Consider the following 56,383-nt stretch of genomic DNA (forward strand, 5'->3'; position numbering starts at 1 on the left):
GCCAAATCGCCAAGCTCAAGCAGCAGACCGGTAGCGCTCAATACAACAACGACGTTCGAAACATCAGCGATTTGATGGACGAGTTGAGCGCCGCGGCTGCCGGCGGAGGCGGTGTTCGGGGAGAAGTATCGCTACTTGAAATCTTGGGCGAAGCCCCAGACCAACACTGGCCGAACCAAAGCCAACACAATCAAAAGGTAACTCAATGAAAATCGGCAAAAGATCAGTTCTCAAGGTTGGCTTGGCCAACCTCCACTACTCCGAGTACGAGCACTCACGCATCGAGGCTCACACCTTCTCCATTCAGCGCCCGGACGGAAGCAAAGGTAGTAGGCAAGCCGGCGGCCTGATGAAGTCTGCCCGCCAGCTTCAAACGCTCGCGCTGGAGACATTTAAAGACTTCGGCGAAGACATTGCTTCGATCCGAGAAAACAAAGACTTCAACTCATCCGCAATCGAGCGAATGAGCAAGGAGAAAATCGAGGGGGTTACCGCTGCCCTGCTCCCAGCAATGCAGGCCGTCGCAAAGGATATGCTCACCCTGGCCGAGACGGTCACACAGGGCTTCTCGCCTGTTACCCCGCGCGCCAGCACTGATATCGTGGGCTTTCTGGCCGATCAAGAGTTGAGAGCTCTGGTTCGGGGGCTCGGTGCTGATGAGCGCCGCAACCTGATGACCGAAGCGCGGCAAGGCGGCCACCCTGAAATTGTTGAGGCTGTTTTGCGGGCAAACCCCATGCTTTCTAGCCTCAGTGCTGAATCAGCGGCAAGCCTTTCCCGGGCAGGCATCGCCGCTTCACGGGCTGACGACCTGGAAGCCCTAAGTCAGATGCTGGCGATCTATGACGATGTGCTCGCCACCACCTCCCAGGTCGGTGTGTCGCTCAGCGGGATGGTTGCGAACTCAGCGGGCTATGCCGGTCGATTTGAAAAATGGCGGTCTGGGTGTGACGGCTCGGAAGCGTTGCGCGCCTGGCTGGACAAGATCCCGACCCGGGCCAAACCCAAAGCCGCCGCGGAAGAATCCGAAGCCGCCTAATTAGATCGGCGCGCGGCCGCCAGAGCTCGGCCGTCACCGCAGGAGCCCAACCTTGACCAGCCACCAAGAACGCTTTACCGAGGCGTGCAAGACAACCCGCTTTGAGTCGTACCCACTGAAACAGGGCCCCGATTCTGGCTACCAAGTCTGGGATATTCAGCACGTCCGCGACGGCCAGAAGGTGACCATTGACGGTCCTTTCTTTACCGAGGACGAAGCGTGCGTCTCGGCCGATCTGCTCCGCGGGACGTTCAGGGGCGCCCGGGCCTACCTGCTGATCTATGACCGGATTTGGAATTACGACCTGCAGCGTGAGCAGGTGATATTCGATCAGGCGCGTATGTCGCGATCGCTTCTCGCTATTCGCCTGGGCGTGGAAGTCCCCACCAATAGCGCCACGGGCGCACTGGAGTAACGTTATGGCAATGGCTACCAACTATGGCGCCAAGACTCGAATTTTGCTCAGCGGATCGGCCGCGAAGTTGTTCGGGCGTGAACACACCTACGAGTTGTCGACCGGTGATGTGCGTGAGGCGGTGAAGGCGATCGATGTAAACCATCCAGGCTTCGCACGGTATCTCGCGACCGCAAAACAGATGGGCCTTGAGTTTGCGATTTTTCGAAACCGCAGGAACGTCGACGAAAAGGAGCTGATGCTGGGCGGCGCGAAGGAAATACGCATTGTGCCGGTGGTCTGCGGCAGTAAGCGGGCCGGAGTACTGCAAACCATCATAGGCATCGCACTGATCACCGCCAGTCCGTTTACCAACGGAGCCACGCTAGCCCCTGGTATTGCCATGGTCGCCGGTGGCGTTATCCAGATGCTCAGCCCACAGGCGACAGGATTGAAGCAAAGCGGAGCCCCTGAAAATATGCCGAGTTACGCTTTCGGTAGCGCCAAGAACACCACCGCCTCTGGCAATCCTGTGCCCCTGTGCATCGGCCACCGTCGGTGGGGAGGCGCGATCATAAGCGCTGCGATTTACGCCGAGGACAAAACCTGACTTTGACATTTTTCATGGCAATCGCTACATGCATACCTACTGCGCCTCAGCAGTAAAACGGGCAAGAAGTCGACTCAAACAATCAACTTCCGCATTACCTTCCTCATTTTTAGCCGCTAGGATCAGCTCGTTAATATCACTTTCATCAAAGGCCGTGGAATTCTTGTGCAGCGCAAGCCTCTGCGCAAGTATCTCCTCAACTCTCCTCTCTTCATCCTTGCGAAAAACCTCTAGAATTTGGACGCTTCTTTGAGGGCCAGCTTTACGACTAGCGTCAGTAATTTCCTTTGAGATCAGTTCAGCTTGGGTTCTTTCTATTCCCGCGATCGAGTCAAAGTACTCCGCAGCCCCAGAATTAACGAGACGCACTTGAGAAGCAAGATGGAGCAAAAAAGATGGTATTGCGTTGATGCTCGGATTTACAATCTCTATGGATCGCTTTGGCGAAAACTCTAACCAGCCTTTCAGAACATCGTTTACATGATGATCACCGAAGCCGTAGCCTACGCAAACTAATTTACTTACAAAGTTTATGTTCGCCCTAAAGTGATTCAGCATCGCTTTAGGTAAAACCTGAGTAGCGTGCTCATGGAACTTGTGGGCTCCCGAAAGTAAGCTACGACGTAGGAACTGCATTACCCCTTCTGAATCGGCATAGGCGATCTCATTCAGAGCTTTAAGCTTGCCGCCAGGTGCAGCGGGCTCGATGTACACAAGCTCCTCATTTGCGGCCGTCAAGACTGATATTACCGCCTCTGGTGTTTCTTCGTCAGGTACCAGCTTCAGCAAATCATGACCATCATTAAATGTGAATAAATCAAGCGCACCATGGAGCTTAAGTAAATATATTCCTTTTTCAGCCGGATTGGGAAAGCTCATCGCACCATGATCAAGTGTCTCTTTATCGATAGTTTCCACATTTATGTAACCAATAATCTCCCCTTCGGAATTTCGACGAGGCAACCTTACATCGCTTGAATTAAGTCCAGAAAATAACGGGATAGAGAATTTTTTCGCGACCATTTCAATGATCGAATCGTGATTGAGAGAAAAGACCCACAGCGGCTTGTTTTTTTCGTATAGGTGAAAAATCCCCCTATACAGCTCTAAACGCTGAACAATAAATTCAGCACCACTCCTATGTTTTAAGTAAAGCTTGTAATAGATTATTTCAACAAGCCATGCATACAGAGTGTGATAGTGCGAAGATAAGGAGCGCTCCCTTCGTGCCTGGACTTCTAAATACCCAAGAACGCTCTCATAGTGCAAATCTTCTCTAGATAAAACCGAAATAAAATCATCTATAACCTCATCAGGATGACCACCACCTTGTTCTCTCCAACCAACATTGAACAACTTTAGTTTTTCAATGGTTAGCCATTTTTTTAGTTCCGCTGTAAGTTCCCAAACGAGTGGCATACTAACGTCATATGAAGCTCCCGCCCCGAGAAACAAACCTGTTAAATTGTGATCCATCATCTTTCCTCAGTACGCCAGGTCATAGCCAACCCTTCAAGTTCGGCGGCAAAGGGGGCCAGTATCCCGTATTGAAGTGAAACTGCCGAGCGAGGTTTTTCGGGTATGCCTGAGCTGATACACGCAAATTTGCGTTTATTTGCCCTTTCCGCTTGATAAGTAACACCCAAAGTGCAACAGTATTAGTGAGACACCTTAACTGATACGGCACGCACATCATGTTCATCCGCGCATACCTCAGAGCATCGACCGAAGAGCAGGACGCCGGCCGCGCCCGGGTATCACTCGAGCAATTCGCCACCGACCACAACAAGGTCATTGCGAGCGTGTACCTGGAGAACGCCAGCGGAGCCACGGCAGACCGCCCTGAGCTGCTGCGCCTACTCAAAGATGCGCGCAAGGGTGACGTGCTGCTGGTGGAGTCGATAGATCGGCTCTCCCGCTTACCGGTGGAGGACTGGCAGAAGCTCAAGGCTGCTATCGACTCCAAGGGCTTGCGCATCGTCGCGCTCGATCTGCCAACCAGCCACCAGGGAATGCAGGACACCAAGGGTGACGAGTTCACTGGCCGGATGCTGGGGGCGATCAACTCAATGCTGGTGGAAATGATGGCCGCGATCGCGCGGAAGGATTATGAGCAGCGCCGCGAGCGCCAGGCTCAGGGTATCGAAAAGGCTAAAGCTGCTGGCAAGTACCAAGGCCGACCGGTCGACTCCGATCTGCACAGACGCGTTAAAGAGTTACTTAAGGCAGGGCTGGGGATCCGAGCCACTGCCCGGCACGCTGACTGCTCAACCACGACAGTACTAAGAATCAGGGATATGAGTTGACGATGGTTCGCGGGGTTTAAATGTCAGCAACCCACGCGGCGCCGACTAATTACTGACCACGGAGGGACCTCGCATTTCAGCTTCTTAGAGCGAGGCGCACCGAACATAGTCCCCATATCACCCATCATCCGGTTGATAAGGGCGGATTGCGACCCTTTGCCAATTGCGTCCCACCAATCTGGCGAAATGTGCACATTCTCAAAATTTTCAAATAGGAAGGCGACCATCCTCGACGATAGATCGTGGTCGCTTATACGCTCCAGGCTTTCAATCACTGGAATGCAGACTGGATCATCCTCCGACAGCCACGTGAAGACGATTTGACCACTCGCCCCGCCGTAGAACGAAGTGACGCTAAGCATATGAGGGGTTACGGTGATGTCCACCATATCCTGCAGTTGGGTCTTATCGAAGTCATATTCAGGAGCAAACGAACCGCTGCACATTACCGGTGGAGGACCTTCAATCTCGACAATGTAGGATCGGACTGAAGAGTAGTCATCATTCAAAAGAGGAGCCTCAAAACGCGGCTTGTGATGATTGATGTCTCTCAGGGCGGCAGCCAGACCAAGACCGTGTGTGAAGCTAAACATTTGGATAGACATTTGAATATCTTGTGATCTACCTCGATCCAAATCCTTGTGCAACTTAGATGTCTCCGCTGCCGCTCGCTTCGTATAAATCTCTCTAGCGTACGCACGATAAGCCAGCAGGAAGCATTGCTTCTGGCTTCCCGTGAATGCTTCCTTCTCGACAGGACCGAACAACCCGTCATCATGTACCGAGCAAAATCCGGAGAATGTGGATGCTTTGCCAACCCCTACTAGTTCAGGGTAAAGCATCCCTTTATGTTTATTTAGATTTTCAAAGGATGGTACGAATGCTAGGACGTGCCCATCTCGAGCAATTTTGTTCAAACTTCCGGATCTAGGGACAGTATGAGCAGCCACGATCTTGCCGGAGCAACTACCTAACATTGCATCTGGGGCAGAGCACAGCTTCACAGAAAAGTCTTTTCGAACCGCTGCGCTGACATCCCACGGATTCACACGCGGCTCTTGCTCACGCCCCAGGTGGCAATGCTTATATTTTTTGCCTGACCCACAAAAACATTGCTCGTTTCTACAGTACTTCACAAAGCCTCCTTGCCTGCCAGCTAGCATCATTACGAAAAAAGCCCCACAGGGTAATTTCCTAGCGGGGCTTTCTGTGCCTGTTGCTGCCACCCTGCTGTCACAACACAAATGACAATTTCGGCTGACGGCTTGAAAGGCCTGATTTATATGGTGTCCCAGGGCAGGTTCGAACTGCCAACCTTCCCCTTAGGAGGGGGATGCTCTATCCAATTGAGCTACTGAGACACAGATCGCCCACATGAAATGTGGAGCGATGGACGGCGTGCATGTTAACGGGCAGGCCTGCTTTTGTCATGTCGTCCTTCGGGCTTTTTAAGTGTAGGCAGACGCCCTTCGTCACCGTGGCTTAATTTACCGTGCAAATTGCACCCTCTCAAAATGCCATCATTGCAATTTGCAACGACCGCCTTCTTCATCAATAAGTTAATTCTTTGTTTTTAAAGGATTTAATAGCCGTTAGACTCTTGGCACGCGGGCTGCTTTAGCTGTTCTCACGAACCGCCGAGGTCAGCCTCATGAACAGCGTCCTTTTACTCTCGAATGCGATCGCCCTTACCGTTCTGCTGGGTGTTCATTTTGCCCCCGAGAACGGCGCTGCGCAGGTCGCGCAACGGATGCCGCACTACCTCCAGCTGCAAAAAGCCCCGCAATTGGCCGTCATGAACGATCAGCGCGGCTTTGTCGGGCAGGAAGCGAGCCAGGAAAATTACCCGCTGGTGTCGCAGTCATCGGAACGCTTGGTATTTTGAATCACCCTATCAGGAGCACAGCATGTCCAAATCAGCCGCGGGATTTTTGATCCTTGCCTTACTGAGCGGCATTCTTCATCTCTCACTGGTCCCGGACACGGGCGCCACCCTTCCCCTGATTGCCTGCGGCGTTTTCGGCGCGTTGTTCGTGCTGGCGCTGATCGTCGGACGCAAAATCAAGTTCGATCCGGTTTTACGCTGAGTTTGAGCAGAGCGAGAAGATTTTCAACGGTGACGGCAAGCTCGGCAGAATTGTCGAGTCGATAGATAGGCGTATCGCCGAGGGAATCATCAGCCGTAAATAACCCGTTACGGCGTAATCTCGCTTCGATTTCTTCATGATTCTCACGGTTACGCTTCAACAAACGCTCTCTCAACACTTCATCCCTGACCGTCAACAGCACCGGCAGCAGCGTGGGATAGCGCTTGCGTGCCTCAGCAAGGTGGCCGCGAGAGCCGTTGAGTAACACATGACGGCCTTCCTTTAGCCAATCATCAATCTGGTTCGGAATACCGTAATCCAGGCCATTGGCGTGCCACCACAGCGCGAAGTCACCTTTATCGCGGCGTTGTGCGAATTCCTCGCGGGAAACACCGATGGCGTCTTCGCCCACGGATTCGGCAGAGCGGGTGATGACACGGCGCACCACTTCTCCGTTGATTGCGCGTAACGGTTGTCGAGCCGCTTCAATGAGGCTGTCCTTGCCGGATCCGGAAGGTCCCATCAAGTAAATCAACCTGCCATCCATCTTGAATCATCCCCCACTGCGGGTCCGCCACTAGTAAATCGGCCATTTGCCACTATCCTGTATAAAGTAAGGACCAATGATCGAATCCGCCTAGCATGCACCTTCAGGCATCTTCGAGCATTACCTGAGGGCAGAAATGGCGGTCAGCGATACGGACTTGAGGCCAAGTTTTCCAACCAGTCCGCATTTCTGATATGGGTGCTGGCATAACGCCTTTACCTAGCTCAATATTTGTCACAGAATTGACGCCAATGATCTGGCTGCTTTGAGGCATGATGCGCGCCTCTCTCAATTCAGGTTGAACATTTGGCCAGAGAGCTTGTCCTATCAGACATCTTGCGGCCAATCCCGAGAACCGCTCCCCTGAACTAACCGGTTAAATATATGCGCCCATTGAAACAGGCAATTTATTCCAGCCGTACGGCTGACAAGTTCGTCGTACGTCTGCCAGACGGAATGCGTGAACGCATTGCCGAAGTGGCTCGCAATCATCATCGCAGCATGAACTCCGAAATCATTGCGCGCCTTGAGCAGAGTCTTATTCAGGAAGGCGCACTGGGCGAAGAATTGAGCATGCGCCTCGACAGCCCCGAGCTGTCATTGCACGAACGTGAATTGTTGCAACGCTTTCGCCAACTCTCCCACCGTCAGCAAAATGCCCTTGTTTCGCTGATTGCCCATGACGCTGAAATGGCCGCAGACGCGTCCTGATTCAAACCGAACGCTCAAGCCAGCATAATCGCTGGCTTTTTTTTGCCTGAATTTCGGCAATAAAAAACCCGCCGATTTGGCGGGTTTTTACAAGGAGACAAGTCAGAGCAGGAAGATCGTCGCCAGCCCGAGAAAGATGAAGAACCCGCCACTGTCCGTCATGGCCGTGATCATCACGCTGGCCCCCATCGCAGGGTCGCGCCCAAGCCGCGCCAGGGTCATCGGAATCAAAACCCCCATCAACGCCGCAAGCAACAGGTTAAGCGTCATGGCAGCGGTCATCACCACGCCCAGGGACCAACTGCCATAAAGCAGATAGGCCACGACGCCAATCACGCCGCCCCAGACCAGGCCATTGATCAAACCGACGGCCAGCTCTTTGCGCATCAATCGTGACGTATTACCGGTGCTCACCTGGTCCAGGGCCATGGCGCGAACGATCATGGTGATGGTCTGGTTGCCCGAGTTGCCACCGATACCGGCCACGATCGGCATCAGTGCCGCCAGCGCTACCAGTTTTTCGATGGAGCCTTCGAACAGGCCGATCACCCGGGATGCGATGAACGCAGTGATCAAATTGACGGCCAGCCAGGCCCAACGGTTACGCAGGGATTTCCAGACGGAGGCGAAGATGTCTTCTTCTTCGCGAAGACCCGCCATGTTGAGCACTTCGTTTTCGCTCTCTTCACGGATCAGGTCGACCATTTCATCGATGGTCAGACGACCGATCAGCTTGCCGTTCTTGTCGACCACCGGCGCCGAGATCAAGTCGTAACGTTCGAAGGCCTGAGCGGCGTCATAGGCGTCCTCGTCCGGGTGAAAACTCACCGGGTCGCTGGCCATGACCTCCGAAACCTGCTTTTCCGGATCGTTGACCAGCAAACGCTTGATCGGCAACACACCCTTGAGCACGCCATCGTAATCGACCACAAACAGTTTGTCGGTGTGGCCCGGCAGCTCCTTGAGACGGCGCAGGTAACGCAGAACGACTTCGAGACTGACATCCTCACGGATGGTCACCATCTCGAAGTCCATCAGCGCACCGACCTGCTCCTCGTCATAGGACAACGCCGAGCGCACGCGCTCACGCTGTTGACCATCGAGGGTTTCCATCAGCTCATGGACGACGTCTCGCGGCAGCTCGGAAGCCAGGTCAGCAAGTTCGTCGGCGTCCATGTCCTTGGCCGCAGCCAGGAGCTCATGATCGTCCATGTCGGCGATCAGGGTTTCACGAACCGAGTCGGATACTTCGAGGAGGATGTCGCCGTCGCGATCAGCCTTGACCAGTTGCCAGAGCGTCAGACGATCGTCCAGCGGCAAGGCTTCAAGGATGTAGGCAACGTCGGCGGAGTGCAGGTCATCAAGCTTGCGTTGCAGCTCGACGAGGTTTTGCCGGTGAACCAGGTTCTCGACCCGTTCGTGATGCGGACCTTCCTGGCGATGAGTCAGGTCTTCGACCACCCGCTGGCGCTGCAGCAGCTCAACGACTTGAGCGAGGCGGTCCTGCAAGCTTTCTTGCGTTTTCTTTACTTCAACTTCAGACATAGGCGAACTCCACTCCCAGCAGCGGGGCACGCCGGAAGGATCAATCAGTCAATTCATGATTGGAAAAACGGGATACTGAGTAACTACTGGGTAAGTCCATGGAGGTATTCCACAAGCCCCGGCGGGGCTGACGGGCGCAATGATACACCGCCCGACGGTTTTAAACGTTAAAAAATCGTGGCTGAAACAAGCGGTTGCAAGACAAAGCTGAGTGCAGTCTTGATCTCTCCAACTGCGACGACTCATCCTGAAAAGAAAACACACCCTCGTCGAAAAATGTAGCGGCTACCCTGACATGGACCGTCAAGGAGGACGTTTGATGCCATCGATTACTGTTTATTTTTTACTGCTTGCCCTGCTCTGCCTTTCGCCCCGAATGCATGCAGCAACCATTCACCGCTGCGAAGCACCCAACGGTCGCCTCACCTTCACTACGTTGAGCTGCACGGACGGTGAGAGCCTCTCCCTACAGGATGTGCGCCCCTTCATGCCCGGCACTGCGATGGCGCTAATGCCGGAGGCTGAAGGCCGGGAAGCGCCCACCACGAAAACCGTAAGGAAGGAGCCAACCGTTGTCGGCCAGTTCGAGGACAAGTGTGGAAACCTGATTAGCGCCAAGGAGCGTCGCGAAGCAATCATCAATCAACGGATCGTCGCCGGCATGACTCAACAGGATGTCGAGAGCGCTCTGGGCAAGCCGGACAAGATCAGTATCAGGAATTCTGCGACGAGCTACCGCTACGACATCAAGCGAGGTCGTAGCGCACACGTCGAGTTCGACGAGAAAGGATGCACGAAGGGAAAAGCCAAACTCCAGACGGCAAAAAGCCCGCGTTAAACGCGGGCTTTTTGGTGTTTGGTGCACTCGACAGGATTCGAACCTGTGACCGCTCGGTTCGTAGCCGAGTACTCTATCCAGCTGAGCTACGAGTGCATTTGTGTTTTTATACCAGATCACAACTGGTTGGAGCCAAGTCATTCACATTACTGCAAACAACTCTTAAATGGTGCACTCGACAGGATTCGAACCTGTGACCGCTCGGTTCGTAGCCGAGTACTCTATCCAGCTGAGCTACGAGTGCATTTGTTGCCGCGCATTATAGGCCGTCTAATCTCTATGTAAAGCACTTTTTCTAGTAATTTCAAACACTTACCGAAAAAAGCCAGATTACAACGTACTACGCAAATAATGGCGGAGAACGGGGGATTCGAACCCCCGACACCCTTTTGAGGTGTACTCCCTTAGCAGGGGAGCGCCTTCGGCCACTCGGCCAGCTCTCCGCAACACGGGGCGTATATTAACCAGCTTCTTCCCCGTTTGCAAACATAAAAAACGATAAAAATTAATGGCTTGGTTCGTCGTCCTTCTCTTTCTTGATCCGCAAGTAGATTTCCTCACGGTGAACCGCAACCTCTTTGGGTGCGTTAACGCCAATACGCACTTGATTTCCTTTGACGCCGAGCACGGTCACGGTGATTTCGCCATCACCAATAATCAGGCTTTCTGCGCACCGACGAGTCAGAATCAGCATACCTTTCTCCTCACGCATTTCATTTCAGGGACAACAGTCTGCAAAAAAAAGGCACTCGACCTACAACCGGAACGATCGCAGCCCTACATGCCTGAGTATTGACCAGCGCGAGCAAAAGAACAGTTCCAGGGTCGCGCTATTCAAAAAAGACAAAGGGCGCGGTCAGACCGCGCCCTTTGGCAAACGCATCACTCGCCCGTTCGGGCCGGTGCGTCCAGTTCGAAAGCCGTGTGCAGAGCGCGCACAGCCAGTTCCAGGTATTTCTCTTCGATCACAACGGAGACTTTGATCTCCGACGTCGAGATCATCTGGATGTTGATGCTTTCCTTGGCCAGTGATTCGAACATGCGGCTGGCCACGCCTGCGTGGGAACGCATGCCGACGCCGACGATCGAGACCTTGGCGATCTTGATGTCACCCACCACTTCACGGGCACCGATCTCGCGAGCAGTGTTTTCCAGCACGGTTTGTGCGGCCTGGAAGTCATTGCGGTGCACGGTGAAGGTGAAGTCGGTGGTGTTATCGTGCGCAACGTTCTGCACGATCATGTCGACTTCGATGTTCGCGGCACTGATCGGGCCGAGAATCTTGAATGCAACGCCCGGGGTGTCTGGCACGCCACGGATGGTCAGCTTGGCTTCATCGCGATTGAAAGCGATGCCGGAAATGATCGGCTGTTCCATGGTTTCCTCTTCATCAATAGTAATGAGGGTGCCCGGACCCTCCTTGAAGCTGTGCAGTACGCGCAGCGGAACGTTGTACTTGCCGGCGAATTCTACCGCACGGATCTGCAACACCTTGGAACCGAGACTGGCCATTTCCAGCATCTCTTCAAAGGTGATCTTGTCCAGACGCTGGGCCACGGACACCACACGCGGGTCGGTGGTGTAGACGCCGTCGACGTCGGTGTAGATCTGGCATTCATCAGCCTTCAAGGCCGCTGCCAGCGCCACACCGGTGGTGTCGGAACCGCCACGACCGAGGGTGGTGATGTTGCCGTGCTCGTCGACGCCCTGGAAACCGGCGACAACCACCACACGACCCGCCTTCAGATCACCGCGAATCTTCTGGTCATCAATCTGCAAGATACGCGCTTTATTGTGCGCGCTGTCCGTCAGAATCCGCACCTGGTTGCCGGTGTACGACACCGCCGGCACGCCGCGCTTGATCAGCGCCATGGCCAACAGTGCAATCGTCACCTGCTCGCCCGTGGAAACGATCACATCCAGCTCACGCGGAACCGGTTGGCCGTCGCCACTGATTTGCTTGGCCAGATCGATCAGACGGTTGGTTTCGCCGCTCATGGCCGACAGGACAACCACCAGGTCATCGCCGGCATCGCGGAATTTCTTAACCTTGTCGGCGACCTGCTCGATTCTCTCGACAGTGCCGACTGAGGTGCCTCCAAATTTCTGTACGATCAAAGCCATTTCAAAGCCGCCTCTGCCCATGAAGGGCGCCCAAATAATCACTCAAACAGCGCATCGGTCCGCCACTAGACTGCGGGCCGGACACTCTGCCTTATAAACCCTGCTCTACAAATGGAACCGTCAGGGCCAGTGCCGCATCCAGTGCGCCAGCGTCAGTACCACCGCCTTGCGCCATGTCTGGACGACCACCGCCCTTCCCGCCCACTGCCGCAGCGGCTTGCTTCATCAAATCACCGGCTTTGAGTTGGCCAGTCAGGTCTTTGGTTACGCCTGCAACCAGAACGACCTTTTCCTCATGGACACTGCCGAGCAGGATCACTGCGCGGCCGAGTTTGTTTTTCAGCTGATCGACCAGCGCCAGCAGCGCCTTGCCGTCCTGACCGTCCAGACGCACGGCCAGCACTTTCACGCCTTTGACATCCAGCGCGGAAGCCGACAGATCGTCGCCCGCCGCGCTGGCAGCCTTGGCCTGCAACTGCTCGAGTTGCTTCTCCAGCAGACGGTTGCGCTCCAGCACAGCCGACAGCTTGTCGATCAGGTTGTCGCGGCTGCCCTTGACCAGGTTGGCCGCTTCCTTGAGTTGTTCTTCTGCAGCGTTCAAGTAAGCCAGTGCCGCGGCACCGGTAACTGCCTCGATACGACGCACACCAGAAGCCACGCCGCCTTCGCTGATGATTTTCAGCAGGCCGATGTCGCCGGTACGGTTGGCGTGGATGCCACCGCACAGTTCGACGGAGAAATCGCCCATGCTAAGCACGCGCACGTTGTCGCCGTATTTCTCGCCGAACAGCGCCATGGCGCCTTTCTGCTTGGCGGTTTCGATGTCGGTTTCTTCGGTTTCAACTTCGGAGTTCTTGCGAATCTCGGCGTTGACGATGTCTTCCAGCGCTTTCAGTTGTTCAGGCTTGATGGCTTCGAAGTGGCTGAAGTCAAAGCGCAGGCGCTGACTGTCGACCAACGAGCCTTTCTGCTGAACGTGATCGCCCAGCACCTGACGCAACGCGGCGTGCAGCAAGTGAGTCGCCGAGTGGTTCAGCGAAGTGGCGTGACGTACGTCGGCATCCACCTGAGCCTGAACGGGCGAGCCAACGATCAGACTACCGGAGTCGAGCACACCGTGGTGCAGGAACGCACCGCCGGTCTTGGTGGTATCGCGCACGTCGAAACGCGCAGCGCCAGCCTGGAGGAAGCCGCAATCGCCGATCTGACCACCGGATTCCGCATAGAACGGCGTCTGATCGAGAACGACCACGCCCTCTTCGCCTTCGCTCAGTACGTCAACCGATTGCCCGTCCTTATAGAGAGCAACGATCTTGGCGGAACCGCTGTGAGCGCTGTAACCGGTGAATTCGGTGGCCACGTCAACCTTGACCAGGCTGTTGTAGTCCATGCCGAAGGAGCTGGCGGAACGGGCACGGACGCGCTGGGCTTCCATTTCGCGCTCGAAGCCTGCTTCGTCGATGGTCAGGCTGCGCTCGCGAGCGATGTCGCCGGTCAGGTCCATCGGGAAACCGTAGGTGTCGTAGAGTTTGAACACCACGTCGCCCGGTACCACGTCGCCTTTGAGCTCGGCCAGATCCTGCTCAAGGATTTTCAGGCCTTGTTCCAGGGTCTTGGCGAATTGCTCTTCTTCAGCTTTCAGGACGCGCTCGATGTGCGCCTGTTGGGATTTCAGCTCAGGGAAGGCTTCGCCCATCTCGGCGACCAGGGCCGCGACGATCTGGTAGAAGAAGCTGCCCTTGGCGCCCAGTTTGTTGCCGTGGCGGCAAGCGCGACGAATGATCCGGCGCAGCACGTAGCCACGGCCTTCATTGGACGGCAGCACGCCGTCGGCAATCAGGAAGCCGCAGGAACGAATGTGGTCAGCCACGACTTTCAGGGAAGCCTGAGCGTCGTTGGTGCAACCGATGGCCTTGGCCGATGCGGTCAGCAGGCTCTGGAACAGGTCGATTTCATAGTTCGAGTGAACGTGCTGCAACACGGCACTGATCCGCTCCAGGCCCATGCCGGTGTCGACCGACGGTGCTGGCAGCGGGTACAACACGCCATCGGCGGTGCGGTTGAACTGCATGAACACGTTGTTCCAGATCTCGATGTAACGGTCGCCGTCTTCTTCCGGCGAACCCGGCGGGCCACCCCAGATATCGGCGCCGTGATCGTAGAAAATCTCGGTGCAAGGACCGCACGGGCCGGTATCGCCCATGGTCCAGAAGTTGTCGGAGGCGTACGGCGCGCCCTTGTTGTCGCCGATGCGGACCATGCGCTCGGCCGGAACGCCGATTTCCTTGGTCCAGATGTCATAGGCCTCGTCATCGCTGGCGTAGACGGTGACCCAGAGCTTTTCTTTCGGCAGGTTCAGCCACTTGTCGGAGGTCAGGAAGTTCCAGGCGTAGGTGATCGCGTCGCGCTTGAAGTAATCACCAAAGCTGAAGTTACCCAGCATTTCGAAGAAGGTGTGGTGACGGGCGGTATAACCGACGTTTTCCAGGTCGTTGTGCTTGCCGCCGGCGCGCACGCATTTCTGGCTGGAGACGGCGCGGGTGTACGCGCGCTTTTCCTGGCCCAGGAAGCAGTCCTTGAACTGGTTCATCCCCGCGTTAGTGAACAGCAGGGTTGGGTCGTTGCCCGGAATCAAAGAGCTGGAGGCTACACGGGTGTGGCCTTGCTCTTCGAAGAAGCGAAGGAAGGCTTCACGGATTTCTGCGCTTTTCATTAGGTTCTTCCACGGAGGCTGCGGCCAAAGGCCTGTGCGAAACGTCAACAGACGAAGCGACGGCAAAGGGCCGCATTATATCGGCCCAGCGCGCGGGGTACAGCGTGTTTATACGATAGAAACGGTCAATTGGACCGCCAAGGCGATCAGTTGCGAGAAAAGTCGACGAATGTCGCCACGACTTGCACGATTTGAGCGCGACTGACGTCCATGTGCGTGACCATTCGCAGGCGTCCGGCTGCGCTCAACTTGATCCCGCGCTCGGCTGCGAAAGCCTTGAGTGCTTCAGCCCTGTCACCCATGTTCACGTAAACCATGTTGGTCTGCACCGGCTCGACTTCGTAACCGGCCGTTTGCAGCTCATCGGCCAGAAATTGCGCGTTGGCGTGATCATCGGCCAAACGCTGAACGTTGTTATCCAGCGCGTAGAGCCCCGCCGCCGCCAACAGGCCAGCCTGGCGCATGCCACCACCGACCATCTTGCGCAGGCGCCGCGCCTTGCCAATCAACTCAGCCGAGCCGCACAACACCGAACCGATCGGCGCGCCCAGGCCTTTGGACAGGCAGACCGAAACCGAGTCGAAGTGCTGAGTGATCTCGCGGGCATCGACACCCAGCTTGACGGCCGCGTTGTAGAGCCGCGCGCCGTCCAGGTGCAGCTGCAACCCGTTCTCGCGGGTAAAGCTGCGCGCACGGGCGAGATATTCCAACGGCAGAACCTTGCCCTGCATGGTGTTTTCCAGCGCCAGCAACCGCGTCCGGGCGAAATGGAAGTCGTCCGGTTTGATCGCCGCCGCCACCTGGGCCAGGTCCAGCGAACCGTCGGCCTGCACTTCCAGCGGCTGCGGCTGGATCGAACCGAGCACCGCCGCGCCGCCACCTTCGTATTTATAGGTGTGCGCCTGTTGGCCGACGATGTATTCGTCACCGCGCTCGCAATGAGCCATCAGGCCCAGCAGGTTACTCATGGTGCCTGTCGGCACGAACAACGCAGCGGCAAAACCCAGCCGTTTTGCCAAATCCGCTTCCAGACGATTGACCGTCGGATCCTCGCCATACACATCATCACCGGTGGCCGCACTGGCCATCGCGTCGAGCATCTCGGCGGTCGGTTGGGTAACGGTGTCGCTGCGAAGATCGATAACGCTCATGAATCTGGCCTCGGTAAGCAGGGAAAATCCCTTTCAGTCAGGAATTACTGCGGCCATGAGGACGATTAATCAACCCCAAGCGAACGAAAAAGTCGATAGCAATCATCAGATAGCAGCAATGCACGGCTCGGAAATATGTGTTAAAAACGCTTCGCCGCCAGACAATCTGGCGGCAAAACGTTCTCAGGGCGGGGTGCAACTCCCCACCGGCGGTAATTGCGCGCAACGCGCATAGCCCGCGAGCGCTTGGTGACAGCACGGCTTCGGCGGTGTCTGGCGGCAAGGTCAGCAGACCCGGTGTGATCCCGGGGCCGACGGTCATAGTCCGGATGAAGAGAGAACGGGATTGGCGCCAAAGGGCCGTCCGCGGGCATTCGTGCGAGCGTGCGTACCCTTAAATCCCATTCGATTCATATGCCCTGTTTTTTACATAAACAGGAGTCAGAACATGCAACCCACCGCAATCGATAGCAAAAGCAAAAACCATCAGGGCGAGCGCGTTGCGTTCATTCAGGCCTGCTGGCACAAGGAAATCGTCGACCAGAGCCGTAAGGGCTTCGTTGCCGAAATGATTGCCCAGGGTTATCAGGAATCCGACATCGATTTCTTCGAAGTTGGCGGCGCCTTTGAAATGCCCTTGCATGCCAAGTTGCTGGCCAAGACAGGCCGTTATGCCGGTATTGTCGCGGCAGCCCTGGTGGTGGACGGCGGAATCTACCGTCACGAATTCGTCGCCCAGTCGGTGGTCAGTGGCCTGATGCAGGTTCAATTGGAAACCGAAGTGCCGGTGTTCTCCGTGTCCCTGACCCCGCACCACTTCCATTCCGGCGAAGAGCATCAGAAGTTTTTCTTCGAGCATTTCGTGCATAAAGGTCAGGAAGCGGCGAAGACCTGTGCGGATACGCTGCACAAGATTCGGGTATTGCGTCGCAGCGAGCCGCGTGCGGTAGCCGTCTAAACACCAGGCATTACTGTGGGAGCCAGCCTGCTGGCGATAGCGGAGTATCAGTCGACACCCAGGGTGACTGACACATTGCAATCGCTAGCAGGCTAGCTCCCACATTGGTTTTGCGGTGAACTCAGCGGTCTAAACACCGGACATAACTGTGGGAGCTAGCCTGCTGGCGATAGCGGAGTATCAGTCGACAATCAGGGTGACTGACACGTTGCAATCGCTAGCAGGCTAGCTCCCACATTGGTTTGCGGTGGATTCAGGCGAGGTTATCGTCGGTGGTCGGCACGATGAGGATGCCGGCGCGCAGGCCGTTTTTCACCTTGGGGTTCGGGAAGATGATCCGGGCGCCCTTCTCTTCGATGATCCAGCGAGTCTGGGCGATGTCTTCGGCCAGCACGTAACCCACGTCCAACTCCGAAAAATTCTCGATGTCCGCCGGCAGGTTCAGGCGGAAGCTGTCGCTGTGCTTGATGATTTCCCGCGCCACGCTAAACAACTGCAAACCGTTCAGGCCTTCGTCAGTCACCGCGGGTTCGTTGCCTTCGATGATCTGTTGGAGCCGGGTTTCAAGCAGCGAAACGTTAACCCCATCGTTCTGCCCAAACGGCCGCGCCTTGCCCAACTCAAGGGTGAAAGACTCGGCACCCAGCTTGTCGTAGGTATAAGAGCTGAAAACGATCGACGGCTTGTTTTGCAACAGCACCGCCTCCATGCCGGCGGCACGCAAGCGCGCCAGTTCCAGGCGTGAATGCTGGCGCCCTTCTTTCCAGGGGTACAACGCGAACTGCTCGATCTTCGAGCCACGAATCGCTGTGTGCAGGTCGTAGTGCAGACGGTTGCGGTCCGGCAGGCTGAAGAAACTCGCCGCGAGCCGTTCGAGCTCACAGGCGCGCAGGGCTTCGGAGCCGCTGGTTTGTTCGTGACGGCCGTTGAACAGCCGATTGACGTCCTGCTCGACGAAACGCTCACCCTTGCGAATCGCTTCCGGATTGCCGAACAGGAACAGAATACGTGCGCGCGGCTTCAAGTCACCGCGGGCGATGTCATGCAACAGCCGATCGAGCAGCTCGATCGGTGCTGTTTCGTTGCCGTGGATACCGGCTGAAAGCAGCAGGTCCAGGCCATTGTCGCGAGCCTCAGGTGGCCGGACTTCCAGCGCACCTTCGCTCAACCAGCGCATGCGCACGCCTTCGACAGTCAGTTGAGTCTTCTCCGCCGGTTCACGGCCGGCGAGGGTCAGTTCAAGCAGTTTGCCGAGGGCGAGCATAGAGCGGTTTCCTTAGTGGTCGTGTGCGCAATCCGGGCCGTGCACGTGGTCTTCGTCGCCGACTTCAGCCGGTTCCATTTCCAGTTGCAGACTTACCAGATTAGTCGCCAATGGGCGCAGCAGCAGGTTGGCGTATTCGGCGTCACCTTCTTCAACGTCCACGCCGATCAGCAGCTGGCCACGGCCGTCCTGCTGGATCCACAGCTCTTTGCCTTGCCACATGACCGCGACGCGGGTGCAGGACGTTTCCAGTTGCGTGCCGTCGGTGTCTTCAAGGATCAGCTGCAGGGTATCGCTCATGTTTTTTACGCTCTCGACGTTCAATTGATCTGGAATGGATAAACCGCGCCCAGTTTAAGGATTTGCGTCAGTTCATCCAGTGCCGTCCGGCACTCAAGCAGCAATTGCGGGTCCGCGAGATCGTTTTCGGTCATGCGGTCGCGGTAGTGCTTGTCGACCCACTCGGTCAGCGTGCCGTACAACGGTGCCGTCATGATAACCCCTGGGTTGACGGCCGCCAGTTCGGTTTCATTCAGCGCGACACGCAAGCGCAGGCACGCCGGGCCGCCGCCGTTCTGCATGCTTTGTTTCAGATCGAAAACCTTCACTTCACGGATCAGGCCGCCGGAGCTGGTCAGGCTTTGCAGGTATTGCCAGACGCGCTCATTGCCACGGCATTCTTCCGGCACGATCAACAGCATCGAACCGTCAGGACGCGTCAGCAACTGGCTGTTGAACAGGTAGGAACGAACGGCATCCTCGACGGTTACGGCCGAACGCGGTACGCAGATCGACTGGAATTTCCCACCGACTTTTGCGAGTTTGCCCTGCAATTCAGCAAGCATCTGCTCAGTGTCGAGGAACGCGTCCTCGTGATAGAACAGGACCTCGCCGTTACCCACCGCAATCACGTCGTTATGGAACACCCCCTGGTCGATCACTGAAGGGTTCTGCTGGGCGTAGACAACGCCGTCATCGCTCAAGCCGTGCAGGCGAGCAACCGCTTGAGAAGCTTCGAGGGTCTGGCGCGCCGGGTACTTCTGGGGTGCCGGGTAGCGGGTGTCGAACGCACTGCGACCGAACACGAAGAACTCGACGCCGGCCTCGCCGTATTCACGGCAGAAACGGGTGTGGTTGGCTGCACCTTCATCGCCAAACTGTGCGACTGCCGGCAACGCGGCGTGGTGAGCGAAGTGTTTCTGGTCAGCGAACATCGCCCCCAGTACGCGACTAGTGGTCGGGTGTTCGATGCTGCGGTGGTATTTGCAGTTGAGGTTGGCGGCGGTGAAATGCACGCGACCGTCGGCGGTGTCGGCACTCGGGCTGACCGTGGCGGCGTTGGCCACCCACATGCTGGATGCCGAGCAACTGGCAACCAGCAATGGCATCGCGTCTTTGGCAGCTTGCTCGATCACTTGTGCGTCGGTGCCGCTGAAACCCAAGCGGCGCAGGGCGGCAACGTCAGGACGTTCCTGGGGTGCCAAAACGCCTTGCTGGAAGCCCATTTCCATCAGCGCTTTCATTTTCGCCAGGCCTTGCAGCGCGGCTTCCTTCGGGTTCGAAGACTGCTGGCTGTTGCTCTGGGAGGCGACGTTGCCGTAGGACAAACCGCCGTAGTTATGGGTCGGCCCCACTAGACCGTCAAAATTGACTTCATAGGATTTCATCAGCGAGGCTCCACGAGAATCTGTTGTTATGGCTTCAGTAACTGTTCAGTAAGACCGCGTCGCGGCCATCGCCAGCAGGCTGGCTCCCACAGGGGTCGCGCCGTACACAAAATGTGTGAGCACCACCGGGAGTCAGCAGGTTGGCTCTCACAGTGATGGAGTCGTACACAACATGTGCGAACACCACCGAACCTGTGGGAGCCAGCCTGCTGGCGATGGGCATCACGCCATCTTCACGCCAGGTGTCAGCGATGCAGGCAACACCAGGCTCGGCGTTTCCAGCGAGGCCACCGGGTACGCGCAGTAATCTGCGGCGTAGTAGGCGCTGGCGCGGTGGTTACCCGAGGCGCCGACGCCGCCGAATGGCGCGCTGCTCGCGGCGCCGGTCAGCTGTTTGTTCCAGTTGACGATACCGGCACGGCTTTCCAGCCAGAACTGCTGATAGCGCGCTTCGGAATCCGACAGCAGACCCGCCGCCAGGCCATAGTCGGTGTCGTTGGCTTCAGCGATCGCCGCTTCAAAATCAGCGTAGCGAATCACTTGCAGCAGCGGACCGAACAGCTCTTCGTCAGGACGATCAGCCACTGCCGTCACGTCCAGGATGCCCGGCGTCAGCAACGCGGCTTGCGCCTGAGGCTGAGTCATTTCCAGCAGCGCCACGGCGCCGTTGGCCAGCAGATGTTCTTGCGCATCCATCAGCGCTTTGGCCGCGCCGAGGGAAATCACCGAGCCCATGAACGGCGCCGGTTGCTGATCAAAGGCACCGACTTCAATCGTCGAACTGACCGCCACCAGGCGCGCCAGCAGCGTGTCGCCCCAGGCGCCTTGCGGCACCAGCAAGCGCCGCGCACAGGTGCAACGTTGGCCAGCAGAAATGAAGGCCGACTGGATAATGGTGTAGACGGCAGCATCGAGGTCCGCAACCTGATCCACCACCAGCGGGTTGTTACCGCCCATCTCCAGCGCGAGGATCTTGTCCGGACGACCGGCGAATTGCTGGTGCAGGTGATTGCCGGTGCGGCTCGAACCGGTGAAGAACAAGCCGTCGATGCCCGGGTTCGCCGCCAGGGCGATACCGGTTTCGCGAGCGCCTTGCAGCAGGTTCAACACACCTGCCGGCAGACCGGCTTCGATCCAGCATTTAACCGTCAGTTCGGCAACTTTCGGGGTCAGTTCGCTGGGCTTGAACAGTACGCTGTTACCGGCCAGCAGCGCCGGCACGATGTGACCGTTCGGCAAGTGACCCGGGAAATTGTAAGGCCCGAACACCGCCACCACGCCATGTGGTTTGTGGCGCAACACGGCGGTGGCGTCGCCCAGCGGGCCGCTCTTCTCACCGGTACGCTCGCGGTAGCTTTGCACCGAGATCGCAATCTTGTTGACCATGCTGGTCACTTCAGTCGCCGCTTCCCACAACGGTTTACCGGTTTCCTCACCAATGGTGCGGGCCAGTTCGTCAGCGTGGTTCTTCAGTGCGGCGGCAAAGGCCTCAAGCACCGTAATGCGTTCTTCCAGGGTGCGACGAGCCCAGCCCGGGAACGCCTGACGCGCAGCCTGCACGGCCGACTCGACCTGCGCGACGGTAGCGCCTTCGCCGGTCCACAGCACTTGCTGGGTCACCGGGTTCAGCGACTGGAAAGCTTCGCCCTGACCGGCCAGCCATTCACCTGCGATGTATAGCGAATTCATTATTTCGACTCCCTGGCAGCAGACAACGGAACGGCGCGCACTTGATCGCCGGCGTTGAGTTGAAGACGTTTGGCGGTCAGCGGATCGACGACCAGCGTGCCGGCGGCGAAGCGTGCTGGCGCGGCAGTGATCCGGCAGTCTTCGCGCTTGCGGTTGTGAATCAGGAACGGTGTCGCGTCGTCACCCGGCGTGCCGATGGCCAGCACCAGCGCCTGGCTATCGCGCACGGCGCGGATCTTGCCGGTTTCGCATTCGACAGCAGGGCCGGCGTCGAAAATGTCGACATAGCCTTGGTAGCTGAAGCCTTCACTTTTGAGCATGGCCAGCGCCGGCTCGGTGTCGGGGTGAACCTGACCGATGACGTTGCGTGCGTCTGGCGACAGGAAGCAGGTGTACAGCGGGAATTTGGGCATCAGTTCGGCGATGAACGCCTTGTTGCCCACGCCCGTGAGGTAATCGGCCTGGCTGAATTCCATCTTGAAGAAGTGCCGACCCAGGCTTTCCCAGAATGGCGAGCGCCCGGCTTCGTCGGACACGCCGCGCATCTCGGCAATGATCTTGTTGCCGAACAGCTGCGAGAACTCGGCGATGAACAGCATCCGCGCCTTGGCCAGCATGCGGCCGTTGAGGCCGGTGCGGTAATCGGCGTGCAGGAACAGCGAGCACAGTTCAGAGTTGCCGGTCAGGTCGTTGGCCAGGAACAGCGTCGGGATCTCGCGGTAGATGTTCAGTTCTTGCGAGGCGCTGACGGTCAGGCCAACCCGGAAGTTGTACCAAGGCTCACGCAGACCGACGGCGCCAGCGATGGCGGAAATACCCACCACGCGGCCGTCATCGTCTTCGAGCACGAACAGGTAGTCCGCATCGCCCCGCCCGGCTTCGCCACGGAAGGTCTTCTCGGCCCAGCCGACCCGATGGGCCAGGCGTTCTTCATTGGCCGGCAACGTGGTCAGGCCGGTGCCGGTGCTGCGGGCCAGGTCGATCAGAGCGGGTAAATCGCTGCTGCGTACGGGACGAACGATCATGCTATCTCCTCAAACGGGCCGCCAACGCCACCCGCGAAACTTCGCTGCTTTCTAGGCAATCAAACCGCTACCAGGCGCACGCTGGCACCTTCACCGACGCCCAGGGCTTCGGCTGCTTCCAGGTCCAGGGTCACGGGCTTGCCCGGCGCGTAATCGAGCTCGAGCAACACGGCGCGGTAATCCTGCAACTGGGCGTTGGCCACCAGGTACTGACGACCGACACCTTTGACCGCCTCGCCGATTTTCACCGGCACCACACGACTCTGGGCAATCGAACGGATCCCCGAAACACGAGCATGCAACGTCGGGCCGCCGTCAAAAATGTCGATGTAGTGATCGGTCTCGAAGCCTTCGCGCATCAGGATGTCAAAGGTGATCTGCGCCCGTGGATGCACTTGGCCCATCGCTTCTTGCGCGGTGTCCGGCAGCAATGGCACGTAGATCGGGTAATGCGGCATCAGTTCGGCGAGGAAGGTCCGGCTCTTCAGGCCGCACAGACGCTCGGCTTCGGCGTAGTTGAGGTCGAAGAAGTTGCGACCGATGGCGTCCCAGAACGGCGAGTCGCCATTTTCGTCGCTGTAACCGACGATCTCGGTCACCACGGAATCGGCAAAGCGCTCTGGATGGCTGGCCACGAACAGCAAGCGGCCGCGGGAGTTGAGCTCGGCCCAAGGCGAACCCACCAGCTCGCGCTGCACGTAGAAACTGGTCAGCAAGCTGTTGCCGGTCAGGTCGTGGCACTGCGAGAGCACGTGAATCTTGTTGTGAATCTTCAGCTCGCGGGAGGCGTGCACAAAGGTTTCATTACGGAAGCTGTAGAACGGCTCGGAATAACCGGCAGAGGCAACGATAGCCGAGCAACCGACCAATTTGCCGGTGGCCGAGTCTTCGAGGACGAAGAAGTAACTCTCTTCACCGTTGAAGCTGACTTCAGCGGAAAACGAGGCTTCGCTTGCGGCGATCTTGTCGCTCAGGCGTTCAACGTCATCCGGCAAGGAAGTGACACCAATCGGGCTGTCCGCAGCCAGACGCTGTACCTCGCCCAGATCAGCCATTTGCGCGGGGCGCATCACCAGCATGGTGTCACTCCTTAATCTCAGAACTTACAGAAGAAAAAATCCCGGGCCGTCCCTGAAACAACTCAGAGTCAACTGTGGGAGCTAGCCTGCTAGCGATATCGTCCTGTCAGGCAACAATGATGTTGGCTATCAGGCCCTCATCGCTAGCAGGCTAGCTCCCACACTTTTGATCCAGCCCGAAACAAAAATTGGGTTCGACGCCTGAATTGGCAGGCGTCGAAGGGTCTATCAGGCTTGCGTCAGCTTGGTCACGGCGCGTTCGAAACGGTCGAGACCTTCATCGATGTCTGCGTCTTCAACCACCAGGCTCGGCGCGAAACGCACCACGTCCGGGCCGGCTTGCAGAATCATCAGGCCTTCACGCTCGGCGGCGTTGAAAATGTCCTTGGCCTTGCCTTTCCAGGCATCGCTCAGCACACAACCGATTAGCAGGCCCATCCCGCGGACCTTGGTGAAGATCGCGTATTTCTCGCCGATCTGCTCCAGGCGAGCCTTGAACTGGTCGTGCTTGGCATGGACGCCAGCCAGCACTTCAGGGGTGTTGATCACGTCGATCACGGCTTCCGCAACAGCGCACGCCAGCGGGTTGCCGCCGTAAGTGGTGCCGTGAGTACCGACGACCAGGTGTTTGGCCAGGTCTTCGGTGGTCAGCATCGCCGCGATCGGGAAACCACCGCCCAGGCTCTTGGCGCTGGTCAGGATGTCCGGGACCACGCCGTAATGCTGATAGGCGAACAGATGGCCGGTGCGGCCCATGCCGGTCTGCACTTCGTCGAAGATCAGCAGCGCGTTGTGCGCGGTGCACAGGTCGCGGGCACCTTGCAGGTATTTGAGTTCGGCCGGGATGACACCGCTCTCGCCCTGGATCGGCTCCAGGACCACAGCGCAAGTCTTGTCGGAAATGGCGGCTTTCAGCGCGGCCAGATCGTTGTATGGCACGTGGGAGATGCCGGTGATTTTCGGACCGAAGCCATCGGAATACTTCGACTGACCACCCACGTTCACGGTGAACAGGGTACGGCCGTGGAAGCTGTTGAGCGCGGCGATGATTTCGTACTTCTCGCTGCCGAACCGGTCAAAGCCGACGCGACGGGCCAGCTTGAAAGCGGCCTCGTTGGCTTCGGCGCCGGAGTTGCAGAAGAACGCACGCTCGGCAAAGGTGGCGTTGATCAGCTTATGTGCCAGGCGCAGGGCCGGCTCATTGGTGAACACGTTGGACACGTGCCACAGCTTGTTCGCCTGCTCGGTCAAGGCACCGACCAGCGCCGGGTGCGCATGGCCCAATACGTTAACGGCAATCCCGCCGGCGAAGTCGATCAGCTCGCGGCCAGACTGGTCCCAGACGCGGGAACCGGCGCCACGCACAGGAATGAATGCGGCAGGCGCATAGTTGGGAACCATTACCTGGTCGAAATCGGCGCGTTCTACCGCAGCGTGCTCAACGGACATCGGAGTCTCCTGAAGAGGAACGCCCGCCTGAAACTGGCGAGCGATGGGGGGATTGTAAGGACAGTTTTCAGCCCGGCCTTGCCGCCAAGCGACAACTTCTTATAGCGCAAACCCCGGTTTTGCGCGGGTTTACGGCAATGCGACATATAGGGTCGCAAAGGCGCAGTTTAAACCGCCGGCACAGGTTATAGGCAGGCTTGTCGCACGGTGCGGTAAATATGTACCGCACGGAACAGTTCATCGTCTGTTTTGCTGGCGGCTCATCCAAACGCTAAGGGAATAGCGCATGAGTCGATACCAAAATGATCATCCTTCTGACTCGACCGGCATTGAATCCGTCACGCAACCGGACGATCACTACCATCACCTGTTCAACAATCTACCGTCCTGGGTAATAGAAGCATCGTCCGACACACGCCGCGCCCTCAAAAGCACCACGCTTGCGACACCAGGCTGGCATGGCACTGCGACGTCGCTGCAACACCAGTCGCTGAAACATCTCAGCCAGGAACACTGGACCCATCGAAATCGCCTGGATTCGATGCTTTCGAAGCTACAAAGCGCACAAGCCTTTGCCGAACCTCTGTTAAGCGCCGCCCTGAAGGCCCGGTTCGGTCTGGAACTGGACGTCAGAACCACTTTCCTGCGCCTGTACATCCCGCAGACCGTGCCCTGGTTCGGAATCAACACGGGCGCTGCTCGAACCTGGACCCTCTCGTTGCTCGACGCCGCCCTGCATAATTTTCAGGAATCGGAAACGGCGGACGATGCTTACGAGTCTGCCTCGACATTCATAACCAAGCCGTCGCCAACGGGCCAGTTCGATACGTTGCCGGCGGTCAAGCAGAAACTTTCCGTCGCGGCCTTTGTGTTGTTGTGCCGGAATCTGGATATCGGTGCCCGGTACAACACGTACCTCAAGGACAATCTGGGACTGACCAACCCGGTGGCCGGCGCGGCGCTGAAATCCAAAGTAACCAGCTCGCAAAAAGCCGCACTCAAATCCGCACTGAAAATGGCCCACATCCGCAAGGATATTGCTGCGGATGCGCACCTCTCGATCCTGCGCATTCTGGAGGGGCGCTCGGGTGCGCGACTGGATGGCCAACCGCTGTATGGCCATGACCTGACAATAATGTCCTCGTCTCTGACCGGGATTGTCATTTTCGCCGCAAGCCTGGAACGCGCACGCAAGGGAACACGGATCATCGCCTACATCCCCGATGACCCGGAGCATCCAATCAAGGAGTACCCGAACACCCTGGCGTTCATGACCGAGCTGACTCGAAAACTTCGCGCACCTGCCTATCAAACATTCTTCAGCCGCTTCGTTGACCACAAGGAAAGAGGCTACTTTTTCGCTGATCTCAACCGTCGCCTCCAGAGCGTGACCTGGCATCAACACAAGCGCGGCGACCCACTGCCGAGCTGGCGCGAAACGCCCGTCGACCGGCCTGATCTACGATTTTCGACCACCCCGTTCAGCGCGGACCTGTGGAACCATCTCTATCAGCGACAACTGAACAAGATCCTCAACGATTCGAGCACCTTGGCCGTCTCCACCGCCACTGCCGACCGAAACGCACGATGGAGCCTGTGGGACGCCTTCAGCAAAGTGGCTTCGACCCTGCTTGAAATCGCCGCGTTCGTGGCAATGCCGTTCGTCCCGTTTCTCGGCGAATTGATGTTGGGCTACATGGCCTACCAATTACTCGACGAAACCTTTGAAGGCATCGTAGACCTTGCCGAAGGGCTGAAAACCGAAGCGCTGGGGCATTTGCTGACGCTGGTTGAAACAGTGGTTCAGGTAGGCACATTCGCGGTGGGTGGCGCTATCGCTGCCGGTACCTTCAGCCGTTTGCTCTCGCGTGAAGCTGTCGCGCTGGTCAATCCACTCAAACCCGTCGCAGCGCCAGAAGGTAAAACCCGCTACTGGAAGCCGGACCTCACCCCTTACGAACAAGCACCGACGCTGCCCGAAAGTGCCAAACCCGATCAACTCGGCCTCTATCGCCACGGGGGAAAAACGCTGCTGCCACTGGAAGGCAAACTCTATGCCGTGAAATCCGATGGCACCTCGGGCGCGTTTCAGATTGAACACCCGACCCGGTCCCATGCTTATCAGCCGTCTCTGCTGCACAACAGCCACGGCGCCTGGCACACCGAGCTGGAGCAGCCGCTGAGCTGGGATCGGGAAACAGTCATGCGTCGTCTCGGCGAAAGTGTCAAATCGTTCAGTGGCGCCGAGCGCGAACAGATCCTGCGGGTCAGCGGTTTCCACGACAACGCAGTACGCGAAATGCATGTCGAACAATACCGACCGCCTTCGCTGCTGGCCGACACGATCAAACGCTTCAGGATCAATCGGGACATTGAAACCTTTATCGAACAGATCGGCAGCGATCAATCCGAGCGCTATCAAATGGCCGATGTGACGCTGCAACATCAACTGCTGAGCGGCTACGATTCCTGGCCCGCCGACACGCCCATGCCGCCCCCGCAAACCCAGATGCCAGCCTTTCGACAACAGACCGCCGAACTCGCCCGAAAATACCGTAAGTCGCTTTTTGATCTGCGTTATCGAGCACTGGAAAAAACCGGTGATCCCGGGGTTCAGCGACTGCTCGATGACGTGCACGGATTACCCACCGATATCGCCGGGGAACTGGCGAGCAATGCATCCGGCACCGAATTGAAACAGCTGCACAATGGACGCACGCCCCAGCGGCTCAAGGACGCTGCGTTAAAAGCCATGGAAGCGGTGCGCGCGACACGAGCCTGTGAAGGCTTTTATTCCGAAGCGCTGGACAGCGCCGACACTCACCGACTGGCCTTGCAAAGCCTGAACTCGCTGCCCGACTTGCCAGCCGGGCTGCGGATCGAAGTGAGGGATTACTCAGCCACGGGAACCTTGCGCGACAGCATTGGCGAGCCCGATGCGCCGATACTTGAAACGCTGATTCGTGCTGAGAACGGGACCTATCAGGTCCAGCAGGACAATGATTCGGTGCCCGGTGACTTTTATCAGGCGCTGTTTCAGGCGCTGCCGGAAGCGCAACGCAATAAGTTGAGCCCTGCGATCGCAGATGCCCGGGCACTGAAACAGCGCATCGCCGAACACGCACTGGAGCAACCGGCATTGCGCACGCTTTTCGCAAAAAATCCCAATCGAAAACCGCTCTATGACCCCACCACCATGCGCCTGCCCGGTGGCACTCAGGGTTACAGTCGACTCAACCGCGTGACACCTACGCTCGACGACCGGGTACGCGAAGTCTTCCCCAGCCTGCCTCAAGAGGAGTTGCAGTCCATTGTCCGGTCACTGCAATTGCATCCCGATGGCGCTCGCGTTGAACTTTCACGCCTGAACAGGGAGTTGGCTCGACTGCATCAGGAGCTGCTCACCTGGGCTAATGAGACCCCCACTGTTCATCCTGAAACCCGACACCCGCTCAGTGAACTGGAACAACAAGCCGAAACAAACAATCGCCGGTTGCTGGCTCAGGAAATCCAGCGCAGCTGGCGGCGACAGTCCGACCGGGACTTCGACACACCGGAGGGGGTCAGTCAGTATGTGCTCAGGTTTGCAGAGCCGATCATCGGTGACTTTCCATCATTGAGTGCCGACTTCAGCCATGTGTCGCTGTTATCTCTGGAAGGCACCCGTAGCGAGCAGGGTATTCCCACCTTTCTACAGGGCTTCAAAGGGTTGCGACGCCTGGAGTTGCGCCGCTTCTCCCTGACCACCCTTCCCGACGCCATCAGCCGAATGCCGGACCTTCACGCCCTGGTGCTAAGCGATTGCGGCATCAGGGTCGATGCGGCCGTGTGGTCGAAACTGACCTCGCTGAAAAAACTGGCCATGCTCGACCTGTACAAAAATCCGTTTGAAACCCTGCCCCGCGTCGACACGATGAGCGAACTGACGCACCTGGACCTGAGCGACACTCACCTCACAGCGATTCCGGCCAGCGCTCTGCAACACCCGAAGCTCGACACTCTGCTGCTGATGAACAACCGCATCAGCGAGTTGCCTGCCGAGTTATTCGAGAGCTCTTTGTATGACAAGCGTGGCGTACACCTCACACACAATCCGCTGTCGATCAAGGGGCGAGAACTGATCAAGCAACACCATTTCGAGACCGCCTACGACATGGGCGTCTTCGCCCCCGAGCCTGATATTGATCGCGTCATGACGTTGTACCCCGGTATGGAAGTCGAACAGGCGAGCCAGTTCGTCTACGAATTGCCGGGCACCCTGGAGGATGGCCGCACCTATCTGACGCGTCTTGAGGACGAACTCACTCAACTGAGAAACGATCTGTCTGCCTGGACTGCCGATGTTCCAGACCGGCATCCCGTGACGGGCGAACCGTTCAGCGCCGACCAACTGTTTGCCGAACAAGTCAGCCGGGACGAGTTCAAGCAAGCACTTGAGAAGTGCTGGCAGCATGATTCCGATCTGGATGATTTCAATGAAGCGCTGGAGCCGACTTTCGAGCTCATTGTCCGCTCGATCATCCATGGAGAACTGCCGTCCCTGAGTGCGGACTTCAGTCATGTTTCCACACTGGAAGTGCACAGTGCCGACGGCGCAACACGCATCGGGCGCTTCCTCGAACTCTTTCCCAACCTGAAAAGACTGAGGTTGCGCGAATGTGACGTTGGCAACATTCCCGATTCGGTATTCAAGATGGGTCGCCTGAGATCGCTGTCGCTCCCCCACTGTCGCGTCAGGCTGTCAACAGCATCGGTCAACGCGTTGGCGGGAATGGAACAGCTCGACTATCTGGACCTGAGTCACAACTCACTGGGGTACACACCTGATCTGAGTCAGATGACGGAACTCTCGACGGTCCTGCTCAACGATACCGGCATCACACAAATTCCCAATGGTCTGTTTCAGTTGACCGATCTGGAGTGGGCAGACCTGAGCACGAATGCAATCGCTGATATACCCAGCGACTTGATGGAACTGCCCATCGAAACTGCAGAGAACATCACGTTGAGAGGCAACCCGTTTTCCGAGGAAAGCCTGTTGCGGCTGATCAGCTACTACGAAGGCACAAGCGCTGACTTTGGCGTCGAAGAGGTGATCAACCGAGGTGAAATGCAGGTTTCCACCTCAGAGGGTTCCGAGATCGACGAGTAAATCAGCCGCGCTCGGACGGCACCGACGACAACTCGAATGGACTGCTGCTGCGCCGCTGGTTGCGATCTTCCCGTGGCGTGGCGCCGAAGAAGTTGCGGTAGGCGCTGGAGAAATGCGGCCCCGAAGAGAAGCCGCAGGACAGGCCGATCTGAATGATCGACTTGCTGGTTTGCATCAGCATCTGCCGGGCCTTGTTCAGGCGCAGTTCCAGGTAGTACTGGCTCGGCACGCGGTTGAGGTATTGCTTGAAGATCCGCTCCAGCTGCCGACGGGACACGCACACGTGCTGGGCGATTTCGTCGGTGGTCAGCGGTTCCTCGATGTTGGCTTCCATCAGCAACACCGCTTGGGTGAGTTTCGGATGACTGGAGCCCAAGCGGTTTTGCAGCGGAATGCGCTGGCGCTCACCGCCCTCGCGGATGCGCTCGACCACCAGTTCTTCAGAGACTGCACCGGCCAGTTCGGCGCCATGATCACGGGCCAGCACCGCCAGCAACAGGTCGAGTACCGACAGGCCGCCACACGCGGTCAGTCGATCACGATCCCAATCGAACAGATGGCTGGTGGCGATGACTTTCGGGAAGCGTTCGGCGAAATCGTCCTGCCAGCGCCAATGCACGGCCGCGCGGTAACCGTCGAGCAAACCGAGTTGCGCCAACGGGTAGACACCGGCTGACAAACCACCGATCACGCAACCGGCGCGCACCAGTTGTTTCAGCGAACTGCTGAGCGCCGGCGCGAGTGTGGTCGGCGGCTCATCGGCGAGCAGGAACAGTTTCTGGAAGTTTTCGAGCTTGCCGGCCCACGGCTCACCCGGCAATTGCCAGGCGCCTTCGGTCGGCGGCTCGGCCTGCAAGAACGACAGTTCGTAGACCACGTCCGGATGCACACGCTGGGCAACACGCAAGGCCTCCTCAGCCAGCGCAAGCGTCAGTGCTTTAGTGCTGGGCCAAATCAGGAAACCAATTCGATGGGCAGTCATGGCGGGCAATCCGAAGCGAAAACAGTGATGAAGGCATGGGCCAATGCTAGCCCGTAAATGAACGCAAATCTCAAAACCAATGAAGATCAAACTGTGGGAGCTGGCCTGCCAGCGATGGCGGCGTGCCTGTGTCAGAGATGCAAACTGGCCCACCGCTATCGCTGGCAGGCCAGCTCCCACTGGGAACGGGGCCAGCCTTTAAGTTGCGAAGCATGCACTATCCCGGTGCGAAACGGGCGCTCGGTTTACTTCAGGCTGCCCGAGAGGAATTGTTGCAAACGCTCGGACTGTGGATTGACCAGCACTTCACGCGGGTTGCCGCTTTCTTCAACGACGCCTTTGTGCAGGAACACCAGCTGGTTCGACACTTCACGGGCGAAGCCCATTTCGTGCGTCACCACGACCATGGTCCGGCCTTCCAGCGCCAGGGCCTGCATGACTTTCAGTACGTCGCCAACCAGTTCCGGGTCGAGGGCGGAAGTCGGCTCATCGAACAGCATCACTTCAGGTTCCATCGCCAGCGCACGGGCAATCGCCACGCGCTGCTGTTCGCCGCCGGACATGTGGCCCGGGTACGCGTCTTTGCGATGCGCCACGCCGACCTTGTTCAGGTAATGCTCGGCTTTCTCGCGAGCTTCGGCCTTGGACATGCCCAGCACGTGGACCGGCGCTTCCATGATGTTTTCCAGCGCGGTCATGTGCGACCACAGGTTGAAATGCTGGAACACCATCGACAGGCGCGAACGCATGCGTTGCAACTGTTTCGGGTCGGCTGCTTTCATCGCGCCGTCCTTGTTCGCCACCAGCTTCAGCTCTTCGTTGTTGAGCAGAATCCGGCCTGCGTGCGGCTGCTCGAGCAGGTTGATGCAGCGCAGGAAGGTACTTTTGCCGGAGCCACTGGAGCCGATGATGCTGATCACATCGCCAGCCGCCGCTTTCAGGGACACGCCCTTGAGCACTTCGTGACTGCCATAGCGTTTATGCAGGTCTTGGACTTCAAGTTTGTACATGCGGTCGGTTCTCACAAAAACAGTCAGTCAGTCGTTGAGCAAGCGCCCGTGACGCAGCGCTTCGCGCCCCGCCACCTTGGCCAGCCAGAAACCGGGTTGGGCATAACGCAGCCGTTCAATGGCAAACAGCACCCCGGACGTACCAGCACACACCGTGCTGACCCGATCCGATAACGGATCGATCACTTCGAAAATCTCGTCGCCAGCTTCGATCCACTCACCGGGTTTACGCAGGAAACTGATCACGCCCGGATGCGGCGCGAACAGCAATTCGGTGCCTTCGAACGGCAGGCCTTCGCACGCTTCTTGCGCAGGTTTCGGCCATTCACCGCTGATCAAGCCTTGTTCGGCGAGGAACGCCAGAATGCCTTCGGCGTAAGCTTCAGCCTCCGCGCGACCGGTGTCGGCCTGACCACCCAGTTCAATGGTAGTCGCCAGGCAGGCCAGCGGAATTTGCGCTTCCGGAAACTGCCGCGACAGGCGCAGCCACGGCAGCGAGCAGGCCTCGTCAAAGGAACTGCCGCCGGAATCTTCTGCCAGCAACCCCACTTTCACGTTCAGGTGTGCGGCGAGCGAACGCCATTGCGGCCAGTGTTGCGGCAAGGCGTACATGTGCAGCGCCGCTTCGGCATCGCAATGCAAATCCAAAACCACATCAGCGGTGCAGGCGTGGCTGAGCAAGATGCGCTGCATGCCTTGCAACTGGCTGCTCGCTTCGGGCAATGCCGCCAGGTGATCGCTCATGGCCTGACGGATCAAGCGGATGTTTGCGTGTGGATCGTCACCCAGATGTCCATCGAGTCGGGCGGCCACTGGCGCGCTCAGCTCGACGAAATCGCGGTTGAAATTCTTGCCGCTGCCCGCTTCGAAACGCCCTTGATGGCTGCCCTGAAGCAATTGACCCAGGCCCAGTGGATTGGCCACCGGCACCAGTTCGATCACACCGTTGAGCAAGCCTTGGGCTTCGAGTTCGGTCAGGCGCTTTTTCAGCTCCCAGGCCGTGCGCATGCCCGGCAATTCATCGGCGTGGAGGCTGGCCTGGATGTAGGCCTTGCGCTCGCCACTACCGAAGCGGAACACCGAAATCTGGCGTTCGCTGCCCAGGTGGCTCCACGGCAATGAATGATCGATGCGTTCCATATCAGTGCTTCCGCGGGGCCAGATAGCCCAGCCAGCGGCGCTCGGCCAGTTTGAACAGCTTCACCAGAATGAAGGTCAGGCACAGGTAGAACACACCCGCCGTGATGTAGGCTTCGAACGGCAAGTAGAACTGAGCGTTGACCGTGCGCGCGGCGCCGGTGATGTCGATCAGTGTCACGATGGACGCCAGACTGGTGGTCTGCAGCATCATGATCACTTCGTTGCTGTACTGCGGCAGCGCCCGGCGCAGGGCCGACGGCAGCAGGATGCGCTTGTACATTTTGTAGCGCGACATGCCCATCGCCTTGGCCGCTTCGATCTCACCGTTCGGCGTGGCGCGCAGGCTGCCGGCGATGATTTCAGCGGTGTAGGCGCTGGTGTTGATCGCAAAGGCCAGACACGCGCAGAACGTCGCGCTGGACAGCCACGGCCACAGGAAGCTTTCACGCACCGCTTCAAATTGCGCCAGGCCGTAGTAGATCAAAAACAGCTGCACCAGCATCGGCGTGCCGCGGATCACGTAGGTGTAGAGCCAGGCCGTCATGTTGACGACGGCGTTCTTGGAGACGCGCATCAAGCCCAGTGGCAAGGCGCACAGCAGGCCGAAAAACAGCGACAGCGCGAGCAACTTGAGGGTGGTCACCAAGCCGCCGAAGTACAGCGGCAAGGCCTCCCAAATGACGTTGTAGTCGAAGATCATAGATCAGCCGCCCTTACGCCTACCGAGTAGCGCTTCTCAAGGTGACGCAATGCCAGCAACGAGACACTGGTGATCACCAGGTACATCGCGGCCACTGCGAGGAAGAAGGTGAAAGGCTCGCGGGTGGCATCTGCCGCCTGCTTGGCCTTGAACATCATGTCTTGCAGACCCACCACCGAAATCAGCGCGGTGGCCTTGGTCAGTACCAGCCAGTTATTGGTGAAGCCCGGAATCGCCAGGCGAATCATCTGCGGCACCAACACCCGGAAGAACACCTGAAAACTGCTCATGCCGTACGCCATGCCGGCTTCTGCCTGACCTTTGGGGATCGCCATGAAGGCGCCGCGGAAGGTTTCCGACAGGTACGCACCGAAGATGAAGCCCAGGGTGCCGATACCGGCGGCCAACGGGTTCAGGTCGATGTAGTCGTCAAAGCCAAGCATCGGCGCCACGCGGTTGAGCAGGTCCTGACCACCGTAGAAAATCAGCAGGATCAATACCAGATCGGGAATACCGCGGATCACCGTGGAGTACAGGTCGCCCAGCCAGGCCAGCCAGCGAACCGGCGACAGACGCAATGCAACGCCGATCAGACCCAGAAAGATGGCCAGGACCATGGAGGACAAGGCGAGCTGAAGCGTCAGCCATGCGCCATCGAGGATGACAGCCCCGTAGCCTTTCAACATGATTCAGGTCCTCGAATGTTGGGATGAAAAAATGGCGCAAACCTCAGAGATCCTGTTGCTTGCGCCATTTCGGACTTGTCGCCGGAGCGTATTACTTGCCGTAGATATCGAAGGCGAAGTATTTGTCCTGGATTTGCTTGTACTTGCCGTTCTCGCGAATGGCCGCGATGGCGGTGTTGATCTTGTCTTTCAGCGCGTCGCCCTTGCGAACCGCGATACCCACGCCGTCGCCGAAGTATTTGACGTCGGTGAACGCCGGGCCAACAAAGGCGAAACCTTTGCCAGCGTCGGTTTTCAGGAAACCGTCATCCAGCAGCGTAGCGTCTGCCACGGTGCCGTCGAGGCGGCCAGCGGCCACGTCGAGGTAGATTTCGTTCTGCGAACCGTAAGGCTTGATCTCGGCACCCAGCGGGGCCAGGACTTCGCGGGCGAAACGCTCGTGGATCGAACCACGTTGCACGCCGATGTTCTTGCCCTTCAGCTCAGCCAGGCCTTCGCTGACTTGAGTGCCAGCCTTCATGACCAGGCGTGCCGGGGTGTTGTAGTACTTGTTGGTGAAGTCCACGGATTTCTTGCGGTCTTCGGTGATCGACATGGACGACAGGATCGCGTCGATCTTGCGCACCTTGAGCGCCGGAATCAGACCGTCGAACTCTTGCTCGACCCACACGCACTTGACCTTCATCTCTTCGCACAGGGCGTTGCCGATGTCGTAGTCGAAACCCACGATGCTGCCGTCCGGTGCTTTGGAAGCGAACGGAGGGTAAGCCGCTTCGATACCGATTTTTACAGGCTTTTCATCGGCGAAGGTTGGCAGGGACAGCACGGACAGTGCCAGTGCGCCAAGCAGCACGAGTTTCTTCATGTTGGGACTCCATCGGTAAAGGGCTAAAACGGCAGAGTGAGCGACAGCCCAATATGCGAGTGAGTGGAACCGCAAAGCGGTGCTGCGTCGTAGGAATCGCGCGCTTTTTTCAACGCGAGCCACAACGAGCGAGTGATCGGCATTCTAACGACAGGCCCGAAGCCGATATTTCTTCAATGCGACAACTAATTACAGAAGCACCGAGAAAGCCGTTTGAGCGCGTTGACAGCCCTGCAAATTCATGCAAGAGCAAAAGACAGTGAACCGATCAATGCTGCAAATTGCGGGCCTATTATTGGCAAAGCCTTCTAATCCGGCAAGCGCAGCGTTATGTCTTATTTTTTGCGGGGGCTGGAGAGGCCCGCGGATGGGGCTTTGCGTTTCCCAATGCCCCGCCTTCGTGCGCGGGGTTACACATTCAGTTACTTGAAGGGTGGCGGGTAACAGTGGGAAAGCGCCTACAGATGAAGCCGATAATTATTGGGCGATGTTTATTTAGCGTCTGACTGATCGCCATCGCTAGCAGGCTAGCTCCCACAAAGGGAACTGCGCTCGATTCAAATTGCAAATCCACTGGAGATCCCTGTGGGAGCTAGCCTGCTAGCGATGAGGCCCGAACGGCCCCCACAAAAACCCCAGACAAAAAAAGCCCCATCCGGCGCAACACCGGATGGGGCTTTTACTGACTCAGAGGCGGCGGTTAAGCCACATTCATCGTCTTGTGCGTATCAATCAAATGCTGCACCACACCCGGATCCGCCAGGGTGGAAATATCCCCCAACCCGTCGTATTCGGCCGTCGCAATCTTGCGCAGAATCCGGCGCATGATCTTGCCCGAACGGGTTTTCGGCAGCCCTGGCGCCCACTGGATCACATCCGGCGAAGCAATCGGACCAATCTCCTTGCGCACCCAGTTTTTCAGCTCGAGACGCAGTTGCTCGTTCGGCTCTTCGCCACCGATCAGCGTGACGTAGACATAGATGCCCTGCCCCTTGATGTCATGCGGCACGCCTACCACGGCGGCCTCGGCGACTTTCGGGTGCGCAACCATTGCGCTTTCAATCTCTGCTGTGCCCATGCGGTGGCCGGACACGTTGAGTACGTCGTCCACACGCCCGGTGATCCAGTAGTAGCCATCCTCATCGCGACGAGCGCCGTCACCTGTGAAGTACATGCCACGGAAGGTCTTGAAGTAAGTATCGACGAAGCGGTCATGGTCGCCGTACAGCGTGCGCGCCTGGCCCGGCCACGAATCGAGAATCACCAGGTTGCCCTCGGCCACGCCTTCGAGGATGTTGCCCAGGTTGTCCACCAGTGCCGGCACCACGCCGAAGAACGGACGTGCCGCCGAACCCGGCTTGAGGCCGTGAGCGCCTGGCAGCGGGCTCATCATGTTGCCGCCGGTTTCGGTCTGCCACCAAGTGTCGACGATCGGGCAACGGGATTGGCCGACGTTCTTGTAGTACCAGTCCCACGCTTCCGGGTTGATCGGCTCACCGACCGAACCCAACAAGCGCAGGCTGCTGCCATCAGCGCCTTCAACAGCGGCTTTGCCTGACGCCATCATCGCGCGGATCGCAGTCGGCGCGGTGTAGAGGATGTTGACCTTGTGCTTGTCGACGATCTTCGCCACCCGGGTAATGTCCGGATAGTTCGGCACGCCTTCGAACAGCACGGTGGTCGCGCCGTTGGCCAGCGGGCCGTAGACGATGTAGGTGTGGCCGGTGACCCAGCCGACGTCGGCGGTGCACCAGTAGATTTCGCCCGGGCGGTAGTCGAACACGCGCTCGTGGGTCATGGCGGCGTAAAGCAGATAACCGCCGGTGGTGTGCTGCACGCCCTTAGGCTTGCCGGTGGAACCGGAGGTGTAAAGGATGAACAGCGCTTCTTCGGCGCCCATCTCTTTCGGCGCGCAGACACTGCCCGCCACTTTCATCAGGTCTTCAAACCAGATGTCGCGATGCTGGTTCCACTTGATGTCGCCACCGGTGCGCTTGCACACGATGACTTTCTGAATGCTGCTGGTTTCCGGGTTGGTCAGCGCGTCGTCGACGTTGGACTTGAGCGGGATCTTCTTGCCGGCACGAATGCCTTCGTCAGCGGTGATCACCACTTTGGATTTGCAGTCGATGATGCGACCGGCCAGGGCTTCCGGCGAGAAACCACCGAACACCACCGAGTGAATCGCGCCGATCCGGGTGCAAGCCAACATGGCGACCACGGCTTCGGGGATCATCGGCATATAGATAGTCACCACGTCGCCGCGGTGCACATCCTGGCCGCGCAAGGCGTTGGCGAACTTGCAGACTTGTTCGTGCAGCTCGCGGTAGGTGATGTTGCGGCTTTCGGAAGGGTCATCCCCTTCCCAGATGATTGCGATTTGATCGCCGCGCTCGGCCAGATGACGGTCGAGGCAGTTGTAGGAAACGTTCAGGGTGCCGTCGGCGAACCATTTGATGTCGACATGGTGATCGTCGAAGGAGGTTTGCTTCACCGTGGTGAAAGGTTTGATCCAGTCGAGGCGCTTGGCTTGCTCGCGCCAGAAGCCGTCAGGGTTGACGACCGACTGCTGGTACATGGCTTTGTAGGTTGCCTCGTCGGTCAGCGTGTTGGCTGCTACCTCGGGACGAACGGGATACAGAGAAGCCGCACTCATCTTTCTTACCTCGGTGGAATAGTTGTTTTTGTATGGCTCCAGTTGTAGCCGGGCCGGGCCTATAGAACCATTCGACGATGGTAGTAACAAGCCCCTACAAAATGTGGCTATACCTCGCCGATGCGCTCAAGAGCGGTGATTTCAGAGGCCTGATCGTTCCCACGCTCTGCGTGGGAATGCAGCCCGTGACGCTCCGCGTCACTGGACGCGGAGCGTCCCTTGAGGCATTCCCACGCCGAAGCGTGGGAACGATCATTGGCTTCATCAGCGAGCCAAAGGCCGCTTTTCGAGGATTGTTACGAAATCCGCCAAAGGTGTTTATCAAAACCCCACCTATATGAATGCCACCCCCACGCCTAAAATCCGCCTCGCCAACAAGGCACCGCGATTAACCAAGTTACAGCCCCCACGAAGGCCGTTAATCCAAAACTCTTTAATCAAGCTCCACACGCAACCCCAAAAAGGTTGCGTGACCCCATTCGACCTCTAAAAGGTAAAAACGAAATGAAAGCTTTATTAGTTCTGGTCCTCTCCAGCCTGTGCGCAACCGCCATGGCAGACGAGGTCCCGACTGATGTCGCACAGCAAAAACCAGCCATCGAGGAATACACTTACTCCACTCACCTGGACATCGCCAAAGTTGTCTCCATGAGTGAAATCCCCAATGTATGTGAAGTTGTTCCGATGAAAATGGAATACGACGACTCCCAAGGTCAACGCCACATCCTGCGCTACAGCATCATGGGTAACGGCTGCACCAACGGATGATCGTGACTGCACCGAATCGGACCCTTTCAGCTGATCGCTGACGGTCGATTCCAGCCCGACTCCGGTCGGGCTCAGTTGTGTTTTGAAGCGGTGAAACCCCTTGCAAAACACAAGATGTAGTGAAAAGCGCGGTTTTTGGCTGTTTTTTGAACAAATTCGATTCAGCGTCAAAATTAACGAAAAAAAATCTACAGCGGTCAAAGCCCTGTAATACCTCGGTTTGCTCCAAAAACCATCCCTTTCGGCCACTCCATGAGCCGATTCGCCGCACCACGCCGGCAAAAATTTCCTTATAATGCCGCCTTAAACGGGCCTGCAATATTCCCTTACAGGGACGAAAGCCAGTCTGAAGCCCCGCAGAAGCGTTTGTCGCTCGCTGCGCCCATCAGAGGCTCTCGGAACCCCGTACAAAATTATGTTTATTTGCCTGCGTGTACCGCTGCAAAAAACGCTATCCAACGCGGCCAGTACGGCCGTGTGAAAAACAACCAATCAGTTTTCACACGGGCATCTGGCCCTCACGCAGGAGACGACACGTCATGCTGAGCTGGGACGAATTCGACAAAGAAGACAGCGGCGAGACCGTGGTAAAAGGCGCCAACGCCGGCCACGCGACTGAAGCCAACATGGACCGACTCGACACCGCTGGTGGTGTCGCCGCTCAAGAAGCTCGCGCCGTTACCGCGACCGACTCTGCCGCAATCGCCCGTGCCAAAGCTGCCCTCGACAACCTCGACATCGCCGAAGGCCTCGCCGAACTCGAAGGCGCCTCCGCCCGCGTCGCCGTCGACGAAAAGCGCATGATCAACTGCCGCGCCGACCTCAACCAACTCGTACCCTTCAAGTACGACTGGGCCTGGCAGAAATACCTGGACGGTTGCGCAAACCACTGGATGCCGCAAGAAGTCAACATGACCGCCGACATCGCCCTCTGGAAAGACCCGGAAGGCCTGACCGACGACGAGCGCCGCATCGTCATGCGCAACCTCGGCTTCTTCTCCACCGCCGACTCCCTGGTTGCCAACAACCTGGTCCTGGCCGTGTACCGCCTGATCACCAACCCGGAATGCCGCCAGTACATCCTGCGCCAGGCTTTCGAGGAAGCGATCCACACACACGCCTACCAGTACTGCATCGAATCGTTGGCCATGGATGAAGGCGAGATCTTCAACATGTACCACGAGATCCCATCGGTCGCGAAAAAAGCTACCTGGGGTCTCAAATACACCCGTTCGATCTCCGATCCGAAGTTCGAAACCGGCACCGTCGAAACCGACAAAGAACTGCTGCGCAACCTGATCGCCTACTACTGCGTTCTGGAAGGCATCTTCTTCTACTGCGGCTTCACCCAGATCCTCTCCATGGGCCGCCGCAACAAAATGACCGGCGTCGCCGAGCAGTTCCAGTACATCCTGCGCGACGAATCCATGCACCTGAACTTCGGCATCGACGTGATCAACCAGATCAAAATCGAAAACCCGCACTTGTGGGATGCTGAGATGAAGGAAGAAGCGAGCCAGATGATTCTGCAGGGGACTCAGCTGGAGATTGAATACGCGCGTGACACCATGCCTCGCGGGGTGTTGGGGATGAATGCGGCGATGATGGAGGACTATCTGAAGTTCATCGCTAACCGTCGTCTTTCGCAGATTGGTTTGAAAGAAGAGTATCCAGGGACGACTAACCCGTTCCCTTGGATGAGCGAGATTATGGACTTGAAGAAAGAGAAGAATTTCTTTGAGACTCGGGTTATTGAGTATCAGACTGGTGGGGCGTTGAGCTGGGATTGATCCTTGGATTTATTAGCGACTTGCTAATCACCATTTAATAGAAAAAACTAAAAAGCCCCGATCTAATCGGGGCTTTTTAGTTTCAGCCGCCAGTCTTCAAACAAACTAGGCGTAGTTTTCCTCGCCCTTCACTTCTTCAGCAGCGCGTTGATCGTAATCCCTCACCTTATTGAACAAGATGCCAAACACAACCTTCGAGATTTTTGACGCCAGCAATGGGGGCACCGCGTTTCCAACTTGGTGAAACTGGTCGGTCCTACTACCTTGAAAAAAATAGTTATCTGGAAATGTCTGGATGCGCGCTGCTTCCCTTACAGACAAACTCCGACACTGAGTCGGATCATAATGAATAAAGTAGTGCCCATCCTTGGAAATGTGACTTGTAATGGTTGTGGCGTACCGATCTTCAACTTGCACTCTAAATCGATCGCTAAACTTCCCTGACTTCCAGTTCTTATGATCAGGCGCTAGCCCCTCTAGGAAGAACCCCTCATGCCCTTTAGGAGAAGAACCATTAAGCTTTGCGTAGACCGCGGCAAATAGGTATCTACGTAGATCCGTCGGCATATGTCCGCGGCATTCATGATTTAGCCAATAGTCTAAATTTTTGTCTAAATACCATTTGTCCAAGCTCGAACTGTCGGTCGAGCCAACGTCCTTTGCATCCTTTCTTTTGACCCTTTTTCCACCAGGGCTCACCGGCACTTCAGGACCTTCGAAAGCTTCAGACAGATCTTGAAGCCCACCCCAGAGCTTTGTGTTGACAGGATCAGTCTGGCTCTTAAGATAATCCAGCTGCTCCGTTACAACATCAATCCAGCCTGCTTGGCTGTCCGCTGTTTTTGACAAACCACTGCGAAGTCTCGGTAGGTTGTGTAGCACCTGACCTACAGATACTTTCGACTCTGTGTTTTTATTAGTAGCCATTTTTACCCAGTCATTCGACCCTGGGAGACTATCTGTAGCAATCCCCAAAAGGATGACCCGATGCCTAGCTTGGGGAATACCGTAATCTTCCGCCCTAATAATGAAAGCTTTCGGATCAATATTTTCTACATCCTCACCAGGACCAAAAGAACTGCCTGTTACTAGCGAGTAGATACGATATTGCTTACCCGCCCCCCCCTCAGTAAGAGCTTGGCCGGGGTCTGAAAGATCCTTCAGAATATTAGAAAATATCCGCTCATTATTAACCTTAGAGGAAAGGATACCCTTTACATTTTCCATCACGAACATTGTGGGCTGCCTCTCCCGAATGATTCGCAAGTATTCCTTGTAGAGAAAATGTCGGTGGTCATTCTCCGCTTTGTAGTCGGCCTTGGACTGGTTCCGAGCACGACCCACGATTGAATATGCCTGACATGGAGGTCCACCGATCAGCACCCATGGTCGCTTGTCGTTTAGTTTGTTTTTCAAAACCTCATCTAGAGTTGCATTACCTTCGTCACTTCCAAGAGTGATGCATTGAGCCTCCTCTCCCGCCAATTCCCACAAGTACTTCGTATCAACAGATGGCTTAAAAGTGTCGGGAGCATTGGGATCGTTGCAAAAATTGTAGTATTCGAAAAGCAGATCTGGTCTTTGCTTTTTGAGCAACCGATAGAACGCCCGTAGCCGAAGGGTTTGCCACGCCTTGGGGTCTTTTTCAGCAGAGATGACGATTTCAAAGCAATCACCCTCGCCGGACGAAGTAAAACCCTCGCCAAGCCCTCCAGGGCCTGCAAAGAGATCTACGACCTGGATCGGCTCATTGAGAAATCCGATAGGCTCAGGGGTCACATCTTCTGGAAGATTCAGATTTATCTGGGAGTCATTCATGGACATAGTCAGCAAAGAAGTCAGGTCTCGCATGATGGCTGGCATCCGTGGTAGCGACACATCTCCGGAAATAAAAGTCCGGCGCATGCTGCATCGGTATGGTTTCCGGTATCGCTTACACCAACGGAATCTACCTGGAAAACCCGATCTGGTGCTATCACGCTATCGGGTCTGTATTTTTGTTCATGGCTGTTTCTGGCACAGACATGCTGGCTGCCGCTATGCGACCACTCCAAGAACCAACGACGAATTCTGGCGAATAAAGTTTGACCAGAACGTTGCCAGAGATGCCAAGAACAAGAAGAGCCTGCTGGCATCGGGGTGGCGCGTTTTCGAATTATGGGAGTGCGGTATACGTGGACCAGAAACCGAGATGAACTGGATTTTGGATGCGATCAGGGATTGTAATCAAAAATTTGTCTCTTGGCCTGACCTCATTACTGGTACAGCTTCAGATTTTCGCAGATCAGCCAAGCCCGACCGAAACGACGGTTAGGTCCCGACTACCATTTCTCACCAACGTCACCTTCCCGAAACTGCTTAACAGCGCCCACCAACGCCCCCTTTGCGATGCAGCTATCCCCATCCCCTCCAAAAAAAACTTGACCAAACCTCAAACATTATCTAAATATTCACGAAACATTTCGGAAATATCCTGTTTTCTTGTAAGATTTTTGGAGCCTCAATGTCGGAAAAAAGAGAAAAATTTGTAAGATTGGCAGAGCAGCGTGTAAATCGTGCTCTCAACGACATCCGTCTGATCGGAAACCTTTCCAATCGAAGCGCCTACAGCTTTACAGATGAAGACATAAAAAAGATCTTCAAGACTCTACAGAAAGAACTGGATCAAGCAAAAATGCGCTTCTCTGACGCCGAAAATGCCGCTGGTGGCGACTTCAAGCTCTAGCAGTAATTGTTCTGGATCTACTACGAATAGGGGAATTGATTGTGGCTCATTGGCAGTTCCGCCCGCTGAATCCGAACGAGACTTCGGGGTCTAGCATTTCAGATGACAATTTCGCGGATGAAGAGCGAACCAGCGTTGAAATCCTCGTCCGTGAAACTCTGCAGAATCCATTGGATGCGCGAAGCACCGAAAGCGTTGTTCGCGTTGAATACAAGCTGGTCACGGTGGACTTGGCCACCACAAAGTTTGCTCGATCCATCTTTTCAGACGATTGGATCAAGCACTTCCTGGCCGGCGAACTGATAGAGAGCGATGCTCTCCCTACCGAGATGACGTTTCTTGTCATCGAGGATTTCGGAACGACCGGTCTGGAGGGGTGCTACACGGACTCCTCATGTGAGGGCTCGACTGAAAACTGGAATGCATTCTGGTTCCGCGAAGGTGAAGGCGCGAAAACAACAAAATCCAATGGTGGCGCTGGTCAAGGAAAAATCACCTTGTACTTGGCTAGCAAGTTGCGGAGCGTTTTTGCCCTAACTAAGCGCAAATCAGATGACATCGAACTTCTCTTCGGCTGCTGCCGCTTCAAACGTAACTACAAGCTGCCCAACGATAAAAGTCGCTGGGCAAAGGAAGCAAGGTGGGGAGCAATCAGTGACCCGAACGAACTGGCTGTCCCCATTGACAAAACTCAGATACTTGACGGAATTAAGGCCGAACTCGGACTAGCAAGGGGAGCTGAAGCCGGAACAACCTTCATTGTCCCAATGCCGGCGGCGGACATCACGGAAAAGGCGCTGCGTAATGCGGTAGTCAACGAGTTCTTTTTCGCCATCAATCGTGGTCGTCTAGTGGTGAAAGTCGGTAATGTTACTTTGGATACGTCAAGTATCGCCGACGTGGCGAGTAACATGGGAGGGGATTGCCGGCTGACCAAGAGTTACCGCGATTTTCTCGCGCTAACTGCGAAGGATGCGGATGAAGCAGTCACTGCCACGACAAAAGATTCGTGGTCGAGAGAAGCGCGATTGACAGCAGGAGCATTCGAGGAATCTGAGCTGACATCTTTGAAGGAAAAATTCAGCAACTCCGAAATGGTTTCGGTGGATTTCCTCATTCCCGTCAAAAAGAAACAACCGAAAGAAATTTCAACCGCAAAGTTCCGAGTTTTCCTCCAGCAAGACGAAAACGCAGAGCAGAGCCAAGAGTTGTTCGTTCGGCAAGACTTAGGAATCGACGGCGAAAAGAGATTGAAGGCGGCACGCATCATCGTCCCCGTGATGGCTCTTACCTTCATTCAGGATCCCAAGCTTTCCGATTTGCTAGTGGCCGCCGAAGAACCGACCCATCGCAACTGGAATGCTAAGCGGCCGAAAGTGGTGGCTCAATACTTTTCCCCCAATGATGCGCTGAATGCGGTTCGCAATGCAGCGCTTCGACTAGTGCAACTGATTTCACCGGAAGGCAAGAAGGATGACGCAGCTTTGGCTATTTATTTCGCCGATCCGGCATCCGAACCTGAGAAACGTTTAGGCGGCGGTGGGGTTATGCCGGACACACCAAAGGGTGAACAACAACCACCGAAAGAAATTCCGAAGCCAAAACCCAAACCTGTCGTACTCAAGATTCTTGATGAAGGATTCGAGGTTCGTGCGAAAGCAGCGGAAGGATTCAATTTCCCGATTGACTGCAAAATTACTCTGGCCTACGCCACCGTGGTGGGAGACGCATTCAAGCTGTGGGATGCCGCCGACTTCTGGATCGGTGATGAATCTTTGTATCCACGCAGCCACTCAGGGATTTCCGAGCCTACCACTACACTTAATACGATGAGCTTCCGCTTGGACGATGAAAACTCTTGGCTGTCAGTCGCCGGTTTTGATCTCAACCGCCAGCTTGAAATCCGCGTGAAGTACCAGGAGGTATCCGATGGGGCAGATAACGAGGACAACTAATCCCACCCGGTTAAGACAGATCGACAAGAAGCTATTCGTGGTACGAGTTAGGAATGAGTCCTCCGACGGAAGAGTTTTCTGGTTGGACAGCTTCGATTATGAGGCGGCTAATCTTGATCCTTCCGTGCTGCTGGGCTGCATCGTCCATGCAGGAAGTACGGAAGAATATTTTGAACTTGGCCCTTTGTCCGATTTCAAGAAAACTCCGACAAGTATCCGGGATATCGCAACAGATAAGCCGTTGAAGTTCAGGTTCATTTTTAACAGACCGGGCGAATCACTGCTCATCGGATACACGGATAGTGTCAGGGCACTAGATGAAGCAGGCAATCTCGGCTCCAGCTTAGTGGACATTGAGCCCACAGATCTGCACGGCATCGCTTGGAAACTTATACTTCCAGAGGGGAAGGGCTCGGGCGATAAACCGAATGTGCTAGTGGAACGATCTTTGTTCCCAACCGCCACTTCTGCAGTAAATCAGCCTTGGTTTGGCACTCTTGTCATGCCTGAAGTCATGCGCCAAGTTGCAATTGCAATTGCAAAAGATCCATCGGCACTCGAAGACCCAGAAACATGGATTGCAGCATGGTCTGACTTCATCACCACATTGGGTGCTAATCTTCCCATAGAGTTCGATGAAGAAGACATACTAGCCCAAGAGGCTTGGGCCGATGACGTTGTCAGGAGGTTCGCTACAAAGGGAATGTTCAAACACCACATGGCTGAGGCTTTGGCGGAGATGGAAGGTGAACAGTCATGATTAGCCAAGTCCGATCACTGAGTGAAGTCGGCATTGCCAAGCTTGCGGCATGGATTGACGCCCCTACCAACGCGGCTCCAACAGAGCTTTTGAGGGACGATACATTTACCGATGTTGTTGATGGTGAATACCCAATCGATGTGTCCAGAAAGTTTTCAACCAGTTTCGAGCTGGGGGAATATCTGGCAAACGAGGTCTTTGTAGGCAAGGTGGACCGATTTGCCCTCCTGTCGAATCATGGTATGTGGGCATGGATTTCGTTGGCTTTCATGGACAGCTTAGTGAGTAAAGGTCGAGGCACTGGTATAGGAAAGCCTTTAGCAAAACCGCACTACATCATGCAATCTCCGCGATTGGCCTACCGCCTGATTGTTCGAACTGCATGGGACCTAGTGAGCCTACATGGGACGGCAGCCAAGGTTGCCTTGGGTTCCCTGAGATCACCGTGGGGTGAAATGGCCGAACAGATGACGTCGCGTCAGGAAATCTACGCCCATCGAAGTTTTTGGCCGGTAGCCAATTCGCTCTACTCCATGCCTGATGGATCGGTAAAAAAAGGGGTGACTTCACAGCGTGCGAAGAAAGATCGCTGCGACCCGAAGAGTAAAGCCGGGTTAGGTGGTATACGTCGCCTACCTTTCACCTTCAAACAATTCGAGCGTACTTATAATTTGCGTCAGATGGCCAGCGACGAAATTGCGACACTGCTGCCAACTGAGTACGTCAAATGGCGCGCGGGGAATTGATCAACTAATCCGAAACTGCGCACCCAGATACAGGTTGTGCGCAGTTTCGTACATCGCACAGGATTGCACGTGGCCTGTACATCAGGCTTTAGTGCATGGCAGCCTTTGCATCAACATCCCGAGTGCAAATACGCATACTGCCTACTGGGTAAATTTCTGGCAGAGCAAGCTTGATGAATAATGCTGAAGATCTCTCAAAATCCAGCCAGCGCTAGGCTGGACTGTAGGTTTTGAACATTTGGGAATGTCACACCAAAAACAGAGAACCCCTACGAAATGAAATCTAGGAGAAATTCAGCTTGAGTGATTAAGCCCTACACGATCTCGACGGAAAAATGTTGAACGATTTTGAAGGGTTGACCATATAGCAATGACCCCCTAGGCTCTCAGTTCGGCGCCTAAGAAACGCCTCAACCAGAGCGGTCCTCCGCACCCGACAGTCATGCGGCTTTTTTTCGTCTGCGGTTTCTCTACGCCTGCGAGAAAATCCCCGTTATGTCGGGAGTGGGCGAATACAAGACCCGAAAGGGGAATATGTCCGGCCCGTCTCTGGTGGGTTTCTTAGCTCCCGACACCCATAACGAATGCCCTAAGAAAGCAGCCAGAGGTAAAGGAAATGCCTGACAACCTGACCTTCATGATGAAGGTAAATCGCCGTACCCATACGTACAACCGCGTGCTTCCGTTTCAGGAGGTTCGCCATGTCTGAACCGCTCGTTTCAACCCTTTTCACCCGTCATAACATCCACCTTCACGCCCTTCTCGTGGAAAACCAGGCATGGTTCTGCGCTCATGACCTCGGACGATTGATGGGCAAGTATCTTGACGAACGCATGTCACGCAAACTCGATGCAGACCAGCGACAGGTGATGCTGGTGAATGCACACGGCACGGCTGAAGAACGCCTGATGATCAGCGAGTCAGGCGTCTACGCACTGCTGGTTTACCACTACTGCCCGGAATATCGGCTGCTGAGGGAGTGGCTGACGCACTTGGTAGTTCCGGCGCTACGTGATGCGCGTCCGTCACGAGTAGTTGAACGGCCAACGCTGAGCGTGCTGGACTGGCCGAAGATGTCGCTCTGCATGTTGCACTGGCAGGATGAACCGTGGATTCGGTTGCGGGACATGCCTTGTGTGTTGGCAGATGATCCATTCAATCATCGAGGATCCTGGTGGCGGAAGGTGTCACGAGTTTTACGAGGGTTCTGATCGCCTATCGCAGTGAAGTGAATATCCGCTGCTTGAGGTTTGGGCAGCGGATTCGGTTGATGTGTCATGTTCAAATTTTGGGGGCCGCTTCGCGACCCATCAGGGGTAAACCCCTTCGCCACAGGTTCCGCCTGGCTTGGTGGCTGAGTTGATGTTGGGAATCGCGAGCAGGCTCGCTCCTACAGGTTTGGTGTGTTGCCGCAGATTTTGCGGTGCGTTGAAAACAGTCAGTGCAACGCGCCCCGACTCCCGCTATTAATACCCTCCCCACTCAAGGACCCGAGCCCGCCATGAAATTCGACCTTGCCTACTGCCTCAGCCTCGACGACAAGCTGTCGATCTATGACGTGCGCGATTTGAATTTCGACGAGACCATGGAGTTCGATTCCGTCAAGGAACACTTCCAATGCCCCAATGACGCATGCAGGGCGGCCTTCGATGCAGCGAATGTGTTGACGACGTTCAACGCCAAAAACGTGAATTACGTGCGCACGCCGCACTTCAAGAACACGCCCAGCACCCGGCATGTGGCGGATTGTCCTTATGTCAGTCTCAAGGCGTCGGCGTCCGATGTGGATGCGAACGGTGCGGAAACGGATGACAGTCGCGAGGAGCATTTCCCGTCGGAGTTGTTGCTGACTCGGCGTGAGTATGTGCGTAAGCCGTCGAACCCTGCGGTGGCGGCGGATGTGGTGCGGGACGATCCGAAGCCAACCTCTGTGGCTAGCAACACAGAACACCCAAGCCACGAATCAGCGCCGGACAAGACCAGTGTCTTCGCTCACCCGGTGGAGTGTTTTGTGTCGAACTTCGAGGACAAGGAACTGCTCAAGCGCATGCCGTTGAAGATTGGCGAGCACACGGCGCCTTATGGGTCGTTCTTCAAGAAGATCGAATACCTGACGGACAACAAGGGGCTGATTTACTGGGGCAAGATCAAGGAGATCAAGGATTACACGCAGAGCTTTCGGATCGATTTCGAGCAGAAGGTCTGGTTCAAGCAGGCGGATGAGGCGAAGAAGAAGCCGTATTCAGTCAACGTTTACCTGAGCAAGAAGTTGATCGAGAACTATCGCAAGCGCAAAGCGTTTCTGGAAGAGATCAAGCACGCCATCGACAGTGAATCAGAGCTGTATTGCTTCTTTTATGGCGTGACGCCGGAGTTGAAGCAGGTGCCGAGCAAGAAAAACCCCGAGCAGACGTTCGGGGTGTTCAGTGCGAATATTGAGAACCTGGATCACTTCATTATTAGGGAAGCGCTGGGGCTAAAGGGTTAAAAGATCGGGCAACGGCGTTATCACGACGGCTCATTGCGCTTCGAGTTTAAGCTGCCTTTCGAACTCCCATATCTCCCGTTTCACTTCCTTACGCCGCTCACGGGCTGCCTGAACAGCTGACTCATCCAAGCCGCCATAACGGCGCAACCAATGAACGATCATTTCCTCATCGGGGTGGTAATAGTCCTTGTGCCCTTTGCTACCTCTTAGCGTGTCGTTCATATAGCCATCGAAACGGCCAGCGGAGAATTCGTCAGTGGGCAAGGATCCCCATTCGGCAGCAAATCCCTCAAAAACCCATGAAATCTCACTGATGTGCTTTTGCGCACCGCGATGACCGCGTTTGTAAAACACGTACTCTGCGCAACTCTCCAGGAAACGCTCCGTCATCGGCTCGTCATCGATCCAGCGAAGAATGTCGTGCTGCCCCGCATGGCGCATCAGGCCGTTTATCCAACGCTCGGCAAAACGGTGAACAAAACCTTCGATATCCGCTTTTTTCGCGTCCGCGAAAATCATGCAATAACGGGTTTGCACATGGATGGCGAACAACACGTGCTTGCGTTGGCCGGTGATGGCGTGGACCAGCCACTGCTCGGCGGATTCGACTGGCTCATCGTCCTCGATCACCGGCGATGGCGGTTTCTCCACAGGTGAGATTTTCTTGCCCTTGTGGACCCGACTGAAGAAGTTGCTGGCCGCTTCGGTGCAATTGAAGATCAACATCCTTGGTCCTTAAATTCGTCTGTACGGGTCTCAGTCCTGCCGCACTATTTCGTCGACCCACTCAAGTTCATAGGGTTGGCGCACTACATCCGAGATGTAATCCAGCGCCTCTTCGCTCAGAACCGATAACTCTGCGTCGGTTAGCAAGTCAAGCATGACAAACAACCTTAAAGCGGTGAGAGCACTGGAACGGGATTGGCTGTTATGGTCAAAAGCTCGGGCCATGTCCTTGTTTCGATCATGGATCAAAACCGTAGAGCATTCCATATCGTGCATGGGCCGAGAGCGCACCGTGCTGGGTGATCGCCTTGGCATCGGCGAGAACCCCTTGGCAGAAACGATCGAGCGCAATCTTGCGCAGCTCCTTGAACTTCTTCCAGTCGCTTTCAAGAATCGACACAGCCAGCCTCCTTAAAAACCTCAAAAGGTTCGGCACCTATTCTTGCGAAAAACCCACACAACGCCAACCACGAAATCGATGGGTGATTGCCTCCGTACCGTCCGTCTGGATGGAGGGGGCGACATAGCAAAAATCAAAAAATGAGTTTGATCCGGGCGCAAAACAACTGTACAAAACAACAGTATTTTTTGGATTAGCACTCTCGAGCCCGGAGAACACCATGGCCTCTCTTGCGATGAAAATCACCCTGGAACGTATCGCCCTTTTCCAGTTCACCCCGGCCCACTGTGCCCAGGCCCGGGCGATGCTGGGTTGGAGTGTGGAAGAGCTCTCGGAGGAATCCGGGGTCTCCGTGGACGCCATTACGCGATTTGAGGCCGAGCGCGATGTGCTGGATGTCACACGGCTGGCGTTGGCGTATCGGTTTGAATCGGAGGGGTTGGTGTTCTTCCCGGGGTTTGCGCCGGGTCGAGGGATGAATGTGAAAGGGTCGACGCCTGATCCGGTGGGTCGGGCGGACTACGCGATGGTTGAGTGAGGTGTCAGCAGATGAATGGAATCAATGAATGCGACAGGCACGGCAATCCGTCTTCAGGAAATGCCGGTGCAGGGGAGATGAGGGCCAAGGCCGAATACCTCATGAAGATTGGCATGCTTCTCGATACCGGTCGGTTGGGCAAGGCGGAAGCGGCGCAAAGGCTGGGGCTGTCAACGGGGGAACTGGATGAAATTCTCGATGGAAATGTTCGCGACCTGACGGTGGCGAAGATCGTGGGCCGCTCCATGGCGAGCGGCCCGACGGTGGAGGATGAAGCGGTTTGAGGCGTAACTTGATTACGCCTCAGGGTAGGGAAAACGGCTTCCCTCCGCTGAACGCGCAGGCAGGCCCTTAACGCCATACATCATCCGTCTTGGTCTTGGACCTTACTGTCCTTTAAACACCGGGTTCTGACGCTCTAACGATGCTTGTTCATAGCTGTAGGCCAGCGCCAGCAGTTGAGGTTCACTCCAGCGCTGGCCGAAAAAGAACACAGACGTCGGCAGCCCATTGCTGTTCATACCCGACGGGATGGTAATGCCAGGGTAGCCAGCCACTGCAGCACTGAATTGCGAATAGCCATCGGCATCGGCGAACAACGCATCCAGATTATGTTCAGCCAATTGCTCATCAATGGCAGCCTTGAAGCTGGCATTGAGGATGCCGAACAGTTCGGTTGCCTGTGCGTGGGTCATGTCCAGTTCGTTGATGTCTTTCAGCATCTGCTGCCCGTAACCTTCGGCGCCCGGATTAAGTTCGTTGAAGTCGATCAGCTGTTGAAGCGTCTGAATCGGCAACCCTGAGCGGCTGGCCAAGTACTCGGGCAGTTCATGTTTCATGCCTGCCATGAGGGTGTTGAAGTAGCCACCGATATTCGGCAGTCGGACCTTCAACGGCACCAGGGTAGCGCCTTGTTCTTCCAGTGTGGCCAATGCCATCAGGAACTCAAAGCCAGGCTGAAGAACAGTGCCGTTCGCACCGACGTACTCGGTCGGGTACCCGATTCTTTTACCGTTCAAGGCATCCGTGGTGAGCAGCGCGGTGTAGTCGACACCTGACGGAGCATCGCCGGTTGCGGCGTCCGTGGCATCGGTGCCTTGCAGAGCATTGAACATCAGTGCGGCGTCACGAACGGTGCGAGTGAGAGTGCCGGGGGTGTCTTGCAAACGAGTGATTGGAATGGTGCCTGAACGGCTGAACAGTCCCAGTGTAGGCTTGACGCCAACTACCCCGTTGGCCGACGCAGGGCAAGTGATTGAACCGTTGGTTTCAGTGCCAATGGCCAACGGCGCAAAACCGGCAGCTACTCCTGCTGCTGAACCCGAGCTGGAGCCGCAGATTTCGCCACTTAACACGTGAGGATTTTTACCTTGCCCACCCCGACCACTCCAACCGTGAGGCAGGCCCATTTCCCGGACGTAAGCCCATTCGCTCATGTTGGTTTTACCGAGAATGACGGCACCTGCATCACGCAGCTGTTTGACGACAAACGCATCGTTTGCCGCAGGCTGGCCGACCATGGCCAAAGAACCCGCGCTCGTTTGCATCTGGTCCGCAGTGTCGATGTTGTCCTTGAGCAGAACTGGAATGCCGTGCAGCGGGCCACGTACGTTTCCGTCCTGACGCTCCTGGTCCAAGGCGGTGGCAATGTCGATGGCTTGCGGGTTGAGCTCAATGATCGCGTTGATCATCGGCCCTTGCTTATCCAGCGTGCCGATGCGCGCCTGCAAATATTCCACCAGCGCTACCGAGGTGAGTTCGTTACGTTCCATCCGCTCAGTGAGCTCGCTGACGCTCGCATATTCAAGTGACTGGGCAGTGACTGAGTCTTGGTTGTCTGCAAATGCAGACCCGGTGACCGATAGCAGAACCATCTGCGCCAGTGCCGTCATGCGGTTTCTTAAAACGTGTTTCATTTACAGCTTCCTTGATATGGCTAATCACGGGTGAGTCATTTCACCCGCTGCACAGCCTACCGAAGCCATAGGAAACGGCTGTCAGCCACAAGGAACCGCTAACGTAGGAAACTTCATCCAGACTTGTAGCCGCTACAAGCCAAATGCCCTTTTTCCTTCAGCGTACTTTCCATTTCCAACCACCATGTGCTCCCCCGCTTCGGGTACTTCACGTTGAACGCCTCGCCCATTTGCGGCGTGGTGATCGACACATTGCGCTCCCAGGCCAATGCGAGGATCCGGTCGAAGGGCTCGAACCAGGCGTGCATCGACAAGTCGAAAGTGCCGTTGTGAATCGGCAATAACCAGCGGCCTTTGAGGTCAATGTGCGCTTGCAGGGTTTCTTCCGGCTGCATGTGAACGTGCGGCCACTCAACGTTGTAGGCGCCGGTTTCCATGAGGGTCAGGTCGAACGGGCCGTACTCTTCGCCGATTCTTTTGAAGCCATCGAAATAACCGCTGTCGCCGCTGAAGAAAATCCGCGTATCGCCGTCGATCATTACCCACGAGGCCCAGAGCGTGCTGTTGCCATCGAACAGGCCGCGACCGGAAAAGTGCTGCGACGGTGTGGCGATGAACTGGATGCCATCGACTTCCGTGCCTTGCCACCAATCGAGTTGGCGCACTTTGCTGGCGTCGACGCCCCACCTGATCAGGGTGTCGCCCACGCCCAGGGGTGTCAGGAAATACTTGGCCTTGTCCGCCAGTTTGAGTACGGCTTGGTAATCGAGGTGGTCGTAGTGGTCATGCGACAGGATCACCGCTTCAATCGGCGGCAATTCTTCGAGGCTGATTGGCGGCTGGTGGAAGCGTTTGGGACCGGCCCATTGAACCGGTGAAGCGCGTTCGGCGAAGACCGGGTCGGTGATCCAGAATTTATCCCGCAGTTTCAGCAGGACAGTGGAGTGGCCGAGGCGATAGACGCTGTGGTTGGGAGCAGCAATCAACGCGGCCTGGGTCAAAGCTTGTACCGGAACGGGCGCTGCCGGACGGGTGTTGCGCGGTTTATGGAAGATCATGTTCCACATGATGCGCATCATTTTCCGAAAGCCTTCACGTTGCACCGGCGCATGATTGCGGAAGTGCCCTTCTGCCTGACGGGAAGCCTCGGGCGTGGAAGCGTTGTCCGTTGGGGAAATTGGGTCGGCCATGTCTGAGTAACTCCAGAAAACCGCACAGAGCGGTATTTCACGGTGGGACGATAAAGGGCCAAAGCACGCACGCATCAGCCGGAGATTCTATTTTTCCCTGTGCAGGATTAACAAAACATTACACTGCACAGTGTAGTTTCAAGGTTGCATCAAAGCGGATCACAAGTAAACTGCCGAGTGTAATTCTTCTCTGCCGACTGCCGAAGCGTACTTATGACAGCACCACAGCGCCTCACCGACCGAAAACGCGAAGCCATCATCCAGGCGGCGATTGCCGAATTCCGTACCAACGGTTTCGACATCACCAGCATGGACAAGATTGCCGCCACCGCCGGCGTGTCGAAGCGCACCGTGTACAACCACTTCCCCAGCAAGGAAGAATTGTTCGCCGAAATCCTCAATCAACTGTGGGCACGGGTGACGGCCGAACAGGAAACGTCCTACCGCCCTGACCTGCCGCTGCGCGATCAAATGCGTCTGATGTTGCGAGCGAAATTGCAGATGCTGGGTGATGACAATTTCCTCGACCTGGCGCGGGTGGCGATTGCCGCCACCATTCATTCTCCCGAGCGTGCGCAGAACATGGTGGCCCGAATGGGCGAGCGTGAAGAAGGCCTGACCGTGTGGATTCGTGCCGCCCAGGCCGATGGTCGATTGAAACCGGTGGATCCTGAATTTGCCGCGCAGCAGATTCAGGGAATGCTCAAATCCTTTGCGTTCTGGCCGCAAATTTCCATGGGGCTCCCGGCGCTATCAGTCGAGATGCAAAGCACTGTGGTGGAATCGGCGCTGGACATGTTCCTGGCGTGTTATCAGCGCTGAATCGCGCTGCAATAAATGACAATGTCTACCGATTGACCGGTCATGGGTCGCGCTGAATACATCGCTGCAATGTGTTTCAGAATGAATCTGGCGCTGGGGCTATAGTGAGCCTCTGTCCCCGCGCCCTGCAGAGAGCATCATGACCACGACGCCCAACGAAACCGCCCCCGCCGCTCCCGTAGACCACCTGCGCTTTCACCGTGCTCATGCGCACTTGGCGCCAACGTTCGGTAGCGACAAATTTGCCCTGCGCGCCGAAGCCTTTGCGCGCTTCTTCGGCACGCCGACGTTTCTTGGCGCCCAGACACTGATTGTGGTGCTCTGGGTGTGTCTCAACATTTTTGGCGTGACCCACTTCGACGTCTATCCGTTCATCCTGCTCAACCTGGCCTTCAGCCTGCAATCGGCTTACGCCGCACCCCTGATCCTGTTGGCCCAGACCCGTCAGGCGGCGCGGGACAAAGCCCAGTCCGACGCCGACGCCCTGCACCGGGAATCCCTCGCGGTGGCCAATACCGAACGTCAGTCTCAAGCGGCGCAAAACACTGCGCAATTGCTGGCGTTGCTCGAGCAGAACACCCGGCTGACGGAAATGACCAAGACCCTGACCGAACGCATCGAAAACCTGACCTCGGAAATGCATCAGCACTTCGTGCGCAAGGATCAGCCGAAGGTTTAGCGTCCGATCACGGCAATCGAAGCGCCCGTCCCAACTCATCGAACAAGGTCACCACCGAGCGCAACGCACGACAGTCCGGACGGGTCAGCAACCAGAGCGCGGTGTCGTAGCCGTGCAACGGGCCGGTCAACGGTTGCAGTTGGTCACCGATCAAAAAGTCCGGCAACGCCGCGACGCCCAGCCCGGCTCGCACCAACTCGGTCACCGACAACATGCTGTTGCAGCGATAACCGGGCGTCACGCCGGGTAATTGCTGGCGCCGCCACGCAACGGTGGGATGGTCCGGAAGGAAGTCATCCGGCGCGATCCAGGTCAGTGAGGCCAGGTCTTCAGGATCGACCGATTTCAGGTACGCCGCATTGGCGCAGACCCGATAGGAAATATCCGCCAGACGTCGACCGACCAGATGTTCGGGCGGCGTGCGGGTGAGGCGCAAAGCAATGTCGGCATCGCGGCGGCTGAGGTTGGCAAAGTCGTTGGAGGTGCTCAGTTC

General features: G+C 56.5%; 52 protein-coding genes, 4 tRNA genes, 2 pseudogenes and 1 riboswitch (3 of these 59 cut by a window edge). Of the genes and pseudogenes, 25 read left to right on the plus strand and 33 right to left on the minus strand.

Annotation, left to right across the window (positions count from 1 at the left end; all coding sequences use genetic code 11):
- A protein-coding gene (locus ACRC4F_RS21175; protein WP_438661098.1) for a hypothetical protein crosses the window boundary here: on the plus strand, position 1 shows a 1-nt sliver of it. Its footprint begins 122 nt before the window's first position; a 1-nt sliver of its 123-nt coding sequence is all that appears in the window; its start codon lies off the left edge, out of view; the stop codon is cut by the window's left edge — 1 of its three bases falls inside, at position 1.
- Positions 1 to 209 carry the 3' portion of a hypothetical protein gene (locus tag ACRC4F_RS21180; protein WP_438661099.1) on the plus strand. 13 nt of this gene lie to the left of the window's left edge, so 209 of the gene's 222 nt are visible here — the last part of the coding sequence; its start codon lies off the left edge, out of view; the stop codon is at positions 207 to 209. Before ACRC4F_RS21175 ends, ACRC4F_RS21180 begins: the two co-directional genes overlap by 14 nt.
- The gene (locus tag ACRC4F_RS21185; protein WP_438661100.1) at positions 206 to 1,039 is read left to right on the plus strand and encodes a hypothetical protein; all 834 of its coding nucleotides are present in this window, start codon (positions 206 to 208) and stop codon (positions 1,037 to 1,039) included. Before ACRC4F_RS21180 ends, ACRC4F_RS21185 begins: the two co-directional genes overlap by 4 nt.
- A 52-nt stretch (positions 1,040 to 1,091) precedes the next feature.
- Positions 1,092 to 1,454, plus strand: coding sequence for a hypothetical protein (locus ACRC4F_RS21190; RefSeq protein ID WP_438661101.1), 363 nt, complete (start codon positions 1,092 to 1,094; stop codon positions 1,452 to 1,454).
- Positions 1,455 to 1,458: 4 nt separating this feature from the next.
- Entirely contained in the window at positions 1,459 to 2,043 is a 585-nt protein-coding gene (locus tag ACRC4F_RS21195; RefSeq protein WP_438661102.1) for a tail assembly protein, read from the plus strand.
- Positions 2,044 to 2,079: 36 nt separating this feature from the next.
- Here ACRC4F_RS21195 and ACRC4F_RS21200 read toward each other — a convergent pair whose 3' ends face one another.
- Positions 2,080 to 3,519 carry a hypothetical protein gene (locus ACRC4F_RS21200; RefSeq protein WP_438661103.1) on the minus strand — a complete coding sequence of 480 codons (1,440 nt, stop codon included), beginning with the start codon at positions 3,517 to 3,519 and terminating at the stop codon, positions 2,080 to 2,082.
- Positions 3,520 to 3,737: 218 nt separating this feature from the next.
- On the opposite strand from ACRC4F_RS21200, the gene ACRC4F_RS21205 reads away from it, so the two are divergent.
- Positions 3,738 to 4,349 (plus strand): recombinase family protein, encoded by a 612-nt coding sequence (locus ACRC4F_RS21205; RefSeq protein WP_438661104.1) that lies wholly within the window; start codon positions 3,738 to 3,740, stop codon positions 4,347 to 4,349.
- Positions 4,350 to 4,372: 23 nt separating this feature from the next.
- On the opposite strand, the gene ACRC4F_RS21210 is transcribed toward ACRC4F_RS21205, so the two are convergent.
- The 3 genes and pseudogenes from ACRC4F_RS21210 to ACRC4F_RS21220 all read right to left on the minus strand — a co-directional run bounded on the left by ACRC4F_RS21210 (position 4,373) and on the right by ACRC4F_RS21220 (position 5,710).
- Positions 4,373 to 5,398, minus strand: a complete 1,026-nt coding sequence (locus ACRC4F_RS21210) for a hypothetical protein (RefSeq protein WP_438661149.1) — start codon at positions 5,396 to 5,398, stop codon at positions 4,373 to 4,375.
- A 21-nt stretch (positions 5,399 to 5,419) separates the two neighbouring features.
- Positions 5,420 to 5,515, minus strand: a pseudogene (locus tag ACRC4F_RS21215) (SEC-C metal-binding domain-containing protein); the annotation flags it as partial.
- 118 nt (positions 5,516 to 5,633) lie between these two features.
- Positions 5,634 to 5,710 (minus strand) — tRNA-Arg (locus ACRC4F_RS21220).
- A 290-nt stretch (positions 5,711 to 6,000) separates the two neighbouring features.
- Between ACRC4F_RS21220 and ACRC4F_RS21225 the strand changes: the two genes are divergently transcribed.
- Entirely contained in the window at positions 6,001 to 6,234 is a 234-nt protein-coding gene (locus ACRC4F_RS21225; protein ID WP_438661105.1) for a hypothetical protein, read from the plus strand.
- A gap of 22 nt (positions 6,235 to 6,256) precedes the next feature.
- Entirely contained in the window at positions 6,257 to 6,436 is a 180-nt protein-coding gene (locus tag ACRC4F_RS21230; RefSeq protein ID WP_438661106.1) for a PA3371 family protein, read from the plus strand.
- Here ACRC4F_RS21230 and phnN read toward each other — a convergent pair.
- Positions 6,411 to 6,983 carry a phosphonate metabolism protein/1,5-bisphosphokinase (PRPP-forming) PhnN gene (gene phnN / locus ACRC4F_RS21235; protein WP_438661107.1) on the minus strand — a complete coding sequence of 191 codons (573 nt, stop codon included), beginning with the start codon at positions 6,981 to 6,983 and terminating at the stop codon, positions 6,411 to 6,413. The genes ACRC4F_RS21230 and phnN overlap by 26 nt on opposite strands.
- A gap of 384 nt (positions 6,984 to 7,367) precedes the next feature.
- On the opposite strand from phnN, the gene ACRC4F_RS21240 reads away from it, so the two are divergent.
- Complete coding sequence (locus ACRC4F_RS21240) at positions 7,368 to 7,694, plus strand: Arc family DNA-binding protein (protein ID WP_003178899.1); 327 nt, start codon at positions 7,368 to 7,370, stop codon at positions 7,692 to 7,694.
- A 102-nt stretch (positions 7,695 to 7,796) separates the two neighbouring features.
- On the opposite strand, the gene mgtE is transcribed toward ACRC4F_RS21240, so the two are convergent.
- A complete protein-coding gene (gene mgtE / locus ACRC4F_RS21245) occupies positions 7,797 to 9,239 on the minus strand; it encodes a magnesium transporter (RefSeq protein ID WP_131059681.1) in 1,443 nt (480 codons plus the stop codon).
- Positions 9,240 to 9,558: 319 nt separating this feature from the next.
- On the opposite strand from mgtE, the gene ACRC4F_RS21250 reads away from it, so the two are divergent.
- Positions 9,559 to 10,077 carry a cell envelope protein SmpA gene (locus ACRC4F_RS21250; protein WP_438661108.1) on the plus strand — a complete coding sequence of 173 codons (519 nt, stop codon included), beginning with the start codon at positions 9,559 to 9,561 and terminating at the stop codon, positions 10,075 to 10,077.
- 19 nt (positions 10,078 to 10,096) lie between these two features.
- Here the strand turns inward: ACRC4F_RS21250 and ACRC4F_RS21255 are convergent.
- The 7 genes from ACRC4F_RS21255 to ltaE form a co-directional block, all read right to left on the minus strand.
- Positions 10,097 to 10,173 (minus strand) — tRNA-Arg (locus ACRC4F_RS21255).
- A 71-nt stretch (positions 10,174 to 10,244) separates the two neighbouring features.
- Positions 10,245 to 10,321, minus strand: a tRNA-Arg gene (locus tag ACRC4F_RS21260).
- Between the two features lie 108 nt (positions 10,322 to 10,429).
- Positions 10,430 to 10,520: transfer RNA gene (locus tag ACRC4F_RS21265), tRNA-Ser, on the minus strand.
- 62 nt (positions 10,521 to 10,582) lie between these two features.
- Complete coding sequence (gene csrA / locus ACRC4F_RS21270; RefSeq protein ID WP_003178872.1) at positions 10,583 to 10,771, minus strand: carbon storage regulator CsrA; 189 nt, start codon at positions 10,769 to 10,771, stop codon at positions 10,583 to 10,585.
- Between the two features lie 188 nt (positions 10,772 to 10,959).
- Positions 10,960 to 12,201: an aspartate kinase gene (locus ACRC4F_RS21275; RefSeq protein ID WP_008033100.1), complete on the minus strand. Its 1,242-nt coding sequence runs from the start codon at positions 12,199 to 12,201 to the stop codon at positions 10,960 to 10,962.
- 91 nt (positions 12,202 to 12,292) lie between these two features.
- Positions 12,293 to 14,914: an alanine--tRNA ligase gene (gene alaS / locus ACRC4F_RS21280; protein WP_438661109.1), complete on the minus strand. Its 2,622-nt coding sequence runs from the start codon at positions 14,912 to 14,914 to the stop codon at positions 12,293 to 12,295.
- 146 nt (positions 14,915 to 15,060) lie between these two features.
- Positions 15,061 to 16,065 carry a low-specificity L-threonine aldolase gene (gene ltaE, locus ACRC4F_RS21285; protein WP_438661110.1) on the minus strand — a complete coding sequence of 335 codons (1,005 nt, stop codon included), beginning with the start codon at positions 16,063 to 16,065 and terminating at the stop codon, positions 15,061 to 15,063.
- 175 nt (positions 16,066 to 16,240) lie between these two features.
- Positions 16,241 to 16,411, plus strand: a riboswitch (FMN riboswitch).
- 102 nt (positions 16,412 to 16,513) lie between these two features.
- Here ltaE and ACRC4F_RS21290 point away from each other — a divergent pair.
- The gene (locus ACRC4F_RS21290; RefSeq protein WP_438661111.1) at positions 16,514 to 17,023 is read left to right on the plus strand and encodes a 6,7-dimethyl-8-ribityllumazine synthase; all 510 of its coding nucleotides are present in this window, start codon (positions 16,514 to 16,516) and stop codon (positions 17,021 to 17,023) included.
- Between the two features lie 253 nt (positions 17,024 to 17,276).
- Here ACRC4F_RS21290 and astE read toward each other — a convergent pair whose 3' ends face one another.
- The 7 genes from astE to ACRC4F_RS21325 form a co-directional block, all read right to left on the minus strand.
- Positions 17,277 to 18,287 (minus strand): succinylglutamate desuccinylase, encoded by a 1,011-nt coding sequence (gene astE / locus ACRC4F_RS21295; RefSeq protein WP_438661112.1) that lies wholly within the window; start codon positions 18,285 to 18,287, stop codon positions 17,277 to 17,279.
- 12 nt (positions 18,288 to 18,299) lie between these two features.
- Positions 18,300 to 18,587: a hypothetical protein gene (locus tag ACRC4F_RS21300; RefSeq protein WP_033056735.1), complete on the minus strand. Its 288-nt coding sequence runs from the start codon at positions 18,585 to 18,587 to the stop codon at positions 18,300 to 18,302.
- 20 nt (positions 18,588 to 18,607) lie between these two features.
- Entirely contained in the window at positions 18,608 to 19,954 is a 1,347-nt protein-coding gene (gene astB / locus ACRC4F_RS21305) for an N-succinylarginine dihydrolase (RefSeq protein WP_438661113.1), read from the minus strand.
- A gap of 222 nt (positions 19,955 to 20,176) precedes the next feature.
- Positions 20,177 to 21,646 carry a succinylglutamate-semialdehyde dehydrogenase gene (gene astD / locus ACRC4F_RS21310; RefSeq protein ID WP_438661148.1) on the minus strand — a complete coding sequence of 490 codons (1,470 nt, stop codon included), beginning with the start codon at positions 21,644 to 21,646 and terminating at the stop codon, positions 20,177 to 20,179.
- Complete coding sequence (gene astA, locus ACRC4F_RS21315) at positions 21,643 to 22,668, minus strand: arginine N-succinyltransferase (RefSeq protein ID WP_219097186.1); 1,026 nt, start codon at positions 22,666 to 22,668, stop codon at positions 21,643 to 21,645. Before astA ends, astD begins: the two co-directional genes overlap by 4 nt.
- Before the next feature lie 59 nt (positions 22,669 to 22,727).
- Entirely contained in the window at positions 22,728 to 23,747 is a 1,020-nt protein-coding gene (aruF, locus tag ACRC4F_RS21320; protein ID WP_438661114.1) for an arginine/ornithine succinyltransferase subunit alpha, read from the minus strand.
- A 228-nt stretch (positions 23,748 to 23,975) separates the two neighbouring features.
- Entirely contained in the window at positions 23,976 to 25,196 is a 1,221-nt protein-coding gene (locus ACRC4F_RS21325; protein ID WP_438661115.1) for an aspartate aminotransferase family protein, read from the minus strand.
- Between the two features lie 286 nt (positions 25,197 to 25,482).
- Between ACRC4F_RS21325 and ACRC4F_RS21330 the strand changes: the two genes are divergently transcribed.
- Positions 25,483 to 30,348 carry a dermonecrotic toxin domain-containing protein gene (locus ACRC4F_RS21330; protein ID WP_438661116.1) on the plus strand — a complete coding sequence of 1,622 codons (4,866 nt, stop codon included), beginning with the start codon at positions 25,483 to 25,485 and terminating at the stop codon, positions 30,346 to 30,348.
- A 1-nt stretch (position 30,349) separates the two neighbouring features.
- Here ACRC4F_RS21330 and ACRC4F_RS21335 read toward each other — a convergent pair whose 3' ends face one another.
- The 7 genes from ACRC4F_RS21335 to acs all read right to left on the minus strand — a co-directional run bounded on the left by ACRC4F_RS21335 (position 30,350) and on the right by acs (position 38,387).
- Positions 30,350 to 31,330: a GlxA family transcriptional regulator gene (locus tag ACRC4F_RS21335; RefSeq protein WP_010457247.1), complete on the minus strand. Its 981-nt coding sequence runs from the start codon at positions 31,328 to 31,330 to the stop codon at positions 30,350 to 30,352.
- 245 nt (positions 31,331 to 31,575) lie between these two features.
- A complete protein-coding gene (locus ACRC4F_RS21340) occupies positions 31,576 to 32,340 on the minus strand; it encodes an ABC transporter ATP-binding protein (RefSeq protein WP_109634103.1) in 765 nt (254 codons plus the stop codon).
- A gap of 27 nt (positions 32,341 to 32,367) precedes the next feature.
- Positions 32,368 to 33,480: a M14 family metallopeptidase gene (locus ACRC4F_RS21345; protein WP_438661117.1), complete on the minus strand. Its 1,113-nt coding sequence runs from the start codon at positions 33,478 to 33,480 to the stop codon at positions 32,368 to 32,370.
- 1 nt (position 33,481) lies between these two features.
- On the minus strand, positions 33,482 to 34,180 hold the full coding sequence (locus ACRC4F_RS21350) for an ABC transporter permease (protein ID WP_438661118.1): 699 nt from the start codon (positions 34,178 to 34,180) through the stop codon (positions 33,482 to 33,484).
- A complete protein-coding gene (locus tag ACRC4F_RS21355; RefSeq protein ID WP_010457254.1) occupies positions 34,177 to 34,866 on the minus strand; it encodes an ABC transporter permease in 690 nt (229 codons plus the stop codon). The genes ACRC4F_RS21350 and ACRC4F_RS21355 overlap by 4 nt, the downstream gene beginning before the upstream one ends.
- A gap of 91 nt (positions 34,867 to 34,957) precedes the next feature.
- The gene (locus ACRC4F_RS21360; RefSeq protein WP_438661119.1) at positions 34,958 to 35,731 is read right to left on the minus strand and encodes an ABC transporter substrate-binding protein; all 774 of its coding nucleotides are present in this window, start codon (positions 35,729 to 35,731) and stop codon (positions 34,958 to 34,960) included.
- Between the two features lie 700 nt (positions 35,732 to 36,431).
- Positions 36,432 to 38,387: an acetate--CoA ligase gene (acs, locus tag ACRC4F_RS21365; RefSeq protein ID WP_438661120.1), complete on the minus strand. Its 1,956-nt coding sequence runs from the start codon at positions 38,385 to 38,387 to the stop codon at positions 36,432 to 36,434.
- A gap of 504 nt (positions 38,388 to 38,891) precedes the next feature.
- On the opposite strand from acs, the gene ACRC4F_RS21370 reads away from it, so the two are divergent.
- Together ACRC4F_RS21370 and ACRC4F_RS21375 are read left to right on the plus strand one after the other, a co-directional pair.
- Positions 38,892 to 39,155, plus strand: coding sequence for a DUF2790 domain-containing protein (locus ACRC4F_RS21370; RefSeq protein WP_438661121.1), 264 nt, complete (start codon positions 38,892 to 38,894; stop codon positions 39,153 to 39,155).
- Between the two features lie 539 nt (positions 39,156 to 39,694).
- Positions 39,695 to 40,945: a ribonucleotide-diphosphate reductase subunit beta gene (locus tag ACRC4F_RS21375; RefSeq protein WP_084322765.1), complete on the plus strand. Its 1,251-nt coding sequence runs from the start codon at positions 39,695 to 39,697 to the stop codon at positions 40,943 to 40,945.
- Positions 40,946 to 41,050: 105 nt separating this feature from the next.
- On the opposite strand, the gene ACRC4F_RS21380 is transcribed toward ACRC4F_RS21375, so the two are convergent.
- A complete protein-coding gene (locus ACRC4F_RS21380) occupies positions 41,051 to 42,763 on the minus strand; it encodes a DNA cytosine methyltransferase (protein WP_438661122.1) in 1,713 nt (570 codons plus the stop codon).
- Between ACRC4F_RS21380 and ACRC4F_RS21385 the strand changes: the two genes are divergently transcribed.
- The 7 genes from ACRC4F_RS21385 to ACRC4F_RS21415 all read left to right on the plus strand — a co-directional run bounded on the left by ACRC4F_RS21385 (position 42,762) and on the right by ACRC4F_RS21415 (position 49,619).
- A complete protein-coding gene (locus tag ACRC4F_RS21385) occupies positions 42,762 to 43,259 on the plus strand; it encodes a very short patch repair endonuclease (protein ID WP_438661123.1) in 498 nt (165 codons plus the stop codon). The genes ACRC4F_RS21380 and ACRC4F_RS21385 overlap by 2 nt on opposite strands.
- Positions 43,260 to 43,448: 189 nt before the next feature.
- A complete protein-coding gene (locus ACRC4F_RS21390) occupies positions 43,449 to 43,670 on the plus strand; it encodes a hypothetical protein (RefSeq protein WP_438661124.1) in 222 nt (73 codons plus the stop codon).
- Between the two features lie 41 nt (positions 43,671 to 43,711).
- A complete protein-coding gene (locus tag ACRC4F_RS21395) occupies positions 43,712 to 45,625 on the plus strand; it encodes a hypothetical protein (protein WP_438661125.1) in 1,914 nt (637 codons plus the stop codon).
- Positions 45,626 to 45,707: 82 nt separating this feature from the next.
- Positions 45,708 to 46,385, plus strand: a complete 678-nt coding sequence (locus ACRC4F_RS21400) for a hypothetical protein (protein WP_438661126.1) — start codon at positions 45,708 to 45,710, stop codon at positions 46,383 to 46,385.
- On the plus strand, positions 46,382 to 47,131 hold the full coding sequence (locus ACRC4F_RS21405; protein ID WP_438661127.1) for a hypothetical protein: 750 nt from the start codon (positions 46,382 to 46,384) through the stop codon (positions 47,129 to 47,131). Before ACRC4F_RS21400 ends, ACRC4F_RS21405 begins: the two co-directional genes overlap by 4 nt.
- A 701-nt stretch (positions 47,132 to 47,832) precedes the next feature.
- Positions 47,833 to 48,342 (plus strand): BRO-N domain-containing protein, encoded by a 510-nt coding sequence (locus ACRC4F_RS21410; RefSeq protein ID WP_438661128.1) that lies wholly within the window; start codon positions 47,833 to 47,835, stop codon positions 48,340 to 48,342.
- A gap of 290 nt (positions 48,343 to 48,632) precedes the next feature.
- Positions 48,633 to 49,619, plus strand: coding sequence for a hypothetical protein (locus ACRC4F_RS21415; protein WP_438661129.1), 987 nt, complete (start codon positions 48,633 to 48,635; stop codon positions 49,617 to 49,619).
- A 30-nt stretch (positions 49,620 to 49,649) separates the two neighbouring features.
- On the opposite strand, the gene ACRC4F_RS21420 is transcribed toward ACRC4F_RS21415, so the two are convergent.
- The gene (locus ACRC4F_RS21420) at positions 49,650 to 50,345 is read right to left on the minus strand and encodes a DUF6933 domain-containing protein (RefSeq protein WP_438661130.1); all 696 of its coding nucleotides are present in this window, start codon (positions 50,343 to 50,345) and stop codon (positions 49,650 to 49,652) included.
- Positions 50,346 to 50,375: 30 nt separating this feature from the next.
- Positions 50,376 to 50,745: pseudogene (locus ACRC4F_RS21425) on the minus strand (hypothetical protein).
- A gap of 220 nt (positions 50,746 to 50,965) precedes the next feature.
- Between ACRC4F_RS21425 and ACRC4F_RS21430 the strand changes: the two are divergent.
- Together ACRC4F_RS21430 and ACRC4F_RS21435 are read left to right on the plus strand one after the other, a co-directional pair.
- Positions 50,966 to 51,283 carry a helix-turn-helix domain-containing protein gene (locus ACRC4F_RS21430; protein WP_438661131.1) on the plus strand — a complete coding sequence of 106 codons (318 nt, stop codon included), beginning with the start codon at positions 50,966 to 50,968 and terminating at the stop codon, positions 51,281 to 51,283.
- 11 nt (positions 51,284 to 51,294) lie between these two features.
- Positions 51,295 to 51,567: an XRE family transcriptional regulator gene (locus tag ACRC4F_RS21435; RefSeq protein WP_438661132.1), complete on the plus strand. Its 273-nt coding sequence runs from the start codon at positions 51,295 to 51,297 to the stop codon at positions 51,565 to 51,567.
- Positions 51,568 to 51,669: 102 nt separating this feature from the next.
- Here the strand turns inward: ACRC4F_RS21435 and ACRC4F_RS21440 are convergent, their stop codons facing one another.
- On the minus strand, positions 51,670 to 53,199 hold the full coding sequence (locus ACRC4F_RS21440) for an amidase family protein (RefSeq protein WP_438661133.1): 1,530 nt from the start codon (positions 53,197 to 53,199) through the stop codon (positions 51,670 to 51,672).
- Positions 53,200 to 53,312: 113 nt separating this feature from the next.
- The gene (locus ACRC4F_RS21445) at positions 53,313 to 54,389 is read right to left on the minus strand and encodes an MBL fold metallo-hydrolase (protein ID WP_438661134.1); all 1,077 of its coding nucleotides are present in this window, start codon (positions 54,387 to 54,389) and stop codon (positions 53,313 to 53,315) included.
- A 213-nt stretch (positions 54,390 to 54,602) separates the two neighbouring features.
- On the opposite strand from ACRC4F_RS21445, the gene ACRC4F_RS21450 reads away from it, so the two are divergent.
- Together ACRC4F_RS21450 and ACRC4F_RS21455 are read left to right on the plus strand one after the other, a co-directional pair.
- A complete protein-coding gene (locus tag ACRC4F_RS21450) occupies positions 54,603 to 55,211 on the plus strand; it encodes a TetR/AcrR family transcriptional regulator (RefSeq protein WP_438661135.1) in 609 nt (202 codons plus the stop codon).
- 139 nt (positions 55,212 to 55,350) lie between these two features.
- The gene (locus ACRC4F_RS21455) at positions 55,351 to 55,890 is read left to right on the plus strand and encodes a DUF1003 domain-containing protein (RefSeq protein ID WP_438661136.1); all 540 of its coding nucleotides are present in this window, start codon (positions 55,351 to 55,353) and stop codon (positions 55,888 to 55,890) included.
- A 7-nt stretch (positions 55,891 to 55,897) separates the two neighbouring features.
- On the opposite strand, the gene ACRC4F_RS21460 is transcribed toward ACRC4F_RS21455, so the two are convergent.
- Positions 55,898 to 56,383, minus strand: the 3' portion of a protein-coding gene (locus ACRC4F_RS21460; RefSeq protein WP_438661137.1) for a LysR family transcriptional regulator. 456 nt of this gene lie beyond the right edge of the window; only the last 486 of its 942 coding nucleotides appear in the window; its start codon lies beyond the right edge, outside the window; its stop codon occupies positions 55,898 to 55,900.

Origin of the sequence: Pseudomonas sp., assembly GCF_051660785.1 — a bacterium.
Taxonomy (GTDB): domain Bacteria; phylum Pseudomonadota; class Gammaproteobacteria; order Pseudomonadales; family Pseudomonadaceae; genus Aquipseudomonas.

Bases quoted from the DNA above. Each gene is read 5' to 3' on its own strand.
- aruF (WP_438661114.1), bottom strand. From the start codon at position 23,747: ATGCTGGTGATGCGCCCCGCGCAAATGGCTGATCTGGGCGAGGTACAG.
- ACRC4F_RS21390 (WP_438661124.1), top strand. From the start codon at position 43,449: ATGTCGGAAAAAAGAGAAAAATTTGTAAGATTGGCAGAGCAGCGTGTA.
- ACRC4F_RS21385 (WP_438661123.1), top strand. From the start codon at position 42,762: ATGGACATAGTCAGCAAAGAAGTCAGGTCTCGCATGATGGCTGGCATC.
- ACRC4F_RS21195 (WP_438661102.1), top strand. From the start codon at position 1,459: ATGGCAATGGCTACCAACTATGGCGCCAAGACTCGAATTTTGCTCAGC.
- ACRC4F_RS21250 (WP_438661108.1), top strand. From the start codon at position 9,559: ATGCCATCGATTACTGTTTATTTTTTACTGCTTGCCCTGCTCTGCCTT.
- ACRC4F_RS21335 (WP_010457247.1), bottom strand. From the start codon at position 31,330: ATGACTGCCCATCGAATTGGTTTCCTGATTTGGCCCAGCACTAAAGCA.
- ACRC4F_RS21275 (WP_008033100.1), bottom strand. From the start codon at position 12,201: ATGGCTTTGATCGTACAGAAATTTGGAGGCACCTCAGTCGGCACTGTC.
- ACRC4F_RS21355 (WP_010457254.1), bottom strand. From the start codon at position 34,866: ATGTTGAAAGGCTACGGGGCTGTCATCCTCGATGGCGCATGGCTGACG.
- ACRC4F_RS21185 (WP_438661100.1), top strand. From the start codon at position 206: ATGAAAATCGGCAAAAGATCAGTTCTCAAGGTTGGCTTGGCCAACCTC.
- ACRC4F_RS21455 (WP_438661136.1), top strand. From the start codon at position 55,351: ATGACCACGACGCCCAACGAAACCGCCCCCGCCGCTCCCGTAGACCAC.
- ACRC4F_RS21410 (WP_438661128.1), top strand. From the start codon at position 47,833: ATGTCTGAACCGCTCGTTTCAACCCTTTTCACCCGTCATAACATCCAC.
- ACRC4F_RS21345 (WP_438661117.1), bottom strand. From the start codon at position 33,480: ATGGAACGCATCGATCATTCATTGCCGTGGAGCCACCTGGGCAGCGAA.
- ACRC4F_RS21340 (WP_109634103.1), bottom strand. From the start codon at position 32,340: ATGTACAAACTTGAAGTCCAAGACCTGCATAAACGCTATGGCAGTCAC.
- ACRC4F_RS21205 (WP_438661104.1), top strand. From the start codon at position 3,738: ATGTTCATCCGCGCATACCTCAGAGCATCGACCGAAGAGCAGGACGCC.
- ACRC4F_RS21360 (WP_438661119.1), bottom strand. From the start codon at position 35,731: ATGAAGAAACTCGTGCTGCTTGGCGCACTGGCACTGTCCGTGCTGTCC.
- ACRC4F_RS21440 (WP_438661133.1), bottom strand. From the start codon at position 53,199: ATGAAACACGTTTTAAGAAACCGCATGACGGCACTGGCGCAGATGGTT.
- ACRC4F_RS21290 (WP_438661111.1), top strand. From the start codon at position 16,514: ATGCAACCCACCGCAATCGATAGCAAAAGCAAAAACCATCAGGGCGAG.
- ACRC4F_RS21325 (WP_438661115.1), bottom strand. From the start codon at position 25,196: ATGTCCGTTGAGCACGCTGCGGTAGAACGCGCCGATTTCGACCAGGTA.
- ACRC4F_RS21435 (WP_438661132.1), top strand. From the start codon at position 51,295: ATGAATGGAATCAATGAATGCGACAGGCACGGCAATCCGTCTTCAGGA.
- ltaE (WP_438661110.1), bottom strand. From the start codon at position 16,065: ATGAGCGTTATCGATCTTCGCAGCGACACCGTTACCCAACCGACCGCC.
- alaS (WP_438661109.1), bottom strand. From the start codon at position 14,914: ATGAAAAGCGCAGAAATCCGTGAAGCCTTCCTTCGCTTCTTCGAAGAG.
- ACRC4F_RS21375 (WP_084322765.1), top strand. From the start codon at position 39,695: ATGCTGAGCTGGGACGAATTCGACAAAGAAGACAGCGGCGAGACCGTG.
- ACRC4F_RS21380 (WP_438661122.1), bottom strand. From the start codon at position 42,763: ATGAATGACTCCCAGATAAATCTGAATCTTCCAGAAGATGTGACCCCT.
- mgtE (WP_131059681.1), bottom strand. From the start codon at position 9,239: ATGTCTGAAGTTGAAGTAAAGAAAACGCAAGAAAGCTTGCAGGACCGC.
- astE (WP_438661112.1), bottom strand. From the start codon at position 18,287: ATGCTCGCCCTCGGCAAACTGCTTGAACTGACCCTCGCCGGCCGTGAA.
- astA (WP_219097186.1), bottom strand. From the start codon at position 22,668: ATGATCGTTCGTCCCGTACGCAGCAGCGATTTACCCGCTCTGATCGAC.
- csrA (WP_003178872.1), bottom strand. From the start codon at position 10,771: ATGCTGATTCTGACTCGTCGGTGCGCAGAAAGCCTGATTATTGGTGAT.
- ACRC4F_RS21225 (WP_438661105.1), top strand. From the start codon at position 6,001: ATGAACAGCGTCCTTTTACTCTCGAATGCGATCGCCCTTACCGTTCTG.
- ACRC4F_RS21240 (WP_003178899.1), top strand. From the start codon at position 7,368: ATGCGCCCATTGAAACAGGCAATTTATTCCAGCCGTACGGCTGACAAG.
- ACRC4F_RS21415 (WP_438661129.1), top strand. From the start codon at position 48,633: ATGAAATTCGACCTTGCCTACTGCCTCAGCCTCGACGACAAGCTGTCG.
- ACRC4F_RS21450 (WP_438661135.1), top strand. From the start codon at position 54,603: ATGACAGCACCACAGCGCCTCACCGACCGAAAACGCGAAGCCATCATC.
- ACRC4F_RS21230 (WP_438661106.1), top strand. From the start codon at position 6,257: ATGTCCAAATCAGCCGCGGGATTTTTGATCCTTGCCTTACTGAGCGGC.
- ACRC4F_RS21445 (WP_438661134.1), bottom strand. From the start codon at position 54,389: ATGGCCGACCCAATTTCCCCAACGGACAACGCTTCCACGCCCGAGGCT.
- ACRC4F_RS21330 (WP_438661116.1), top strand. From the start codon at position 25,483: ATGAGTCGATACCAAAATGATCATCCTTCTGACTCGACCGGCATTGAA.
- ACRC4F_RS21300 (WP_033056735.1), bottom strand. From the start codon at position 18,587: ATGAGCGATACCCTGCAGCTGATCCTTGAAGACACCGACGGCACGCAA.
- acs (WP_438661120.1), bottom strand. From the start codon at position 38,387: ATGAGTGCGGCTTCTCTGTATCCCGTTCGTCCCGAGGTAGCAGCCAAC.
- phnN (WP_438661107.1), bottom strand. From the start codon at position 6,983: ATGGATGGCAGGTTGATTTACTTGATGGGACCTTCCGGATCCGGCAAG.
- ACRC4F_RS21370 (WP_438661121.1), top strand. From the start codon at position 38,892: ATGAAAGCTTTATTAGTTCTGGTCCTCTCCAGCCTGTGCGCAACCGCC.
- ACRC4F_RS21200 (WP_438661103.1), bottom strand. From the start codon at position 3,519: ATGGATCACAATTTAACAGGTTTGTTTCTCGGGGCGGGAGCTTCATAT.
- ACRC4F_RS21350 (WP_438661118.1), bottom strand. From the start codon at position 34,180: ATGATCTTCGACTACAACGTCATTTGGGAGGCCTTGCCGCTGTACTTC.
- ACRC4F_RS21405 (WP_438661127.1), top strand. From the start codon at position 46,382: ATGATTAGCCAAGTCCGATCACTGAGTGAAGTCGGCATTGCCAAGCTT.
- ACRC4F_RS21430 (WP_438661131.1), top strand. From the start codon at position 50,966: ATGGCCTCTCTTGCGATGAAAATCACCCTGGAACGTATCGCCCTTTTC.
- ACRC4F_RS21420 (WP_438661130.1), bottom strand. From the start codon at position 50,345: ATGTTGATCTTCAATTGCACCGAAGCGGCCAGCAACTTCTTCAGTCGG.
- astB (WP_438661113.1), bottom strand. From the start codon at position 19,954: ATGAAATCCTATGAAGTCAATTTTGACGGTCTAGTGGGGCCGACCCAT.